Origin of the sequence: Pseudomonas asiatica, assembly GCF_040214835.1 — a bacterium.
GTDB classification, from domain to species: Bacteria; Pseudomonadota; Gammaproteobacteria; order Pseudomonadales; family Pseudomonadaceae; genus Aquipseudomonas; species Aquipseudomonas putida_Z.
The window spans coordinates 4427138-4482440 of sequence record NZ_CP157874.1; the positions used below are offsets into that span (position 1 = coordinate 4427138).

54 protein-coding genes, 4 tRNA genes and 1 pseudogene (2 of these 59 cut by a window edge) are annotated in these 55303 nt (G+C 62.2%); 20 read left to right on the forward strand and 39 right to left on the reverse strand.

Going from position 1 to position 55303, the window contains the following annotated elements; genetic code table 11:
• From ABNP31_RS19730 to ABNP31_RS19745, 4 genes and pseudogenes are all read left to right on the forward strand, one after another.
• Positions 1 to 264, forward strand: the end of a protein-coding gene (locus ABNP31_RS19730) for a LysE family transporter (protein WP_025340245.1). The gene continues 354 nt to the left of window position 1, outside the view; 264 of the gene's 618 nt are visible here — the last part of the coding sequence; the start codon falls outside the window, past its left edge; it ends in the stop codon at positions 262 to 264.
• 440 nt (positions 265 to 704) lie between these two features.
• The gene (locus ABNP31_RS19735; RefSeq protein WP_085665262.1) at positions 705 to 968 is read left to right on the forward strand and encodes a hypothetical protein; all 264 of its coding nucleotides are present in this window, start codon (positions 705 to 707) and stop codon (positions 966 to 968) included.
• A 73-nt stretch (positions 969 to 1041) separates the two neighbouring features.
• Positions 1042 to 1314, forward strand: a complete 273-nt coding sequence (locus tag ABNP31_RS19740; protein ID WP_085665261.1) for a DUF3077 domain-containing protein — start codon at positions 1042 to 1044, stop codon at positions 1312 to 1314.
• Positions 1311 to 1487, forward strand: a pseudogene (locus tag ABNP31_RS19745) (addiction module antidote protein); the annotation flags it as partial. The gene ABNP31_RS19740 and the pseudogene ABNP31_RS19745, both read left to right, overlap by 4 nt.
• 348 nt (positions 1488 to 1835) lie before the next feature.
• On the opposite strand, the gene darG reads toward ABNP31_RS19745, so the two are convergent.
• From darG to dapA, 7 genes are all read right to left on the reverse strand, one after another.
• Positions 1836 to 2924, reverse strand: a complete 1089-nt coding sequence (gene darG / locus ABNP31_RS19750; RefSeq protein WP_085665259.1) for a type II toxin-antitoxin system antitoxin DNA ADP-ribosyl glycohydrolase DarG — start codon at positions 2922 to 2924, stop codon at positions 1836 to 1838.
• Positions 2908 to 3528, reverse strand: coding sequence for a type II toxin-antitoxin system toxin DNA ADP-ribosyl transferase DarT (gene darT / locus ABNP31_RS19755; RefSeq protein WP_063913089.1), 621 nt, complete (start codon positions 3526 to 3528; stop codon positions 2908 to 2910). The genes darG and darT overlap by 17 nt, the downstream gene beginning before the upstream one ends.
• A 301-nt stretch (positions 3529 to 3829) precedes the next feature.
• A tRNA-Ser gene (locus ABNP31_RS19760) sits at positions 3830 to 3919 on the reverse strand.
• Between the two features lie 91 nt (positions 3920 to 4010).
• Positions 4011 to 4721, reverse strand: coding sequence for a phosphoribosylaminoimidazolesuccinocarboxamide synthase (purC, locus tag ABNP31_RS19765; protein WP_004375217.1), 711 nt, complete (start codon positions 4719 to 4721; stop codon positions 4011 to 4013).
• Positions 4722 to 4751: 30 nt separating this feature from the next.
• Positions 4752 to 5510, reverse strand: a complete 759-nt coding sequence (locus tag ABNP31_RS19770) for an MBL fold metallo-hydrolase (RefSeq protein WP_350012688.1) — start codon at positions 5508 to 5510, stop codon at positions 4752 to 4754.
• Positions 5511 to 6632 carry an outer membrane protein assembly factor BamC gene (bamC, locus tag ABNP31_RS19775; RefSeq protein WP_004375223.1) on the reverse strand — a complete coding sequence of 374 codons (1122 nt, stop codon included), beginning with the start codon at positions 6630 to 6632 and terminating at the stop codon, positions 5511 to 5513.
• 15 nt (positions 6633 to 6647) lie between these two features.
• Positions 6648 to 7535, reverse strand: coding sequence for a 4-hydroxy-tetrahydrodipicolinate synthase (dapA, locus tag ABNP31_RS19780; RefSeq protein WP_025340253.1), 888 nt, complete (start codon positions 7533 to 7535; stop codon positions 6648 to 6650).
• A gap of 259 nt (positions 7536 to 7794) precedes the next feature.
• On the opposite strand from dapA, the gene ABNP31_RS19785 reads away from it, so the two are divergent.
• Positions 7795 to 8355: a glycine cleavage system protein R gene (locus ABNP31_RS19785; protein WP_013973793.1), complete on the forward strand. Its 561-nt coding sequence runs from the start codon at positions 7795 to 7797 to the stop codon at positions 8353 to 8355.
• Between the two features lie 11 nt (positions 8356 to 8366).
• Positions 8367 to 8840 carry a peroxiredoxin gene (locus ABNP31_RS19790; RefSeq protein WP_013973794.1) on the forward strand — a complete coding sequence of 158 codons (474 nt, stop codon included), beginning with the start codon at positions 8367 to 8369 and terminating at the stop codon, positions 8838 to 8840.
• A 114-nt stretch (positions 8841 to 8954) separates the two neighbouring features.
• On the opposite strand, the gene ABNP31_RS19795 is transcribed toward ABNP31_RS19790, so the two are convergent.
• Positions 8955 to 10025, reverse strand: a complete 1071-nt coding sequence (locus tag ABNP31_RS19795) for an AI-2E family transporter (RefSeq protein WP_015271461.1) — start codon at positions 10023 to 10025, stop codon at positions 8955 to 8957.
• Between the two features lie 19 nt (positions 10026 to 10044).
• On the reverse strand, positions 10045 to 10284 hold the full coding sequence (locus tag ABNP31_RS19800; RefSeq protein ID WP_004375233.1) for a sulfurtransferase TusA family protein: 240 nt from the start codon (positions 10282 to 10284) through the stop codon (positions 10045 to 10047).
• Positions 10285 to 10406: 122 nt separating this feature from the next.
• Between ABNP31_RS19800 and ABNP31_RS19805 the strand changes: the two genes are divergently transcribed.
• Entirely contained in the window at positions 10407 to 11843 is a 1437-nt protein-coding gene (locus ABNP31_RS19805) for a M48 family metalloprotease (protein ID WP_025340255.1), read from the forward strand.
• Positions 11844 to 11952: 109 nt separating this feature from the next.
• Here ABNP31_RS19805 and nadA read toward each other — a convergent pair whose 3' ends face one another.
• Together nadA and ABNP31_RS19815 are read right to left on the reverse strand one after the other, a co-directional pair.
• Positions 11953 to 13011, reverse strand: a complete 1059-nt coding sequence (gene nadA / locus ABNP31_RS19810; protein ID WP_003254747.1) for a quinolinate synthase NadA — start codon at positions 13009 to 13011, stop codon at positions 11953 to 11955.
• A gap of 296 nt (positions 13012 to 13307) precedes the next feature.
• Entirely contained in the window at positions 13308 to 14816 is a 1509-nt protein-coding gene (locus tag ABNP31_RS19815; protein WP_085665257.1) for a YdgA family protein, read from the reverse strand.
• A gap of 444 nt (positions 14817 to 15260) precedes the next feature.
• Between ABNP31_RS19815 and ABNP31_RS19820 the strand changes: the two genes are divergently transcribed.
• From ABNP31_RS19820 to ABNP31_RS19830, 3 genes are all read left to right on the forward strand, one after another.
• Positions 15261 to 16613 (forward strand): APC family permease, encoded by a 1353-nt coding sequence (locus ABNP31_RS19820; RefSeq protein WP_075046057.1) that lies wholly within the window; start codon positions 15261 to 15263, stop codon positions 16611 to 16613.
• Positions 16614 to 16679: 66 nt separating this feature from the next.
• Positions 16680 to 18743 (forward strand): methyl-accepting chemotaxis protein, encoded by a 2064-nt coding sequence (locus tag ABNP31_RS19825; protein WP_085665256.1) that lies wholly within the window; start codon positions 16680 to 16682, stop codon positions 18741 to 18743.
• A 147-nt stretch (positions 18744 to 18890) separates the two neighbouring features.
• On the forward strand, positions 18891 to 19850 hold the full coding sequence (locus ABNP31_RS19830) for a cation diffusion facilitator family transporter (protein ID WP_085665255.1): 960 nt from the start codon (positions 18891 to 18893) through the stop codon (positions 19848 to 19850).
• Between the two features lie 233 nt (positions 19851 to 20083).
• Here ABNP31_RS19830 and ABNP31_RS19835 read toward each other — a convergent pair.
• The 18 genes from ABNP31_RS19835 to ABNP31_RS19920 form a co-directional block, all read right to left on the reverse strand.
• A tRNA-Lys gene (locus ABNP31_RS19835) sits at positions 20084 to 20159 on the reverse strand.
• A gap of 60 nt (positions 20160 to 20219) precedes the next feature.
• Complete coding sequence (gene queC / locus ABNP31_RS19840) at positions 20220 to 20894, reverse strand: 7-cyano-7-deazaguanine synthase QueC (RefSeq protein ID WP_013973801.1); 675 nt, start codon at positions 20892 to 20894, stop codon at positions 20220 to 20222.
• 17 nt (positions 20895 to 20911) lie between these two features.
• A complete protein-coding gene (gene queE, locus ABNP31_RS19845) occupies positions 20912 to 21559 on the reverse strand; it encodes a 7-carboxy-7-deazaguanine synthase QueE (RefSeq protein ID WP_015271468.1) in 648 nt (215 codons plus the stop codon).
• Between the two features lie 160 nt (positions 21560 to 21719).
• Positions 21720 to 22526, reverse strand: a complete 807-nt coding sequence (gene ybgF / locus ABNP31_RS19850; RefSeq protein WP_004375252.1) for a tol-pal system protein YbgF — start codon at positions 22524 to 22526, stop codon at positions 21720 to 21722.
• Between the two features lie 6 nt (positions 22527 to 22532).
• Complete coding sequence (gene pal, locus ABNP31_RS19855; protein WP_003254755.1) at positions 22533 to 23033, reverse strand: peptidoglycan-associated lipoprotein Pal; 501 nt, start codon at positions 23031 to 23033, stop codon at positions 22533 to 22535.
• Between the two features lie 53 nt (positions 23034 to 23086).
• A complete protein-coding gene (gene tolB, locus ABNP31_RS19860; RefSeq protein WP_038408273.1) occupies positions 23087 to 24358 on the reverse strand; it encodes a Tol-Pal system beta propeller repeat protein TolB in 1272 nt (423 codons plus the stop codon).
• A 26-nt stretch (positions 24359 to 24384) separates the two neighbouring features.
• Positions 24385 to 25482 (reverse strand): cell envelope integrity protein TolA, encoded by a 1098-nt coding sequence (gene tolA / locus ABNP31_RS19865; protein ID WP_038408274.1) that lies wholly within the window; start codon positions 25480 to 25482, stop codon positions 24385 to 24387.
• Positions 25482 to 25934, reverse strand: coding sequence for a protein TolR (gene tolR, locus ABNP31_RS19870; RefSeq protein ID WP_003254760.1), 453 nt, complete (start codon positions 25932 to 25934; stop codon positions 25482 to 25484). Before tolR ends, tolA begins: the two co-directional genes overlap by 1 nt.
• 14 nt (positions 25935 to 25948) lie before the next feature.
• Positions 25949 to 26644 (reverse strand): protein TolQ, encoded by a 696-nt coding sequence (gene tolQ / locus ABNP31_RS19875; protein ID WP_015271471.1) that lies wholly within the window; start codon positions 26642 to 26644, stop codon positions 25949 to 25951.
• A 2-nt stretch (positions 26645 to 26646) separates the two neighbouring features.
• The gene (gene ybgC, locus ABNP31_RS19880; RefSeq protein WP_015271472.1) at positions 26647 to 27099 is read right to left on the reverse strand and encodes a tol-pal system-associated acyl-CoA thioesterase; all 453 of its coding nucleotides are present in this window, start codon (positions 27097 to 27099) and stop codon (positions 26647 to 26649) included.
• Positions 27100 to 27224: 125 nt separating this feature from the next.
• A complete protein-coding gene (ruvB, locus tag ABNP31_RS19885) occupies positions 27225 to 28271 on the reverse strand; it encodes a Holliday junction branch migration DNA helicase RuvB (RefSeq protein WP_085618006.1) in 1047 nt (348 codons plus the stop codon).
• Positions 28268 to 28885, reverse strand: a complete 618-nt coding sequence (gene ruvA, locus ABNP31_RS19890) for a Holliday junction branch migration protein RuvA (protein WP_015271473.1) — start codon at positions 28883 to 28885, stop codon at positions 28268 to 28270. Before ruvA ends, ruvB begins: the two co-directional genes overlap by 4 nt.
• Positions 28886 to 28994: 109 nt before the next feature.
• The gene (ruvC, locus tag ABNP31_RS19895; protein ID WP_004375291.1) at positions 28995 to 29519 is read right to left on the reverse strand and encodes a crossover junction endodeoxyribonuclease RuvC; all 525 of its coding nucleotides are present in this window, start codon (positions 29517 to 29519) and stop codon (positions 28995 to 28997) included.
• Positions 29520 to 29704: 185 nt separating this feature from the next.
• The gene (locus ABNP31_RS19900) at positions 29705 to 30451 is read right to left on the reverse strand and encodes a YebC/PmpR family DNA-binding transcriptional regulator (protein ID WP_013973810.1); all 747 of its coding nucleotides are present in this window, start codon (positions 30449 to 30451) and stop codon (positions 29705 to 29707) included.
• Positions 30452 to 30565: 114 nt separating this feature from the next.
• On the reverse strand, positions 30566 to 32341 hold the full coding sequence (gene aspS, locus ABNP31_RS19905) for an aspartate--tRNA ligase (RefSeq protein WP_025340263.1): 1776 nt from the start codon (positions 32339 to 32341) through the stop codon (positions 30566 to 30568).
• A 95-nt stretch (positions 32342 to 32436) separates the two neighbouring features.
• The gene (locus ABNP31_RS19910) at positions 32437 to 32658 is read right to left on the reverse strand and encodes an FmdB family zinc ribbon protein (protein ID WP_003254776.1); all 222 of its coding nucleotides are present in this window, start codon (positions 32656 to 32658) and stop codon (positions 32437 to 32439) included.
• A gap of 92 nt (positions 32659 to 32750) precedes the next feature.
• A complete protein-coding gene (locus ABNP31_RS19915) occupies positions 32751 to 33080 on the reverse strand; it encodes a ribbon-helix-helix domain-containing protein (RefSeq protein ID WP_024087590.1) in 330 nt (109 codons plus the stop codon).
• 239 nt (positions 33081 to 33319) lie between these two features.
• Positions 33320 to 33793, reverse strand: coding sequence for a Dps family protein (locus tag ABNP31_RS19920; RefSeq protein ID WP_025340264.1), 474 nt, complete (start codon positions 33791 to 33793; stop codon positions 33320 to 33322).
• A 279-nt stretch (positions 33794 to 34072) separates the two neighbouring features.
• Here ABNP31_RS19920 and ABNP31_RS19925 point away from each other — a divergent pair, with 279 nt between their 5' ends.
• Complete coding sequence (locus tag ABNP31_RS19925) at positions 34073 to 34666, forward strand: cold-shock protein (RefSeq protein WP_025340265.1); 594 nt, start codon at positions 34073 to 34075, stop codon at positions 34664 to 34666.
• A gap of 63 nt (positions 34667 to 34729) precedes the next feature.
• Here the strand turns inward: ABNP31_RS19925 and ABNP31_RS19930 are convergent, their stop codons facing one another.
• Together ABNP31_RS19930 and ABNP31_RS19935 are read right to left on the reverse strand one after the other, a co-directional pair.
• Positions 34730 to 34936: a SlyX family protein gene (locus ABNP31_RS19930; protein WP_025340266.1), complete on the reverse strand. Its 207-nt coding sequence runs from the start codon at positions 34934 to 34936 to the stop codon at positions 34730 to 34732.
• 1 nt (position 34937) lies between these two features.
• Positions 34938 to 35357: an HIT family protein gene (locus ABNP31_RS19935; RefSeq protein WP_025340267.1), complete on the reverse strand. Its 420-nt coding sequence runs from the start codon at positions 35355 to 35357 to the stop codon at positions 34938 to 34940.
• A gap of 692 nt (positions 35358 to 36049) precedes the next feature.
• On the opposite strand from ABNP31_RS19935, the gene ABNP31_RS19940 reads away from it, so the two are divergent.
• The 3 genes from ABNP31_RS19940 to ABNP31_RS19950 all read left to right on the forward strand — a co-directional run bounded on the left by ABNP31_RS19940 (position 36050) and on the right by ABNP31_RS19950 (position 40165).
• Complete coding sequence (locus ABNP31_RS19940) at positions 36050 to 37315, forward strand: OprD family porin (RefSeq protein WP_025340268.1); 1266 nt, start codon at positions 36050 to 36052, stop codon at positions 37313 to 37315.
• Positions 37316 to 37475: 160 nt separating this feature from the next.
• Complete coding sequence (locus tag ABNP31_RS19945) at positions 37476 to 39191, forward strand: proline--tRNA ligase (RefSeq protein WP_003257369.1); 1716 nt, start codon at positions 37476 to 37478, stop codon at positions 39189 to 39191.
• 20 nt (positions 39192 to 39211) lie between these two features.
• Positions 39212 to 40165: a hypothetical protein gene (locus tag ABNP31_RS19950; RefSeq protein WP_023661807.1), complete on the forward strand. Its 954-nt coding sequence runs from the start codon at positions 39212 to 39214 to the stop codon at positions 40163 to 40165.
• Positions 40166 to 40325: 160 nt separating this feature from the next.
• On the opposite strand, the gene dinB is transcribed toward ABNP31_RS19950, so the two are convergent.
• Entirely contained in the window at positions 40326 to 41384 is a 1059-nt protein-coding gene (gene dinB, locus ABNP31_RS19955; RefSeq protein WP_170978906.1) for a DNA polymerase IV, read from the reverse strand.
• 220 nt (positions 41385 to 41604) lie between these two features.
• Between dinB and ABNP31_RS19960 the strand changes: the two genes are divergently transcribed.
• The 4 genes from ABNP31_RS19960 to ABNP31_RS19975 all read left to right on the forward strand — a co-directional run bounded on the left by ABNP31_RS19960 (position 41605) and on the right by ABNP31_RS19975 (position 46087).
• Positions 41605 to 41681 (forward strand) — tRNA-Met (locus ABNP31_RS19960).
• A 134-nt stretch (positions 41682 to 41815) separates the two neighbouring features.
• Positions 41816 to 41892, forward strand: a tRNA-Met gene (locus tag ABNP31_RS19965).
• Between the two features lie 260 nt (positions 41893 to 42152).
• The gene (gene mprF / locus ABNP31_RS19970; protein ID WP_085665253.1) at positions 42153 to 44795 is read left to right on the forward strand and encodes a bifunctional lysylphosphatidylglycerol flippase/synthetase MprF; all 2643 of its coding nucleotides are present in this window, start codon (positions 42153 to 42155) and stop codon (positions 44793 to 44795) included.
• Entirely contained in the window at positions 44795 to 46087 is a 1293-nt protein-coding gene (locus tag ABNP31_RS19975) for a virulence factor family protein (protein WP_085665252.1), read from the forward strand. The genes mprF and ABNP31_RS19975 overlap by 1 nt, the downstream gene beginning before the upstream one ends.
• Before the next feature lie 113 nt (positions 46088 to 46200).
• Here the strand turns inward: ABNP31_RS19975 and ABNP31_RS19980 are convergent, their stop codons facing one another.
• The 3 genes from ABNP31_RS19980 to ABNP31_RS19990 form a co-directional block, all read right to left on the reverse strand.
• Entirely contained in the window at positions 46201 to 48111 is a 1911-nt protein-coding gene (locus tag ABNP31_RS19980) for a potassium transporter Kup (protein ID WP_238066832.1), read from the reverse strand.
• 150 nt (positions 48112 to 48261) lie between these two features.
• The gene (locus ABNP31_RS19985) at positions 48262 to 48588 is read right to left on the reverse strand and encodes a helix-turn-helix transcriptional regulator (protein ID WP_085590701.1); all 327 of its coding nucleotides are present in this window, start codon (positions 48586 to 48588) and stop codon (positions 48262 to 48264) included.
• On the reverse strand, positions 48572 to 48826 hold the full coding sequence (locus ABNP31_RS19990) for a type II toxin-antitoxin system RelE family toxin (RefSeq protein ID WP_075046069.1): 255 nt from the start codon (positions 48824 to 48826) through the stop codon (positions 48572 to 48574). The genes ABNP31_RS19985 and ABNP31_RS19990 overlap by 17 nt, the downstream gene beginning before the upstream one ends.
• 310 nt (positions 48827 to 49136) lie before the next feature.
• On the opposite strand from ABNP31_RS19990, the gene rimO reads away from it, so the two are divergent.
• Positions 49137 to 50468 carry a 30S ribosomal protein S12 methylthiotransferase RimO gene (gene rimO, locus ABNP31_RS19995; protein ID WP_013973825.1) on the forward strand — a complete coding sequence of 444 codons (1332 nt, stop codon included), beginning with the start codon at positions 49137 to 49139 and terminating at the stop codon, positions 50466 to 50468.
• Positions 50469 to 50567: 99 nt separating this feature from the next.
• Here rimO and ABNP31_RS20000 read toward each other — a convergent pair whose 3' ends face one another.
• The 4 genes from ABNP31_RS20000 to ABNP31_RS20015 all read right to left on the reverse strand — a co-directional run bounded on the left by ABNP31_RS20000 (position 50568) and on the right by ABNP31_RS20015 (position 54791).
• Entirely contained in the window at positions 50568 to 51317 is a 750-nt protein-coding gene (locus ABNP31_RS20000) for a hypothetical protein (RefSeq protein ID WP_024087593.1), read from the reverse strand.
• Positions 51318 to 51372: 55 nt separating this feature from the next.
• Complete coding sequence (locus tag ABNP31_RS20005; protein WP_085665250.1) at positions 51373 to 53037, reverse strand: DUF5666 domain-containing protein; 1665 nt, start codon at positions 53035 to 53037, stop codon at positions 51373 to 51375.
• Positions 53034 to 53879, reverse strand: coding sequence for a DUF6502 family protein (locus ABNP31_RS20010; protein WP_025340275.1), 846 nt, complete (start codon positions 53877 to 53879; stop codon positions 53034 to 53036). The genes ABNP31_RS20005 and ABNP31_RS20010 overlap by 4 nt, the downstream gene beginning before the upstream one ends.
• Before the next feature lie 195 nt (positions 53880 to 54074).
• Positions 54075 to 54791 (reverse strand): hypothetical protein, encoded by a 717-nt coding sequence (locus ABNP31_RS20015; protein WP_350012689.1) that lies wholly within the window; start codon positions 54789 to 54791, stop codon positions 54075 to 54077.
• 200 nt (positions 54792 to 54991) lie between these two features.
• On the opposite strand from ABNP31_RS20015, the gene ABNP31_RS20020 reads away from it, so the two are divergent.
• On the forward strand, positions 54992 to 55303 hold the 5' portion of the coding sequence (locus ABNP31_RS20020; RefSeq protein WP_023663473.1) for a GNAT family N-acetyltransferase. Its footprint extends 141 nt past the window's final position; the window shows 312 of its 453 coding nt (coding positions 1–312); the start codon lies at positions 54992 to 54994; the stop codon falls past the right edge of the window.

Sequence of the window (55303 nt, forward strand, 5' to 3'; positions counted from 1 at the left end):
CTGCTCAACCCCAAGGCGATCATGTTCTACATGGCGTTCTTCCCGCTGTTCGTCGACCCGGTGAAGCACCAGGGGCTGGTGACCTTCGGCTTCCTCGCGGCGACAGTGGCAGTGGTGACCTTCCTGTACGGGTTGATTGCCGTGGTGCTGACGCACCAGTTGGCCGAGCGCATGCGCGCCAATCCGCGGATTGCCAATATGTTCGAGCGGTTGGCGGGGGCTTGCCTGGTGGGGTTCGGCATCAAACTGGCGGCAATGCGCTGAAGGCCCTGGGGGGCGCTTTGCGCCCCTTTCGCGACACAAGGCCGCTCCTACAAGCGATCGCACCAGGCTGGACCTGTGCGCGATCCCCTGTAGGAGCGGCCTTGTGTCGCGATGGGCCGCAAAGCGGCCCCCAGTCCTACAGCTGAAACTCAGAATTATCCCCTTCCTTGTAGGCCATTTCCCAAACATACTGCCAACCCGCTCAAACTGTTGCGACGGATTAGGTCGCGCTCTAGTCTCGGCTTGTCGTTGTCAACTCAACGACCGGCTTTGACAGGCCGACAACTTCTCCGTGCACGTACACCCGTTATGGCGGCAGTACGTGGGGCACCTCGTGTGCGCCGAGTCTCCGGAGTCCTCGGTCTGTCAACCCGCGTACCGCTGCCACCCTCTTGTTTGACAGCAAGTCCGTAGCAGCTCGACTGACTCTGGAGCTAACTATGCGCAAGATGGTCCCCGATCCACCCCACTCCCTCGATTCCACCCAGGCTCTGCAAGACACGCTGGTCCAGTCCTCAGAGTACGTACTCTGCGCCCTGTTCGTGGCCCGCCAATCCGTGCAACTCAAACCCACGGCCCCAAGTTCGATCGTGATGCAAGCCGTGATCCATGAAATGGAGGCGGTACAGGGCCTGGTCGAGTCCGCATTGATGCAATTGCAGATGCAGGCCCATTTACCGGCTGAGCTAAGAACTTTGCACTAGCAGGCCTGGCCTCTTCGCGGGCACGCCCGCGAAGAGGCCGGCACAGACACCCAAGATTCCAGGGAGAAAAACAATGCCCACCGACGACACAAAGCAACCCACCACAGTCGGCAAGACCTGCTTCTACCAAGGCGAAAACAACACCCACCCGCTGTTCCGCATCGAGCCCGGCATTCCCTGCCAGGACGCCCGCGAACAGGCATCCGAACTGATGGGCTACGTCCGCGACCTGATCATCACCGGTTTGATGGATGGCGACCAGAAGCTGATCTGGGCCTCGCATTACCTGAGTGCGATGGCCAAGGCGCTGCTGGATGATGCTGAATTGGGGATGATGAAAAGATGAACGTCGATATGCCAATTCTCGACTTGGATTTGAGCAACACCAAGCGTTTCGAGGCTTCCCGGTTTCTCGATAGCCCCGAAACGATAAATGTATTTCTGCAAGAAGCCATGAAGACTAATGATGTTTACGTTCTGAAGCAAGCGTTGAGAGAAGTCTCAAAGACAACACGCGTGCAGTAGCCGATTACTACCTGTCCCGCAACGAAACAGCCCCGCAGGCCTACAGCTGCGGGGTACCAAATCCCAAGCGCAGTACTTGGAAAGACCACCTCTGCGGGAGCCCAGCAGTGCAAAATCCATTCCCCAGAAATAAGAAGGCCCGAACGTAATGCCGGACCAAGCCAGCACCAGAGGATCGGGCGCGATTGGAGATCAATACTGCCGGATACATCAGTAAGCGCCAAGTACAGCGCTTACGAAAATGTATCAAAATTAAATGCAGAAACGGAAAACCCCACAGATTTGAAACTGAGAGGTTTTTCGATGTGTGGCTGAGAGTTAGAGCCTTACCGCAATAAAATTCTAGCAGGTGCTGCTTCGAGACTCCGCATCCCAATTCAACTCCTTCAGTCGATGCCAAGCTCTTTCTAGGTGAGAGGGCTTTAGATAAGCTCTCTTCCGCTCGCTCCAGCCATGTACCGCCTTGACTGCCTGTTCAGGATCATCTTTGGCTCCAGGGGCATTACACATAACCCAATGAACGGTGCTAAGTAGCTCCATTCCATACGGATCTTCAAACCCATCAATTAACTCGGCAACCCTTTCCATTCGATGCATAGTTTCGACATCTTCGCACAAAAACTGCTCCGCTTCTTCGATAGAGCCCGCCTTCAGCTCCAACGGTTTGGTGGGGTCGTCCTGACCGTCTCCGTAGCCATGGATAAAGTGACCGTCTAGTTTTATCAGTACTTGCCTGAGATTCTTAGCATATGGGCCAAACTGCTTGGCCTCAAACTGCAGCCGAAGAGGCTTGCCACTTTCCTGCAAGAAATACATCAGCTTATGAACTTCTAACAAACTGACAAATGGATCCAGAAGCCCTTTGAGATAGCGGTCCATTAAAAGAATCAGTGCGGCACGACCGTCAGTCATTTTGGGACGCTCTGTTCTATTTGGCATTTCTTTTGCTACAGGTGCACCAGACGGAGGGTACAGCAGCACCTCAACATCTGGCAAAACTGAAAATGCCTCTTCAATTGCGGGCTGAACCTCTTCCCATTTTAGGCCACCCAACCCGCAACCAAGTGGAGGAATTGCAATAGACTTAATATGCAATTCATTCACCTTACGAACTAAATCATCAAGGCCGCTTTGAATATTCTCAAGTTTACTTTTTGACTTCCAATGCCCTTTGGTTGGAAAGTTTATAATCCAACGCGGACCTCCAACCAACCCGCCAAGATCAAAGATATGAACTTTACCCAGCCGAACGGCATCATTTTTGCAAGCATCCTGATAGCTTTTGAACATGCTAGGAAACGCCTGCTTGAATTGCAACGCGATACCTTTACCCATGACACCTTCCGTGTTCACGGTATTCACTAACGCTTCAGTAGGTGCTGTTAGAAGGTTGCCTTTGCTAAGCTTGATCATTTTAGAAGTACCAGTCATTTTTGACTCTCACCTCAGGCTGATGCGTCGAATTGCGCACGATCTCTTGCACTCTCTCAACCGCCGCCTGATTGTAGCAGCCAATGAAATGGATACCCTGCCAAGGGAACTGCTCCGCCACCAAGAATTCTGACTGTTTTTGGTGCCGTTTTTCTCCCCAATACTTGGCATTGATTGTGGACCAATCCAAGTCAGCTAGCTTACTAATATCGTTATAAAAATCCGTATGGTAAGCGCCAGCGTTGCCGTCGCTGAAGGCCCATTCTCGTTGAAGCCCAACACCAGTACCGACGGAGCTCACCAAATGCACGATGTCACTCTGACATCCTTCGGGCTTGCCGGTGTTACCTCTGTTGACGGTGTAGAGCATTGGAGTACGCGGACAAAAATAGAAGGGCACAAACTCCCCGACATACCGAGGCCCACAGCAGCCTACACCTATTTCTTGGAGCCTACGAAGCTTGATGTGATCGTAGCCAATAACTGAGTGCTGCCCTGATTGAACCATCACGGCATCTGACTGAAGGCCGGAAGCGATTATCCCAGGTAGATTGGCAATATCTGTGATGTGATAGATCAGTACGTCTTCAGGTCTGGATGTCATAGATCGCGCCCGGGTTGGCATTGAGTAGCCAGTCCGCTCGACGACCGTGACACCGACACGAAGGCGCGAGCCCTGAACTGTCCTTGTTTAGGGCAAATAGTATGTGCTTTCTGCTGAGTTTTCACCAGCTCACAACTGTCGATCAGCGTGACGCCAAGGACGGTGAGATCACTCAATCGCTTCCCACCATACGCACCAGCCGACCTGTCAGCGACGACAGTTCCAAAGTAGTACAAATGGGCAGTACAACCCAGAAAACGAAAAGCCCCGCAGAAGTTAACCTGCGGGGCTTTTCGATATATGGCGGAGAGATAGGGATTTGAACCCTAGGTACTGTTGCCAGTACAACGGATTTCGAATCCGTCCCGTTCGACCACTCCGGCATCTCTCCAATGCCGCGCATCATACCAGCGTTCTTTTAAAACGCAAACCTTTTTTTAAAAAAAATCGCGTGGTATCAGGCGCTTGCGTGAACGTGCCGCTTACAGCGGCACGCCCAGGCGCTTGGCAACTTCTTCGTAGGCTTCGATCACGTCGCCCAGGCCCTGGCGGAAGCGGTCCTTGTCCATCTTCTTGCGGGTCTCTTTGTCCCACAGGCGGCAGCCGTCCGGGCTGAACTCGTCGCCCAGCACGATCTGGCCGTGGAATACGCCGAACTCCAGCTTGAAGTCGACCAGCAGCAGGCCGGCGTCATCGAACAGCTTGCTCAGCACTTCGTTGACCTTCAGCGACAGCTTTTTCATTTCGGCCAGCTGCTCGGCGGTGCCCCAGCCGAACGCGACAACGTGGGATTCGTTGATGAAGGGATCGCCCTTCTCGTCGTTCTTCAGGAACAGCTCGAAGGTGGACGGCTCCAGCTTGATGCCCTCCTCCACGCCCAGGCGCTTGACCAGGCTGCCGGCGGCGTAGTTGCGCACCACGCACTCGACCGGGATCATGTCCAGCTTCTTCACCAGGCACTCGTTGTCGCCCAGCAGCTTGTCGAACTGGGTCGGCACGCCGGCTTCTTCCAGTTTCTGCATGATGAAGGCGTTGAACTTGTTGTTCACCATGCCTTTGCGGTCGAGCTGTTCGATACGCTTGCCGTCGAACGCCGAAGTGTCGTTACGGAACAGCAGGATCAAGCGGTCGGCGTCGTCGGTCTTGTAAACCGATTTGGCCTTGCCGCGGTAGAGTTCGTCGCGTTTTTCCATGATTGGGCTCCGCTTGCTTGAGGTGTTGGGCTAGGCGATTTCGCGCCAGTCGAGCCCGTGTTCCTGATTCGCCACCTGGAGCCAGTCCGGGTCGCACCCAAGGGTGTCGACGAAGCACTGGCGAGCCAAGTGTGGCAGGTTGTTCTTGCTGCTGAGGTGGGCCAGCACCAGGTGTTGCAGGTTGCTCCAGCCCAACTCGTGCACCAGGCGCGCGGCCTGGTGATTGTTCAAATGCCCTTGCATGCCACCCACCCGCTGCTTCAGGAAGGCCGGGTAGTGACCGCGTGCCAGCAGGTCGCGGCAGTGGTTGGCCTCGATCAGCAGTGCATCCAGGCCCTGGTAACGCTCCAGCAGCAGCGCGTCGTACGAGCCCAGGTCGGTCAGCATGCCGAAGCGCCGCTGGCCGTCGCTGACCACGTACTGCAGCGGCTCGTAGGCGTCGTGCTCGACCCGCGCCGCGGTCACTTCCAGGCTGCCGATACGCAGGCTTTCGCCACAAGCGAGAAAACCGGCCACCTCCACCGACTTGCGCATGCCGCGCAAGGTCCCCTGGCTGAGGTAGACCGGTACATTGTAGCGCCGTGACAGCAAGCCGACCCCATGCACGTGGTCGGCATGTTCGTGGGTGACCAGTACCGCACTGAGCTGGGCGGCCGACACGCCGAGCAGCGCCAGGCGCCGCTCGGTCTCGCGCAGGGAAAACCCGCAATCGACCAGGATGAACGTGTCACCACTGGCGATCAGCGTGCCGTTTCCCTGGCTGCCGCTTCCGAGTACCGCGAAGCGCACTTAGCCCAGGTGGTCCTGAATGGCGCTCAGCACGCGGCGGGCGACATCGGCCGGGGCCACGGTGTTGATGTTCTTCTCGACCGTGACCTGCACGCTCTCACCCACCTTGCTCAGGCGAACCTGGTAGCGCTCGGCACGGGCTTCACGCTCTTCCTTGGTCGGCTCGCTGCCGAACATGCGGCCGAAGAAGCCAGGCTGGTTCTGCTTGTCTTCAGGCTTTTCAGACAGGTTGATGTAGTACAGGCCCAGGCTGCGGTTGATGTCCTCGACACGCCACTCGCCACCCTGCTCCAGGGCACGGCCCACGCTGGACCAGGCGCGGTCCAGGTCGGCGCCCAGGTACAGCACCGGGTTGCCGCTGCCGTCTTCGCTCAGGCTGACGCGGCTTGGCGCGTCGAAATCGCGCGCGGCCAGCAGCGATACCGAACCGCCCTTCTCGGCGCTGCGGTTCATGCTGGCAAGCATTTCGTCGACCAGCAGGGCATCGGCACCGGTGTTGCTGGAGGTGGACGGGAAATCGGGCTCGGCAGTGCTGCCGGCCGGGCGCTCGACGCTGACCACATACACCTCGGAGGTGTTGCGCTGCACGCCAGGCTCCATGCGCACACGCACGCGCACTTCGCTGTCAGCGCTGCTGGCAGTGCTGGCCAGGCGCTGGCCGAGCGAAGCCGACAGTTCGTCGAAACGCTGCCAGGTGGTGTTGAATTCACCAGTCTGCGGGCGCTCTTCGGCGATGCGGAAGCCGTTGTCCTCGAAGAACTGGCGAGCCACCGGCCATACTTCGGCCGGCGAATGCTGGGCCAGCACCCAACGGCTGCTGCCGCTGCGCTGCAGGCTGTAGTCGGTAACCTGGGCGGCGCCACCGGTCATCGGTTGCGGGCGCGGCACCTCGAACTCGCCGGTAGCGCTGTCGTCGGCGACGTTGCGCGGGATCGGCAGCAGCGGGTCAAGGCGCTTGACGTTGCTGGCGTCCGGCGGCAGCTGCATCGGCGCAGTCGGGCGCGCCTGCAGGTAATCGCTGCCGCGGTCGCGGAAATAGCCATCCTCGCCCCACAGCCAGCCACACCCACTGGTGCTGGAGATGATCAGGGCAAGGGCGGAAAGACCAGCCAGTCGCTTCATGCGGTGTACTTCCTCTTAAACCAGTACGCCGGACTGGCGCAAGGCAGTACGGACTTTTTCGTGGCAGCCTTCGCTCAGCCAGGTCAGCGGCAGGCGAATGCCTTTGTGCATCAGGCCCATTTCGACGAGTGCCCATTTCACCGGGATCGGGTTGGACTCGCAGAACAGGTCTTTGTGCAGCGGCATGAGTTTTTCGTTGATTGCGCGGGCCTTCTCGGCATTGCCCTCAAGGGCGGCCTCGCACAGGTCGGCCATTTCGCGCGGGGCGACGTTGGCAGTGACGGAAATGTTGCCCTTGCCGCCCATCAGGATCAGCTCGACGGCGGTCGGGTCGTCGCCGGACATGACGATGAAGTCTTTGTCGACGCCATCGAGGATGGCCTTGGCGCGTACCAGGTCGCCGGTGGCTTCCTTGATACCGATGATGTTCTTGACCTTCGACAGGCGGATCACGGTATCGGCCTGCATGTCGCAGGAGGTGCGGCCGGGTACGTTGTAGAGGATCTGCGGGATGTCGACGGCTTCGGCGATGTGCTTGAAGTGCTGGTACAGGCCTTCTTGCGTCGGCTTGTTGTAGTACGGCACTACCAGCAGGCAGGCGTCGGCGCCGGCGCTCTTGGCGTTCTGGGTCAGGTGCACGGCTTCGGCAGTGGAGTTGGCACCGGTACCGGCGATGACCGGGATGCGGCGGGTGCTGCGCTTGACGCGCTCGACCACGTGCTTGATGACCAGGATGTGTTCTTCGACATCCAGCGTGGCGGACTCACCGGTGGTGCCGACAGCGACGATCGCATGGGTGCCGTTTTCCAGGTGGAAGTCTACAAGTTTGTCGAGGCTTTCCCAGTCGAGACGCCCTTGTGCATCCATGGGAGTGACCAATGCCACCATACTGCCCGCAATCATGTAACTGCTCCTGCCGGAAAAAGAGAGCGGTAATGGTACTGGGGGCATCGGCCTTGCACAAGCGAAGCAGGCGGGCGGAGCATTCCCCTCGGCGCCTTATTTCGCTACCCTTGATGCTTTGATCGGTGCAGCGCGGCCCGCCGGGCCGTCGACCTTGCTCCCCGCCAGCGTCCACGACCTCGCATGCGAGCCCCGGGCCCTGCCGACAGGAGGCTTTCGCCCGTCCTGTGCCGACCGCTCATCGCTTTAGGAATGCTGCATGTCCACCCCCACCGTCCGCGAACAATTCCTTGTCATCAGTGCCCTGGGCCCCAACCCCATGGAGCTGGCCAACGTCCTCAGCCGCGCTGCCTTCGAAAACCGCTGCGCGGTGGTCACCTCGCGCCTGAGCCGCCACGGCGAGACCAGCGCCCTGGTACTGCAGGTAGGTGGCAGCTGGGACGCCCTGGCGCGCCTCGAAGCCATGCTGCCGGGCCTGGGCAAGAAGCACGGCCTGACCCTGGACGTGGTGCGCAGCGCCGACCAGGAAGTGCGCCCGCAGGCCCTGCCCTACGTGGCCTACGTCAGCGCCGCCTACCGGCCGGACATCATCAACGAGCTGTGCCAGTTCTTCCTCGACCACCGCGTCGAGCTGGAAGCCATGACCTGCGATACCTACCTGGCACCGCAGACCGGCAGCAGCATGCTCAATGCCCAGTTCACCGTGATTCTGCCGGCCGGCACCCAGATCAGCTGGCTGCGTGACCAGTTCCTGGACTTTGCCGATGCCCTGAACCTCGATGCGCTGATCGAGCCATGGCGTCCACAGAACCCAATGTAAGGAAACCGACCATGGCCGTAGCACTCGACCAACCCGTTGCCGACTTCCAGGCCCAGGCCACCAGCGGGCAAACCGTCAGCCTGGCCGAACTCAAGGGCCGGCAAGTGGTGGTGTACTTCTACCCGAAGGACAGCACCCCGGGCTGCACCACCGAAGGCCAGGGTTTCCGTGACCAGCACGATGCCTTTGCCGCAGCCAACACCGTGGTGTTCGGCGTATCGCGCGATGGCATCAAGTCGCACGAGAACTTCAAGGCCAAGCAAGGCTTCCCGTTCGAGCTGATCAGCGACAAGGACGAAGCCCTGTGCCAGCTGTTCGACGTGATCAAGCTGAAGAAGCTGTATGGCAAGGAATACATGGGCGTTGACCGCAGCACCTTCCTGATCGACAAGGACGGTGTGCTGCGCCAGGAATGGCGCGGGGTGAAGGTGCCCGGGCATGTGGATGCAGTACTGGCTGCTGCCCAGGCCCTGAACAAGGCTTGAGATCGTTGGGGGCGCTTTGCGCCCCTTTCGCGACACGAGGCCGCTCCTACAGGAAATCGCGTATCCCTGTAGGAGCGGCCTTGTGTCGCGATGGGCTGCAAAGCAGCCCCAAAATTACAGCATTGGTGACACGCTAGGCTCCTGCCGCGGCCAGGCATCCAGCACGGCCTTGATCAAGGTCGCCAGCGGGATGGCAAAGAAGATCCCCCAGAACCCCCACAACCCGCCAAACAGCAACACCGCGCAGATGATCGCCACCGGGTGCAGGCTCACCGCCTCGGAGAACAGCAGCGGCACCAGCACGTTGCCGTCCAGCGCCTGGATGATCGCGTACACCGTCATCAGGTAGATGAACTGGTCACCCCAGCCCCACTGGAACAGTGCGATCAACGTCACCGGCACGGTCACCACCACCGCGCCCACGTAAGGCACCACCACCGACAGCCCCACCAACAGCGCCAGCAACGCGGCGTAGTTGAGCCCCAGACTGATGAAGGCGATGTAGGTGGCAATGCCGCAGATCAGGATCTCGATGCCCTTGCCGCGGATGTAGTTGGCGATCTGCCGGTTCATCTCGCTGCCCACCCGGTTCAGCAGGCTGCGTTGGCGTGGCAGGTAGCCGCTTACCCAACGGCCGATCAGTTCGCGGTCCTTGAGAAAGAAAAACACCAGGATCGGCACCAGTACCAGGTAGATCATGGCGTTGACCAGCAGCGGCAGGCTCGATAGCGAGAAGGTCAGCGCCCACTGGCCGAACTTGCCGATTTCCCCGCGCACCGACTCGATGGCATGCAGCACCTGCTCGTCCGACACCAGGTGCGGGTAGCGCTCGGGCAACAGCAACAGCAGCGACTGCCACTTGCCGAGCATGCCCGGCAGTTCGTTGAACAGGGTGATCAACTGGTGCCACAGCAGCGGCACCAGCACCAGCATGAACACCGCCAGCGCGCCCATGAACAGGGCGAACACCAGCATCACCGCCAACCGGGTGGGTACCCGCAAGCGCTCCAGGGCATTGACCAGCCCCTGCATCAGAAACGCCAGCACCATGCCCGCCAGCACCGGCGCAAGCATGCCACCCAGGGTTAGTACCGCAGTAAAAGCCAGGAACAACAGGACCGCCAGCACCACCGCTTCCTCATCGGAGAAGTAGCGCTGCATCCAGTCGCGAAGCACTTTGAACATTGACGATCCTTGGAAAGACTCAGGCCTTGCGCAGCCAGTAAGTGTAGGTACCGGCCTCGGCCGTTTCCCGCAGCAGGGTATGACCGGCCAACTGGGCGAAAGTGCGGAAGTCGCGCTGGGAGCCGGCGTCGGTGGCGATTACCTTGAGCACCGCGCCGCTGGCCAGGCGGTTGAGCTCCATCTTGGCCTTCAGCAGCGGCAAAGGGCAATTCAGCCCGCTGGCGTCCAGTTCGGCGTCACAGGTCAGGGTTTCACTCATTGCGGGGCTCTCCAAAGGCATTGCCAGGCTGTATCTGGATTTGGCCGGCTAGGATAGCGCCACTGGTCGCCAACGTGTGAGCCCGCTACAGTAGGTATCTTTGACCGACGCGAGCTTCATGCATGAATCTACTGCGCCCTACCCTGCTGACGCTGGCCTGCCTGTTGGCCCTTCCCGGCCATGCTGACGACCTGCCATCACTGGGCGACGCCAGTTCCGCGATCGTCTCGCCACAACAGGAGCACCAGCTTGGCCGTGCCTGGCTGAGCCTGCTGCGCGGCCAGGTCAACCAGCTCAACGACCCGCAGCTGAAGGATTACGTCGAAACCAGCGTGTACCGCCTGGCCGAAACCAGCCAGCTGCAGGACCGCCGCCTGGAATTCATCCTCATCGATAGCCGCGAGCTCAACGCCTTTGCCGCCCCCGGCGGCATCGTCGGGGTCAACGGCGGGCTGTTCCTCAACGCCCAGACCGAAGGCGAGTACGCCTCGGTACTGGCCCACGAACTGGCGCACTTGTCGCAGCGCCACTTCGCCCGCGGCGTCGAGGCCCAGCAGCGCATGCAACTGCCGATGATGGCAGCGCTGCTGGCCGGCATCGTGCTGGCGGCCGGTGGCGGCGGTGATGCCGGTATCGGTGTGATCGCCGGCACCCAGGCAGCGGCGATCCAGGAACAGCGGCGCTTCTCGCGGCAGAACGAACAGGAAGCCGACCGCATCGGCATCCAGAACCTGGAAAAGGCCGGCTACGACCCGCGCAACATGCCGACCATGTTCGAGCGCCTGGCCCGGCAGTACCGCTACGACGCCAAGCCGCCGGAATTCCTGCTGACCCACCCGGTAACCGAGTCGCGTATCGCCGACACCCGCAACCGTGCCGAGCAGGCCCCCAAGGGCGGCGTCGAGGACAGCATGCGCTACCAGCTGATCCGTGCCCGGGTGGCGCTGACCTACGAAGGCACCCCGGGGCTGGCGGCCAAACGCTTCCGCGCCCAGCTGGACGAAGACCCCAAGCTGGACGCCGCGCGTTACGGCCTGGCCCTGGCGCAGATCAAGGGCGGCCAGCTGAACGAGGCGCGTGAACTGCTCAAGCCGCTGCTGGCCAAGGCACCCAACGACATTACCTACAACCTGGCGCAGATCGACCTGGACATCACCAACAACCGCCTGGCCGACGCACAGCAGCGCGCCGAACGCATGCAGGGGTTGTATCCGGGCAACTACCCGCTGAAACAGGTGCGTGCCGATCTGCTGGTGAAGCTGAACAAGCCCGCCGAGGCGGAAAAGGTGCTGAACGAACTGGTGAAGAGCCGGCCGGATGACCCGGACGTGTGGTACGACATGGCCGAAGTGCGGGGCCTTTCAGGCAATACCATTGGCTTGCACCGGGCGCGGGCCGAGTACTTCACCCTGGTGGGCGATTTCGACCAGGCCATCCAGCAGCTGGATTACGCCAAGCGCAGGTCGGGTGGGAACTTCCCGCTGGCGGCACAGATTGACCAGCGCCAGCGCGAGATCATGGAGCAGCAGCGCATGGTTCAGGAAATGATGGGGCGTTGAGGGCCCTTTCGCGGGTAAACCCGCTCCCACAGGGACCGCACCGCCCGTGAGCGCTGCGCTGTACCTGTGGGAGCGGGTTTACCCGCGATGAAAGCGACGCGGTCTGGCGTCAGGCGTTCCCGGACAACTTCAGGCGCGCTGCCTGGGTAAAGTCCAGCATCCGGTTCAGCGGCTTGATCGCCTTCGGCACCAGCGCCGGGTCGACAAAGATCTCGTTCGTGCCATTACGCAGGCAATCCAGCACACGCTCCAGGGTGTTCATCGCCATCCACGGGCAGTGCGCGCAGCTGCGGCATGCCGCGCCGTTACCGGCGGTGGGTGCTTCGACGAACTCCTTGTCCGGGCACAGCTGCTGCATCTTGTAGAAGATGCCGCGGTCGGTGGCGACGATGAAGGTCTTGTTCGGCAGGGTCTGGGCAGCCTTGATCAGCTGGCTGGTGGAGCCCACCGCATCGGCCAGCTCGATCACCGCTTCCGGCGACTCGGGGTGGACCAGAATCGCCGCATCCGGGTACAGCGCCTTCATGTCGGCCAACTGGCGCGACTTGAACTCTTCGTGAACGATGCAGGCACCGTCCCACAGCAGCATGTCGGCACCGGTTTGCTTCTGGATGTAACGCCCCAGGTGCTGGTCCGGGCCCCAGATGATGGTTTCGCCGTTGTCCATCAGGCTTTCGACGATTTCCAGTGCGCAGCTCGAGGTCACCACCCAGTCGGCGCGGGCCTTCACGGCAGCGGAAGTGTTGGCGTAGACCACCACGGTACGCTCGGGGTGCTGGTCGCAGAAGGCCGAGAACTCTTCTACCGGGCAGCCCAGGTCGAGCGAGCAGGTGGCCTCCAGGGTCGGCATCAGCACGCGCTTTTCCGGGGTTAGGATTTTCGCCGTCTCGCCCATGAAGCGCACACCGGCAACGATCACGGTTTCGGCCGGGTGGTTCTTGCCGAAGCGGGCCATTTCCAGCGAGTCGGACACGCAGCCGCCGGTTTCTTCGGCCAGCGCCTGGATGACCGGGTCGCAGTAATAGTGGGCGACCAGCACGGCGTTCTGGGCCTTGAGCTCGGCAGCGATGGCCGCACGGTATTCGGCCTCCTGCTCGGCTGTCAGCGGGTTTGGCTGCTTGGCGTCGAGGTGGGCCTGAACCAACAGGCGTTCGGAAATCTGGGTCATGATCGCTGGACCTGCAGGCGCGTGCGCGCGTCAAATCGAGTGTATCACCCGGCCCTGACAGATCGGCTAAGGGTGCCGGACGGCACGAAGGCCGCCACGGCCCTCTGCGGGCGCGGATTATTATCGGAGGCCGAAGGCTACAGACAATCCAGCGATTTCTAAAGTGGTTTTTGTGTTGCCTGTGCTGGCCTCTTCGCGGGCACGCCCGCTCCCACAGGTACAGCGCTGCCCTCGGGGGCAAAGAGTAACCTGTGGGAGCGGGCGCGCCCGCGAAGAGGCCGGAACAGGAGAAACGATCAGCCCTGCGGCGACAGGGCCGCCAGCTGCGCCGCCATGAGCATGGCGAACTCTTCCACGGTCATCTTCTTGCCGTTGAAGTCGACCATGCCGTCGGCATAGTGCAGGCTGCTCACCACATCATTGCCCTGCACGGTGGCCATGCCACTCTGCAGCGCCATCATGCCGACCATTTCCCCGGCCTGGCTCGATTGCATGGCAATTGCCTGGGCGTCGGTCTGGCCATCCAGCAGTGCCTGCAAGGTTGCCAGGTCACCGATCATCGGCTTGGACAACGACAGCTTGCTCTTCACCTCGGTGATCAGTTGCTTGCTCAACTGGTCTGGCGGCAGGTCGAAGCTGGCCGGGGCGGCGAAGCCCATCGACAGGTCAAAGCGGCTTTCGCCATTGGCGGTCCTGAACGACAGGTTTTCCACCGCCACCCGGGGCTTGGCAGCCAGCAGTCTCTGCAGCTCGCCCTGGAACCTGGCCTTCTCCTCATCGTCCATCTGGATTTCCGGCGCCGGCTGGCCAGCGGCAGCTGCGGCCTCGAATTCCGGCAGATGCGCCTGGTACCACGTCGACAACGCCTGTAGCGCCGGCGCGTTGACCGACGTGATGCTCACCGCCATCTGCGCCTTGCCCACCGCACGGCCATCCCAGGTGATATCCCCGACCTTGTACTCCACGCGGCCACCCACGGTATCCGGGCCGTCAAGGGTTTGCAGGGCGTTCTGCTCCAGCCCCTTGACCACCAGCACCTGCTGTTTGGGCCCCAGGGTGACCTTGGTTTCGGCCAGCGCCAAGTCGACGTTGCCTACGTAGATGGCCTGGTGCGCGGTGGCCGCCAGTTGGCCGCCGACCTTCAGGCCATTGAGCTCGAAGGTGGCAGGCGGCTGGTCATCGCGTACCAGTTTCATCACGAACCGATCGGCCTGGCCGTGGAAGCTCGAGGCCTTGCCTTCCTGGTCACCACTGACTTGCAGTTGCATGCCCGAGAAATCGAGGCTGTTGCCATCCGCTTCGTCGAGCTTGACCGGTGCCAGCTGCACCTGGCTGACCACATTGCCGTCGTAGCCCAGGCTGGTCTGTGCGCTCACCGGGGCCTGCTCGCCCGCTGCGGCGAACCACGGCGCGGTGGCGTCGTCCTTCTGCAGCGTGCTGTTGCTGACTGCCAGCACCGGCATCAGCTTCAGTGCCTTTACCCGCGACCAGGGGAACGGGCCGTGCTCGATCTGGTCGGTCACGCCAACGTCGAAATTCACCACTTCGCCTTCGCCCAGGTTGATATCGCGGGCCTTGAGCCGGTACTGGGCGGTACTGCTGAAGAAATGCTGCTCCAGCGACACGCGTTCGATGCTCATGCTGCCACCGGTGCTCACCAGGGCCTTCTTGAGTTCCGCGTTGCTGCGGACCAGGGCGTTGTCCAGCTCCGCAGGCAGCTGCTTGCCGGTGTACCAGGCGCCAGCGGTGGTTGCGACGGCGATGGCGATAGCCAGGCCAGAAAGGATGCCAACTGATTTCTTCATGAATAGAACCGATTGCTGTCCATATGGGCTTCGTAGGCGGCCAAGGGCCACACAGGACGCCAAGAGTACCACTGCAACCCAGCCCTGGCGCTGGCCAGGCTCGAGAAATCCGGTTTTTGGGAAACGCCTGACAGACCTTCCAAGGGAGACGGCATTCGTTAATTTTTGCGAACACCAGAATTGATCATAACCGCAAAAAAACGCGCAAAAACCGAACAAAACCCCACTTTAATCGATAAATATTTCAAAACAGCAACATCTTGTCATGTTTAACTTGACACTAAGCTACCCATCGTTTTTTATTTTCACCACTTTGCGCGCTCCCCCGCGCCCCCGCTGCTCCAACAATAAAGGTGAACAACATGGAGCCCACCCGCTCGCCCTTGCCGCATGCGCAGTACACCGTGCCCGCCGTTTACGCCCAGCCGCAGGAGCCATGCCAGCATGCAGCCTGACCACAGCGCTTCCGGCAACGGCCAACTCCGTAAAACCCTGCGCCTCTGGCACGTGATCATCATCGGCCTGGCCTACCTGACCCCGATGACCGTGTTCGACACCTTCGGTATCGTTTCCGGGATTACTGCCGGCCACGTACCCAGCGCCTACATCCTGGCACTGGCCGGGATCCTGTTCACCGCCGTGAGCTACGGCACCCTGGTAAGGCGCTTCCCGCAATCGGGCTCGGCCTACACCTACACCCAACGTGCGATCAACCCGCACGTCGGCTTCCTGGTCGGCTGGTCGTCGTTGCTGGACTACCTGCTGCTGCCAATGGTCAACGCCTTGCTGGCCAAGCTGTACCTTTCGGCCATGTTCCCGGAAGTACCGGAGTGGATGTGGGTGGCTGGCTTCGTCACCCTGATCAGCCTGATCAACATGCGCAGCGTGAACCTGGTGGCGCACTTCAACCTGCTGTTCGTGGCCGTGCAGGTGGCGATCATCGCCGTGTTCATCTACCTGTGCGTGCGCGGCCTGGACCAGGGTGAAGGGTTGGGTACCGCCTGGAGCCTGCTGCCGTTCGCCGACGACCAGACCCAGCTCAGCGCCCTGGCCGCCGGTGCGACCATCCTGTGCTTCTCGTTCCTCGGCTTCGACGCGGTCACCTGCCTGTCCGAAGAAACCCGCGACCCGGGCAAGACCATCCCTCGCGCGATCTTCCTCACCGCCCTGATTGGCGGCCTGGTGTTCATCACCGTGTCGTACTTCATCCAGGCCTACTTCCCGACCATGTCCCGCTTCCACGACCAGGAAGCGGCACTGCCGGAAATCGCCCTGTACGTCGGCGGCAAGTTGTTCCAATCGATCTTCATCGCCTGCACCGTGATCAACACCATCGCCTCGGGCCTGGCCTCGCAGACCAGCGTGTCGCGCCTGCTGTACGTGATGGGCCGCGACAACGTGATCCCGGCCAGCCTGTTCGCCCGCCTGCACTCACGCTACAAGACGCCGGTGCTGAACATCGCGGTGGTGGGGCTGATTTCGCTATCGGCGATCTTCTTCGACCTGGTCACCGCCACCTCGATCATCAACTTCGGTGCGCTGGTCGCGTTCAGCTTCGTCAACCTGTCGGTGATCAACCACTGCTACCTGCGCGAAGGCAAGCGCCAGGGCCTGGCCAACCAGCTGACATACCTGGTGGCACCCACCATCGGCTTCTGCATCATCGTCTCGCTGTGGCTGGACCTGAACGCACACTCGCTGCTGTTCGGTGGCGTCTGGGCACTGCTCGGCCTGCTGTACCTGGCCTGGCTGACCAAAGCCTTCAGGGACTCCCCGCCCAACTACATCGCTGAATGACCCATGCTGCCGACAACGCCCGCGCCTGATCGCGGGCGTTGCATTTGATCGAAAAGGAAAGCCCTCATGCCGCTGCGTCGCCTCTCCATCCAGTGGAAGATCACCCTGCTCGCCGGCCTGTGCCTGCTGGCCATTGTCGCCCTGCTGGTAACCACATCGCTGGCCCAGGCGCGGCGCAGCGCGGCATTGGTCAACCAGGCCAACACCGAAATGCTCGACAGCAGCGCACGCCTGCGCCTGCAGGCCCATGCCGAAACCCAGGCCCTGCGCATCCAGCGCTATTTCATGGACGCCTACCAGTACGGCAATGGCTTTGCCCGCCTGGTGCAGGTGCTCAAGGCCCGTGGCGGCAACGACCTGCGCGCCGAACTGACGCGCCAGGCCCGCGCCAGCCTGGCCGGCAACCCGGATGTGATCGGCCTGTACCTGGTGTTCCAGCCCAACGCCCTGGACCCGGACAGCCAGTACCTCGGCCAGGATGCAATGGGCAGCAATGAGAGCGGGCGCTTCTCGCTTTACTGGTCACAACCCCGCCCCGGCACCCTGGAGCTTGAAGCCATGCCGGAATCGATGCTTGGTGACGCCAGCATCGGCAGCAACGGTGTGGCGAAGAACCGCTGGCTGACCTGCCCGCAGGACACTGCCAGAACCTGCATGCTCGAGCCATACCTCGACGAAGTGAATGGCCGCCAGGTGCTGATGACCAGCATCGCCCTGCCGCTGCTGGAGCACGGCAAGGTGGTCGGCGTGGTCGGCCTGGACATCGGCCTGGCCAACCTGCAACAGCTGAGCCTGGAAGGCCGCCAGGAGCTGTTCGACGGCCAGGGCCAGGTCAGTATCGCCAGCGCGGCCGGCCTGCTGGCCGGCAACAGCCGCGACGACAGCAAGCTCGGCGAGCCCATGGACAAGGCGGTAGCCGACGGCCTGCTGCGTGTTGCCCACCCGTTCACGCCAATCCCTGATGCCGCCCCTTGGCAGGTATTGCTGGAACTGCCGGAAAGCGTGCTGCAGGCGCCTTCCGTCACCCTCAACCAGCGCCTGGATGCGCACAACCACAGCGCCAACCTCACCAGCCTGCTGGTTGGCCTGGGCGCTGCGGTAGTCGGTTTGCTGCTGGTGTGGCTGACCGCGCGCGGGGTGACCCGGCCAATCCTGGCCGTGGCCGCGCGCCTGGAAGACATCGCCAGCGGCGAAGGCGACCTTACCCGCCGCCTGGACTACGCCCGCCAGGACGAACTGGGCCAGCTTACCGGTTGGTTCAACCGTTTTCTCGACAAACTGCAGCCGGTCATAGCCCAGGTCAAAGGCTCACTGCAGGAAGCCCGCGGCACCGCCGACCAGTCCGCAGCCATCGCCAGCCAGACCAGCAACGGCATGCAGCAACAGCACCGCGAAATCGAACAGGTGGCCACCGCCGCCAATGAAATGAGCGCCACCGCTCTGGATGTCGCCCATAACGCTTCGCAGGCGGCCCAGGCCGCACGCGCTGCCGACCAAGCCAGCCGCGAGGGCCTGCAACTGATCGACAGCACCCGCCAGGGCATCGACCGCCTGGCCGCCGGCATGAACACCGCCATGGGCGAGGCACGCGCACTGGAAGGCCGCAGCGGGCAAATCGGTTCGGTGCTGGAAGTGATCCGCACCATTGCCGAGCAGACCAACCTGCTGGCACTCAACGCCGCCATCGAAGCCGCCCGCGCAGGCGAAGCCGGGCGTGGTTTTGCCGTGGTGGCCGATGAAGTGCGTGGCCTGGCCCAGCGCACCCAGGTGTCAGTGGAGGAAATTCGCCAGGTCATCGAAGGCTTGCAGCAAGGCACCCAGGATGTGGTGGGCGCCATGCACGAAGGCCAGCGCCAGGCCCAGGACAGCGCCGCGCGGATGGAACAGGCGCTGCCGGCGCTACAACGTATTGGCGAGGCAGTGGCGGTGATCAGCGACATGAACCTGCAGATTGCCTCGGCGGCTGAAGAGCAGAGCGCCGTAGCCGAAGAGGTGAACCGCAATGTGGCCGGCATTCGCGATGTGACCGAATCGCTGGCAGGCCAGGCCGATGAGTCGGCTCGGATCAGCCAGGCCCTGAACCGGCTGGCCAACCAGCAGCAGGCGCTGATGGAGCAGTTCCGCGTCTAACCTGTCAGGGCCTCTTCGCGGGTGAACCCGCTCCCACAAGGTCCGGCGCTGCCTTCAAGGTCAGAGCATAACCCTGTGGGAGCGGGTTTACCCGCGAAGGGGCCAGCACATACAACATAGCAGCAGGGCTATTTACCGAGCACAATCATGCAAACCCCAACCAGATTTTCCTTCTTCGACATCACCAGCGAACAGGGCCTGTTACGCACCTCGATCGCCGTCACCCTCTTCATCGCCATCATCGGCATCGCCTTCGGTCTGGCCTCCGGCTCGTTCTCCATCGTGTTCGACGGCGTCTATTCGCTGGTCGATGCCAGCATGAGCGGGCTGTCGCTGGTGGTGGTCAGGCTGATTACCGCGCACACCACCAGCGTGCAGATGTCACGCAAGTTGCGCGAGCGCTTCACCATGGGCTTCTGGCACCTGGAGCCGATGGTGCTGGCGCTCAACGGCATCCTGCTCAGCGGCGTGGCCATCTATGCGCTGATCAACGCCGTCAGCAGCCTGCTGCAAGGCGGGCGCCACCTGGAGTTCGGCATCGCCATGGTCTACGCGGTGCTGACCGTGATCGCCTGCGTGACCATCGCCATTGTCGAGGCCCGCGCCAACCGCAAGCTGGGCTCGGATTTCGTGCGCATGGACGTCAAGGGCTGGGTGATGTCGGCCAGCATCACCGCCGCGCTGCTGATCGCCTTCTGCTTTGGCTATGCGGTGCAGGGCACATCGCTGGAGTGGGTGTCGCCGTATATCGACCCGGCGGTGCTGGCGCTGGTCTGCCTGGTGATCGTGCCGTTGCCGATGTCGGTGGTGCGCCAGGCCCTTTCGGAAATTTTCCTGGTGACCCCTGGCGACCTCAAGCTGCACGTGGATGAAGTCGCCAAGGCCTTCGTCGCACGCCATGGGTTGCAGTCGTACCGCGCCTATGTGGCCAAGGTCGGGCGCTCGCGGGAGATCGAACTGTATTTCATCGTGCCGAAGGCCATGGCCGCGAAAACCATCGATGAATGGGATGCGTGGCGTAACGAGATCGGTGATGCCGTGGGTGGTGAAGGGCCGGACCGTTGGCTGACGGTGGTGTTTACCGGGGATCCGGAGTGGGCTGAGTAAGCCATCTGGAGTCTGCGCAGCCCCTGTAGGAGCGGCCTTGCGTCGCGATCGGGCTGCGCAGCAGCCCCAGCAATTTGTGCATTTTTGCTGAAACCCTGGGGCTGCTGCGCAGCCCGATCGCGACGCAAGGCCGCTCCTACAGTCGATCGCGCAAACCGAGCAATAAAACTCGGCCAACGGAAAACGAAAAAGCCCGCCACCGTTGCCGGTAGCGGGCTTTGACGTACTGCGTATGGTGGGTCGTGTAGGATTCGAACCTACGACCAATTGGTTAAAAGCCAACTGCTCTACCAACTGAGCTAACGACCCGTTGGATGGCGCGTATAATACTGATTTCTAACGGGAAATCAACACCCCATCAAACTTTTTTCAAAAATACCGCGTCGGATCTTCGACTCCGGCGGCCTTGAAGCCGTCGGCACGCAGGCGGCAACTGTCGCATTTGCCGCAAGCACGGCCGTCATCGTCGGCCTGGTAGCAGGAAACGGTCAGGCTGTAGTCCACGCCGCGAGCCATACCGGCCTGCACGATCTGCGCCTTGCTCATGTTCTGCAGCGGCGCCTGGATGCGGAAGCCCTGCCCTTCGACGCCAGCCTTGGTCGCCAGGTTGGCCATGCGCTCGAAGGCTTCGACGAACTCGGGGCGGCAATCGGGGTAGCCGGAGTAATCCACGGCATTCACACCAATGAAGATGTCACGGGCTTCCAGCACCTCTGCCCAGCCCAGGGCCAGGGACAGGAACACGGTGTTGCGCGCTGGCACATAGGTGACCGGGATGCCTTCACCCGGGGTTTCCGGCACGTCGATGCTGCTGTCGGTCAATGCCGAGCCGCCGATGCCATCCAGGTTCAGGCCAATAACCTTGTGCTCGACCACGCCCAGGTCGCGGGCAACGCGGGCGGCGGCGTTCAGTTCGGCGCGGTGGCGCTGGCCGTAGTCGAAACTCATGGTGTAGCAGCTGTAGCCTTCGGCCTTGGCCATGGCAACCACGGTAGCCGAGTCCAGGCCGCCGGACAGCAGGATTACTGCGCGTTTGTCGGTCATGTGTGCTTGCTCCTCAATCAACGTCCGGGTTCGTCGTTCCACAGCAGCTTGTGCAGCTGCAGCTGGAAGCGTACGGGCAGGTTGTCGGCAACGATCCAGTCCGCCAGCTCGCTGGCGTTCACCTGGTGGTGGCTGGGCGAGAACAGCACTTCGCCGGCACGCTCGGCCAGGTTGTACTGGATCAGCTTGGAGACCGCCCAGTCGTAGTCCTCGCGGGAACAGATGACGAACTTGACCTGGTCGTTGCGGGTCAGCTGCTCGATGTTCTCGTAGCGGTTACGGTGCGACTCTTCGGAGCCAGGGGTCTTCAGGTCGACCACGCGGCTGACGCGGGTGTCGGTGCCGGCAATATCCAGCGCGCCGCTGGTTTCCAGCGACACCTCGTAACCGGCGTCACACAGGCGCTGCAACAGCGGCAAGGCGTTGGGCTGGGCCAATGGCTCGCCACCGGTGACGCAGACGTAGCGCGGCTTGAAGCCGGCGACCTGCTCAAGGATCGAATCGAGGGTGCGTACGGTACCGCCACTGAAGGCATAGGCACTGTCACAGTACTGGCAGCGCAGGGGGCAACCGGTGAGGCGCACGAATACCGTGGGCAACCCAGCCGTTCGCGTTTCACCCTGCAAGGAGTAAAAGACTTCGGTGATGCGTAATGTGTCTTGCATGCTCGCCACGGGCGTGACAGCTAAACAGGCTGCCCGCCTCCGTCAGGCACTGTCGCGGACTCGACATAGCGTTATCCGCAGCAGCGTGTTTACGAAAAAAGGGCAGTGATTCTAACGAAAAAACCCGCGACAGGCGCGGGTTTCTTTCAAGCGGTACTACTTAGAGCTTCTGCAGGTCACGCTGGGCCAGTTGCGCGGCCGAGGTGCCGGGGTACTGGGTGATGACCTGCTGCAGGATACCCTTGACCTTGTCGGTGTGGCCCATGCGGCGCTCGACGTCGGCCAGCTTGTACAGCGAATCCGGCACCTTGCTGTGCTTCGGATACTTCTGGCTGACCTGGGCGAAGGCCTGGCTGGCAGCCGGCAGGTCGCCCTTGGCCAGGTTCACTTCACCCAGCCAGTACTGGGCATTGCCGGCGTACTGGCTGTTGGGGTACTTGCGCAGGAAGGCGTTGAACGCCTGGCTGGCCTTGTCGAAGTCTTTCTGCTTGATCAGGTCGAAAGCGGCATCGTAGTAGAGCTTTTCTTTCGCCGGATCACCGGGCTCGCTACTGGCGGCCGGTTGTTGCGCAGCAGCACCTGCTGCTGCATCGGGGGCGGCATTGGATGCACCACCACCGGAGGAATTGTCAGGGGTCGCGGCAGGCGCGGCGCCACTGTTGATGCGACGGTCCAGGTCCTGGTAACGCTCCAGGTTTTCCTGCTTCATGCGCGACACATCGTTCTGCAGCTCTTCGATGATGCCTTGCTGGCGGGAAAGCTGATCCTGCATCTGTTGCAGCTGCATGAACAGCTGGCCCTGTGCAGAGGCAGGGGCCGAAGCCCCTGACCCGGCATAGGCGCCGCTCGTGCCATAACCCGCAGGCGGATAGCTGCCTGCGTTGTCATCAACTACAGGGACCTCAGCCCAGGCCGCGAGCGGCAGGCTGAGTGCGAGGACGGTTACTACACGGCGGCACATACGCATAAGAACTTACTTACGCAGTTCTACGCGACGGTTCTGAGCCCAGGACTGCTCGTCGTTGCCAGTGGCAACCGGACGCTCTTCACCGTAGGAGACCAGTTCCAGCTGAGCAGGGGAAACGCCCTGCAGAACCAGGTAGCGCTGAACGGCCTTGGCACGACGCTCACCCAGAGCCATGTTGTACTCGCGGGTGCCGCGCTCGTCGGTGTTGCCTTCCAGGACAACGCGGTTGCCGTTGGCTTTCAGGTCCTTGGCGTGAACGTCCAGAGCGCGCATGGCTTCTGGCTTCAGGTCCGAGCTGTCGTATTCGAAGTAGAAGGTGGTGATTGCGCGCAGGGCAGCTTCTTCGCTCAGGGAGCCGTCAACAGCGCCAGTGTTGGCACCGTAGCCAGCGTTCGGATCTACAGCAGCGCCTTCGCCTGCGTTGTCACCGCCCTTCGAGGAGCAACCTACAGCTACGGCCATGGCCAGAGCCAGCGCAGCAAATTTACCAAACTTCAGCATTTCCATCGTGAAACTCCTAATGAAACCCCAGTGTGTTAAGCAAAAGTATTACGCCGCAATCAGTTCAGGTAAGGGGACCAGGACGGTTCTCTGACTTCGCCTTGAGCGGTAGGAAGTGGGAGCCTCACGCGGCCATTAAGCGACACGAGCATCAAGACTCCCCGGCCCTGCTGGCGGGTGGCGTAGATTAGCATGGTGCCGTTTGGCGCAACAGTGGGAGACTCATCAAGACTCGTTTCCGAGAGAATCTTTACACTTCCGCGTTGCAAATCCTGGGCCGCAACTTTGAAGTTGGTGAAGCCCTGCTGGCGATGGATCATCACCAAGGTCTTTTCGTCCGCCGACAGTTTCGGGTTGGCGTTGTAGTTACCCACGAAAGTTACACGCTCGGCACCACCGCCACCGACCGACTGCTTGTAGATCTGCGGCTTGCCGCCACGGTCGGAGGTGAAATACAGGGTGTTGCCATCCTTGCCCCAGAACGGCTCGGTGTTGATGCCCGGGCCGGCGGTGACACGGCTGATCTGGCGCGAAGCCACGTTCATCACGTAGATGTCCGGGTTGCCGTCCTTCGACAGCACGAACGCCAGGCGCGTGCCGTCCGGCGACCAGGCTGGCGCACCGTTCAGGCCTTCGAAGTTGGTGACCTGCTCGCGGCGACCGGTATCGATGTGCTGGACGAAGATGCGCGGGCGCTTCTGCTCGAACGAAACATAGGCGATGCGCTTGCCATCCGGAGCAAAGCGTGGCGACAGGATCGGTTCACGCGATTGCAGCAGGGTAACCGCACGTGCGCCGTCGTAGTCCGAACGCTGCAGGGTATAGCGGGTGTTGTTGGTGGAGAAGCGCTCGGCCGTCACGTACAGCATGCGGGTGGAGAACGCACCCTTGATGCCGGTGAGCTTCTCGAACGACTGGTCGGCAATGTAGTGCGCCATGTCACGCAGCTGGTCGACGCTGCCCGCCACGCTACCGGTCAGCACTTGCTGCTCGGTGGCGACGTTGAACAGCGCGTACTGCACCTGCAGGCGACCGCCCGACGGCACGATGCTGCCGACCATCACGTACTGCGCGCCCAGCGCTTTCCAGTCACGGAAGATCACTTCGCTGGCCTGCGACGGCTGGCTGATCATGTTCTGCCGCGGAATCGGCGAGTAGTAGCCGGAGTTGCGCAGGTCGTTGCCGATGATGTCGGCCATGTCTTCCGGCAGCACGCTGCCGCCCTGCAGACCGAACGGCACTACCGCGATGGGCGTGGCCCGGTCGCTGCCGCTGGTGACCAGGATGTTCTTTTCCTCTGCCACGGCCATGCCTGCCACGCAGCACAGCATGACCAGCAGTCCTCTCAGACGTTTAATCACAACGCTAGATCCTCAGGTGTAAATGTCATCTTGAACGAACGATATTGGTTGAAATCGCTCGGCTTCATACCCTGCATCTCGGTCAAACGACCGATGTTCTTCACTGCTGCCACCGCCGAGCTGTCGTACGGGCCGTCACCACTGGACCGGGCCACGCTGACGCTGGTGATGGTACCGTCCGGCAACATGTTGATCTGCAGGACCACCGTCATGCCCTTGCGCGCGGAAGGCGGACGTGCCCAGCCCTCGGCCGCGCGCATGCGGATCAGGTCGTCGAAGTCGCCGGCCACCTGGTCACCCTGCTCGTCGGCCAGCGCCTGCTGCCGTTCGGTGGTGTCGGACAACAGCTCGGCCAGGGCCTGGGCTTTCTTGTCTTCCGCCGCCTTGCGGGCCGCTTCCTGTGCCTTTTTCTTCTGGGCATCTGCAGCGGCCTTTTTCTTGGCCTCTTCAGCTGCCTTCTTCTTCGCTTCCTCGGCTACCGCTTTCTTCTTGGCGTCCTCGGCTGCTTTCTTCTTGGCCTCTTCGGCCGCCTTTTTCTTGGCGTCCTCGGCGGCTTGTTTCTTCGCCTCTTCAGCGGCCTCTTTCTTGGCCTCTTCTTCGGCTTTTTTCTTTTCTTCCTCGGCCTTCTTCTTGGCGATGTCGGCCTGCTGCTTCTCGGCAGCCTTCTTCGCCTCTTCGGCCTTCTTGGCTTCGGCGGCTTTCTTGGCCTCGGCGGCTTCGGCAGCTGCCTCGGCTTTCTTGGCTTCGGCGGCCTCGCGAGCCTCTTCGGCCTTTTGAGCGGCGTCGGCTTTCTTTTGTTCCGCGGCCTTCACGGCCTCCTGCTCGACCTTCTTCTGTTCCAGCTGCTCGACCTCGGTCTGGCGCGAAGCGGTTTTCTTCGCTTCCCCGGCAATCTTCTGATTGGTCTGGGTGGTCGCCTGGCTCTTGGACTTGAGCTGGTACAGGGTAGCCTGGACGATCGGCTTGGATGGCGGCAGCTCAGGCGTCATGGCAAAACTGACGAACAGCAGGGCGAACACCAGCACATGCAGGCCGATGGCCCAGATACTGGGCCAGAAGTAGCTTTCCGAGGCGGATGGCTCTCGCTGTTGCATCAGGGCGCCTCGGTAATCAGGCCAACGTTACCGACACCGGCCTTCTGCAACCCGCCCATGGCACCCATGACCGCGCCATAGTCGACAGCCTTGTCGCCACGAATGAACACCTGGGTCTGCTTGCCCTGGTCACGGCCGGCGGCAATGATCTTGGTCACCGCGTCGGTCATGGCAGGCAAGGTCATGGCCTTGTCCATCTGCTTGTCGGTATCGACTTCGCTGCCGAGGTTCCAGTAGTAGGTCTTGTCGGCCTTGATGGAGATGGTGAGGATCTGGACGTTGTTGTCCTGCGGCAAGGCTTCACTGGAAACCTTGGGCAGGTCTACCTTCACGCCCTGGTTGAGCATGGGCGCCGTCACCATGAAGATGACCAGCAGTACCAGCATCACGTCGATGTAGGGCACCACGTTCATCTCGGCGACGGGCTTGCGTTTGTGGCGAACTCGGGCCATGGGCTTCTACCTGATTACTCTTCGCTGGTGTGCACTTTGCGGTGCAGGATCGCCTGGAACTCGTCGGCGAAGGTGTAGTAACGGCCGATCAGCACTTCGCTGCGGGCCGAGAAGCGGTTGTAGGCGATGACCGCCGGGATTGCCGCGAACAGGCCGATGGCGGTGGCGATCAGCGCTTCGGCGATACCCGGGGCAACCGTGGCCAGGGTGGCCTGCTGGGCGCTGGCCAGGCCGCGGAAGGAGTTCATGATGCCCCATACGGTACCGAACAGGCCGATGTACGGGCTGGTCGAACCGACGGTGGCCAGGAACGGCAGGCTCTGCTCGAGTTTTTCTTCCTCGCGCGAGATGGCTACGCGCATGGCACGGGCAACACCCTCCATGACCGCGTCCGGGTCAACGCCCGGCTGCTGGCGCAGGCGCGAGAATTCCTTGAAGCCGGCACGGAAGACCTGCTCGACACCGGAATCCGGGTCTGGGTTGCTGCCTGCCTGACGGTACAGCTTGGACAGGTCGATGCCCGACCAGAAGCGCTCCTCGAAGGCATCCAGCGCACGACGACCGGCGCGCAGCATGGTGCTGCGCTGGAAGATCATGACCCATGAGGTGACCGAGGCGGCCACCAGGGTCAGCATTACCAGCTGTACCAGCACACTGGCATTGCTGACCAGACTCCACATGGAGGTATGGTCGACGACGTTAGCTTCCACGCTTATTCTCCTGCATTCGATTGAGTACCCGAGCCGTCCGCCGCAAAGGCGTCACGCAGCTCCGGGGGTATGGCTCGGGGTTTGAAAGTGTCGGCGCGCACGGCGGCCACCAGGAACTGCCCTTCGCAAAGCAGCGTTTCATCCTTTTCCCGCCAGACCTGCTGCACGAAGCGCAGGCTGGCGCGATTGAGTTCAAGTACTTGCGCGGTGACCCGCAGCTCGTCGTCCAGCCGCGCCGGCGCGTGATAGCGCGCTTCGCTGGAGTGGACCACGAACAGCAGGTTGTCTTCGGCCAGCTGCGCCTGGGAAAAGCCCAGGTGCCGCAGCCGCTCGGTACGCGCGCGCTCCATGAATTTCAGGTAATTGACGTAATACACCACGCCACCGGCATCGGTATCTTCGTAATAGACGCGACAACGGTGTGCGAACGGTTCCAGGCCATTTTGCGCGCGCATACTCTAGTGCTTACTCCTCAGCTTGCCAATCCGCTGTGGCAACTGTTTTTTCTTCATTAATGTCTTATTGCCAGCGCACCCTCGGCATGCCAGCGGTAGGACCACGAAAAGCCGTTTTCGATCTGTCACTCATCACCCGTTTCGGAAAAATCCCCACCCTCCCCCAGGCGCCCGGGCACGTTCAGGCCAAAGTGCAGGTAGGCATGCCGGGTGACCACGCGGCCGCGCGGCGTGCGCATGATGTAGCCTTGCTGAATCAGGTACGGCTCGAGCACGTCCTCGATGGTGTGGCGCTCTTCACTGATGGCCGCGGCCAGGTTGTCCACGCCGACCGGGCCACCGTCGAACTTCTCGATCATGGTCAGCAGCAGGCGGCGGTCGGAGTGGTCGAAACCGCGCTCGTCGACGTCCAGCAGGTTGAGCGCCATGTCGGCCACGGCCTTGGTGATCTGGCCCTTGCCGCGCACTTCGGCGTAGTCGCGCACGCGGCGCAGCAGGCGGTTGGCGATACGTGGCGTGCCGCGGGCGCGGCGGGCGATCTCGTAGGCACCCAGGTCTTCGATGGCCAGGCCGAGGATGCCGGCCGAACGGCTGACGATGGTGGCCAGGTCCTTGTCGCTGTAGAACTCCAGGCGCTGGACGATACCGAAACGGTCGCGCAGCGGGTTGGTGAGCATGCCGGCACGGGTGGTGGCACCGACCAGGGTGAACGGCGGCAGGTCGAGCTTGATCGAGCGGGCCGCAGGCCCTTCGCCGATCATGATGTCGAGCTGGAAGTCCTCCATCGCCGGGTACAGCACCTCTTCGACGACCGGTGACAACCGGTGGATCTCGTCGATGAACAGCACATCGTGCGGTTCGAGGTTGGTCAGCATGGCCGCGAGGTCGCCCGGGCGCTCGAGGATGGGCCCCGAGGTACTCTTGACCGACACGCCCATTTCCTGGGCAATGATGTTGGCCAGGGTGGTCTTGCCCAAGCCGGGCGGGCCAAAGATCAGCGTATGGTCGAGCGACTCGCTGCGGCCACGGGCGGCCTGTATGAATAGCGCCATCTGCTCGCGCACCACCGGCTGGCCGATGTACTCGTCCAGCCGCAGCGGGCGGATCGCACGGTCCTGGACTTCTTCACGGTCGCGGCCACTGGCGGCGATCAGGCGGTCGGCTTCGATCACTTGGTAATCATCCCTTTCAGGCTGCGGCGGATCAGCTCCTCACTGCTCAGGCCGGCCTTGTCCTTGATCGCGGCGATCGCCTTGCTGGCTTCCTGCGGCTTGTAGCCCAGCGAAACCAGGGCGCTGACGGCATCGGCTTCGGCCGTGGATGCGCTGGCGACCGGCAGCGGCCCGTCGGAGACCAGGGTGAACATGGCCGGGGACGTTTCCCAAGCCTTGAAGCGGTCCTTGAGCTCGACCAGCAGGCGTTCGGCGGTTTTCTTGCCAACACCGGGCACGCGCACCAGGGCCGAGGTGTCCTGAGCCTGCACGCAGCGCACCAGCTCGTCCACTTCCAGCCCGGACATCAGCGCCAGGGCCAGCTTCGGCCCTACGCCATTCAGGCGGATGAGTTCGCGGAACAGTTCGCGCTCGCGCTTTTCGGCAAAACCGTAGAGCAGGTGAGCATCCTCGCGCACCACCAGATGGGTGTGCACGGTTACGGGTTCGCCCACCTTGGGCAGACGGTACAGCGTGGTCATGGGAACTTCCAGTTCGTAACCTACGCCATTGACGTCGATAATCAGGTGCGGCGGCTGTTTTTCCGCCAGGGTTCCGCGCAAACGTCCAATCACGTTCCGATCCTTCCTCTCGGGGAGCCGGTCAAAGACCGCTCAACCCTATCAGCAAATGCAGCGGGTGAACGCATCACCCGAACAAAATATGTATCAGCGCATGAAGCGCCTACAGACGCAAGCGCCCGCCGCGTCGCCGTGCCGTGGCCAGGCCATGCGGCACCAGGCTGGAACGGGTATGGGCGTGGCACAGGGCGATGGCCAGGGCGTCGGAGGCGTCGATCTGCGGCTTTTGCGTCAGTTTCAGCAGGTGCATGACCATCATCATCACCTGCTCCTTGTTGGCCCCACCGGTACCGGCTACCGCCTGCTTGACCTGGGTGGCGCTGTATTCGGCGATCTCCAGGCCGGCTTCGGCGGCGGCGACGATGGCCGCGCCACGGGCCTGGCCGAGCTTGAGCGCCGAGTCGGCGTTACGAGCCATGAACACCCGTTCGATGCCCATGGTTACCGGGCCGTGCTGGGCGATGATTTCACCCACGCCACGAAAAACGATCTGCAACCGCTCGTGCAGCTCGCCGCTGCCGGTGCGGATGCAGCCCGACGCCACGTACTCGCAACCACGGGCGGTCTGGCGTACCACGCCATAGCCGGTGATGCGCGAGCCGGGGTCGATACCAAGAATCAGAGTCATAGTGCCTGTCGAAAAATTGATGCATCTCTGCAAACTGTACCGGCCCTTTCGCGGGTAAACCCGCTCCCACAGGTACTGCACCGACTCTGAATGTGGTGCAGTACCTGTGGGAGCGGGTTTACCCGCGAAAGGGCCGGTACAGGCGCTGACAAACTTGAAGAACTGGCATGGATCGCCAGGACACCTTAGCCGAGGTTTTCCATGATCTCATCGGAAATCTGGGCATTGGAGTAGACGTTCTGCACGTCATCCAGGTCTTCGAGCATGTCGATCAGCTTGAGTACTTTCTCGGCACCGTCCTGGTCGAGTTCGGCGCTGGTGGTCGGCTGCATGACGATTTCCGCGTCAGCGGCCTTGAAGCCCGCCTCTTCCAGGGCATTGCGCACGGCGTAGAAGCTGTTGAACGAGGTGAACACGTCGAACGAGCCGTCGTCGTTGGCCACCACGTCATCGGCATCGGCTTCCATCGCCGCTTCCATCAGCGCGTCTTCTTCCACGCCCGGGGCAAAGCTGATCTGCCCCTTGCGCTCGAACAGGTAGGCCACCGAACCGTCGGTGCCCAGGTTGCCACCACACTTGGTGAAGGCATGACGCACGGCAGCGGCGGTACGGTTGCGGTTGTCGGTCATGGCCTCGACCATGATCGCCACGCCACCCGGGCCGTAACCTTCGTAGCTGAGCTCTTCGACGTTGTCGCTTTCGTTGGTGCCGGCGCCACGGGCCACGGCACGATCGATGATGTCGCGGCTCATGTTGGCGCCCAGGGCCTTGTCCAGCGCCAAACGCAGGCGCGGGTTGGATGCCGGGTCAGCACCACCCTGCTTGGCAGCGACCGTCAGTTCGCGGATCCACTTGGTGAAGATCTTGCCTCTCTTGGCATCCTGGCGCTCTTTGCGGTGCTTGATGTTCGCCCACTTGGAATGACCAGCCATAACGACTCCGAATCCTTTGAATCACAAACAGCCCCGCCCCTGTACGGGGCGGGACGGGAAATTGCCTGCGCCGAAACGCAAAGGCGCATCCATGTGGATGCGCCCGGGGACTGCTTACTCGACCTTGGTCTGTTCGCGCAGTCGGATGTGCAGCTCGCGCAGGGCCTTGGCGTCGACCATGCCAGGGGCCTGGGTCATGACGCACGCGGCGCTCTGGGTTTTCGGGAAGGCGATCACTTCACGGATCGACTGGGCGCCGGTCATCAGCATGACCAGGCGGTCCAGACCGAAGGCCAGACCACCGTGAGGCGGTGCACCGAACTTCAGGGCGTCGAGCAGGAAGCCGAACTTCTCTTCCTGTTCTGCCGCCTCGATGCCCAGCAGGCGGAACACGGCCTGCTGCATCTCTTTACGGTGGATACGGATCGAACCACCACCCAGCTCGGTACCGTTCAGGACCATGTCGTAGGCACGGGACAGGGCCACGGCCGGGTTGGCCTCGAGCTCTTCCGGGGTGCACTTCGGCGCGGTGAACGGGTGGTGCAGCGCGGTGAAGCTGCCGTCTTCGTTCTCTTCGAACATCGGGAAGTCGACCACCCACATCGGTGCCCACTCGCAGGTCAGCAGCTCGAAGTCGTGGCCCAGGCGGATACGCAGCGCGCCCAGGGCTTCGCTGACCACCTTGAACTTGTCGGCACCGAAGAACACGATGTCGCCGTCAACGGCGCCAACGCGGTCGAGGATGGTGTTGAGGTTGGCCTCGGGGATGTTCTTGACGATCGGCGACTGCAGGCCTTCGACGCCCTTGGCGCGCTCGTTGACCTTGATGTAGGCCAGGCCCTTGGCACCGTAGATGCCGACGAACTTGGTGTACTCGTCGATCTTGCTGCGCGGCATGCTGGCGCCGCCTGGCAGGCGCAGGGCGGTAACGCGGCACTTCGGATCGTTGGCCGGGCCGGCGAACACCTTGAAGTCGACGTCCTTGAGCTGGTCGGCGACGTCGACCAGTTCCAGCGGAATACGCAGGTCCGGCTTGTCGGAGCCGTAGCGGCGCATGGCCTCTTCGAAGGTCATGTGGGGGAATTCGCCGAATTCCAGGTCCAGCACTTCCTTGAACAGCTTGCGGATCATGCTTTCGGTCAGGCCCATGATCTCGCTTTCATCGAGGAAGCTGGTTTCGATGTCGATCTGGGTGAATTCCGGCTGGCGGTCGGCACGCAGGTCTTCGTCACGGAAGCACTTGGCGATCTGGTAGTAGCGGTCGAAGCCGGCGACCATCAACAGCTGCTTGAACAACTGCGGCGACTGCGGCAGGGCGAAGAAGCTACCGGCGTGGGTACGGCTAGGCACCAGGTAGTCACGGGCGCCTTCCGGGGTGGCACGGGTCAGGATCGGCGTCTCGACGTCGAGGAAGCCGTTCTCGTCGAGGAAGCGACGGATGCTGCTGGTGATGCGCGAACGCAGGCGCAGCTTGTCGGCCATTTCCGGGCGACGCAGATCGATGAAACGGTAGCGCAGGCGGGTTTCCTCGCCGACGTCGGAGTACTCGTTCAGCGGGAACGGCGGGGTTTCCGCTTCGTTGAGCACGTTCAGCTGGTAGCCGAGGATCTCGATGGCGCCGGAAGCCATGTTGGCATTCACCGCACCTTCAGGGCGCTTGCGGACCTTGCCGGTGATCTGCACGACGTATTCGCTGCGCACGCGGTCGGCAGCGGCGAAGGTTTCGGCGCGATCCGGGTCGAACACGACCTGGGCCATGCCTTCGCGGTCACGGATGTCGAGGAAGATCACCCCGCCGTGGTCGCGGCGACGATGGACCCAGCCGCAAAGGGTGACTTCCTGGCCGTCCAGGCTCTCGTTCAGTTGGCCGCAATAATGGCTGCGCATCATGATGGTGGTTTCGCTTCTCGTGATTCGTGTATTCGGTGGAGGCCTTGGCCGCCCGCAGAGGGCTAATACTGCAAGACCCGGTCACAGCATTCAACTCAGTCGGCCTTGTCGCCGCCTGCCAGATTCTTTTTCGCCCCGGTCTTGAAGTCGGTTTCGTACCAACCGTTACCGCTCAGGCGGAAGCCTGGCACCGACAGCAGCTTCTTCAGCGCCGGCGCCTGGCAGGCCGGGCAATCGGTCAGCGGCGCGGCGCTGATCTTCTGCAGCACTTCCATGCGGTGCTCGCAGGATGCACATTGATAGTCATAAAGGGGCATGGGTGTCTCTCGTCAACCACAACGCTGGCTGCCGGGGCAGCAAAAAGCGGGATTATATATGGTTAGCAAGCACTGCGCAGCCCGCCAGGCGATCAGCGCACACTTGGCGGGTCCAGCAGCCAGGCGACGCAGATCACCCTGATCAGCCCGCTGAAGTTGCGCACCCCACCCTGGCGCAGGTGTACCTCGCGGTCGACGTAGGACAGCACCGCGCTGACCGAGCAGCGGTTGGCCGCGGCGATGCGCTCCAGGATGCCCCAGTAGACGGCCTCCAGCCGCAGGCAGGTGGAAAAGCCGTTGAGCCGCACCGAGCGTGACACCGGCTGGGTCTGCAACATGTCGAAATCCGCCTTGAACGGGTCGATGCACTGTTTACCCGGCCAACGCCCCTGGCCAGCCACACGTTTGCTTGCTTGCATCATGCGCCACACTTCCTCGTCACAGGTACCAGGTGGCCTATGAAGCGCTGATGGGCGAGCTTAAAGCAGCGGCAAAATCTTCCCGCACAAAATTGCGCAGGACCTGTAGGAGCGGCCTTGTGTCGCGATGGGCTGCGAAGCAGCCCCAGGGTTTGAGTGCAATTGCACAAATTGCCGGGGCTGCTGCGCAGCCCATCGCGACACAAGGCCGCTCCTACAAGGGCCGGTACAGCGCTGGGTATCTACTTGCCGTCGAGCAGCACCCGCAGCATCCAGGCGGTTTTCTCGTGCACCTGCATGCGCTGGGTCAGCAGGTCGGCGGTCGGCTCGTCACTGACCTTGTCCACCACCGGGAAGATGCTGCGCGCGGTACGCACCACGGCTTCCTGGCCCTGGACCAGCTGGCGGATCATCTCGTCGGCAGGCGGCACCCCTTCTTCCTCCTTGATCGAGGAGTGCCGCGCATAGAATGCATAAGCCCCCGGCGCCGGAAAGCCCAGAGCGCGAATGCGCTCGGCGATCGAGTCGACCGCCAGCGCCAGTTCGTTGTACTGCTCTTCGAACATCAGGTGCAGGGTGCGGAACGACGGACCGGTGACGTTCCAGTGGAAGTTATGGGTTTTCAGATACAGCACGTAGGTATCCGACAACAGGCGGGACAATCCATCGACGATGGACTTGCGATCTTCTTCACTGATACCGATATCGATTGCCATGAAGTTCCCCTTTCCATAAGGCTTGAGACCCAAGCAGGTGCCGACCACTGTAGCAACACTTGGTACACGCCGCATGTGACATGGCGCAACACATCGCCCGTCGCGGCCTGCGGTTTGAGTAGCCTGCGGCTTTACTGTTAAATAGGCATGGTGCCACCCGTGCGGATTGTCATTGCCGGGTGCATAGGCTGGCCTGCCACGTGTTCGCGCTCTACACCTCATGCGCACCGTGCTGCCAGCTCTTCCTGTGATCGGCCTTATCAACTGTGAGCCAACCCCATGTTCAAGATCGTCCATCTGGTGACGGGCGTGGCAGCCTTGCTGCTATCGCTCATACCCAGCCTGAAAACCGATGCGACACCCTTCCTGCAACAACCCGACGCGGTCTACCTTGCCCTGCTCGGCCTGCTCAACCTGGTGCTGGCCCCGGTCGTGCCACTGTACTACCGCGGCGCGCGGCAGCAGTTGCAGCACCTGGCCTGTGCCCTGCTGGTGGTGGCCGTGGTGCTGCAGACCCTGACACTGCTGGCCCGCCCGGAAATGGGCAACCTGGCCGCACTGGTCTGCGCGGCGCTGGCCGTGGCCGTGCACCTGGCCGTGGGCTTTGCCCGCATCCCGCGCAAGGCACGCGCCAGCCAGCACGCGGCGCAGGATGCCGGCAATCGTGATACCGGTACCGTGAAGTGGTTCAACACGTCCAAAGGCTTCGGCTTCATCTCCCGCGACTCGGGCGATGATATCTTCGTGCACTTTCGCGCCATTCGCGGCGAAGGCCACCGCATCCTGGTGGAAGGCCAGCGCGTGGAGTTTTCCGTGATGCACCGCGACAAGGGCCTGCAGGCCGAGGATGTGGTTGCGGTAACCCGCCGCTGATCCAACTTGTCGAAACCACTCCCTGCAGGAGCGGGCATGCCCGCTCCTGCAGGGGTCCAGGTATCAATAATGAGGCGGTGGCGCCTCGTCCCCTTCGCTGCCGTACTGGCCAACCATCTCTTCGTAACGCTTGATCAGCTCGGCCATCTGCAACTGCAGCCGCTCGATCACCCGCCCCTGCTCGACCACCACGTCATTCAGCGCCTGGATGGTGTCATCCTGGAACGCCTGGCGTGTTTCCAGTTCGACCACTCGCGATTCAAGCGACATGTCAGGCCTCCTGGTAGCCGGCGAGCTGCAGCCCGCGCAGGCGCTGACGAATGGCTTGCACCTGGTCGTCGGTGTAGGCCACCGCCGGGCACTTGCCCCACACCGGTGCCGGCCAGGCGGCGTCGTCGCGCTGGCGCACGATCACGTGCATGTGCAACTGGCTGACCACATTGCCCAGGGTGGCCACGTTCATCTTGTCGGCGCTGTAGCTGGCTTTCAGCGCTTCGGCCAGGCTGGTGGTTTCCTGCCACAACTGCTGCTGCTCCGCAGCATCGAGCTCGAACAGTTCGCTGATACCGGCGCGCTTGGGCACCAGGATGAACCATGGATAGTTGGCATCCTTGCTCAGCAGCAACTGGCACAGCGCAAACTCCCCCAGCACCAGCGAATCCTGCTGCAAACGCGAATCGAGGACGAACACGGCAAATCTCCTTCAGGCAGAACCAACCCGCGTCACGCGGAAAACAGGCCTGCAAGGATACCCTGCACGTTCCCGGTAACACAGCGCTACTTTTCGCACCAAAATGAGGCCGCCCGTACACCTCGCACCACACTTGCCACCCCAAAGGTGACGCTGCATGAACAAGTTGCGGTAACACATTGACTTTCATGACAGCTTTTCAAATTTTAATGATTCTTGACCGTGACACCCCGTCAGGCGGCTCCCGCCCCGTGTTTACGGTACTTTCCGACCCCCGGTAGCAGGTTTTGTGAAAATTTCATGAAGCGTTGCGAATTTTGAGCACGCTTGTTGCATTCCTTTCACGCCAAGTCGGCACGACATCTGCATCGACAGGTGTACGCGACAAATAACAACAGCGGCATTGGTTACCAGGGAGTTTCCCCAACCGGAATCGGTAGTTACAGGTTCGTTACGGTGAAAGAAACAGCGCTGGTGTTGTACGGCCCTTAAACCGGGGCGTGATTTGCGACATGGAAATACTTAAAAGCGACATGGTGAAAAAGTTCCGAAAAGGATGTTTATACCCATATCGCCAACAACAGTCAGCGTGCTATACATTTTCGCCGACATAACAAGAAAGAGCTGCCCCATATAACTAAAACACTTGGACGCAGCGGTACTCTTCCTAAAAACCAAAGGAGCAAATCACGATGCGCGTGATGAAGTGGAGCATGATCGCCCTGGCCGTTGCGGCAGGGACCTCGCAGTTGGCATTGGCCTCTTCCCAGGACGAGTCCAAAGGTTTCATCGAAGACAGCAAGCTGAACGTCAAGACCCGCATGCTGTACTTCAGCCGTGACTTCCGTAACAACGAAGGCGGCCAGAGCCGTCGCGAAGAAACCGGCCTGGGCTTCCTCGGCACCTTCGAGTCCGGCTTCACCCAGGGCACCGTTGGTGTGGGTGTGGATGCCATCGGCATGCTCGGCCTGAAACTGGACAGCGGCAAGGGCCGCGCCGGTACCGGCCTGTTCCCGACCGGCTCCGACGGCCGTTCGCAGGATGACTACTCCAAGGCCGGCGGCGCGGTTAAATTCCGCATCTCCGACACCGTACTGAAAGTGGGTGACCAGTTCACCGCTCTGCCGGTCTTCGCCACTGACGACAGCCGCCTGCTGCCGGAAATCGCCCAGGGCACCCTGATCACCAGCAACGAGATCGAGGGCCTGACCCTGCACGCTGGTCATTTCACCAGCCTGACCGCCCAGGAGCAGACCAACCGCGACAGCTTCCGCCTGAAGGAAGCCAACGTGGTAGGTGGTACCTACGCGTTCACCGACAACCTCAGCACCAGCCTGTACTACTCGAAGGTTGAAGACTACTGGCGCAAATACTACGCCAACGTCAACTGGGCTCTGCCGATCTCGGACAAACAAGGCCTGGTGTTCGACTTCAACATCTATGACACCAAGAGCGAAGGCTCGGCCGAGTACCGCGCATTCGATGGCGACAAGCTGGACAACCGCGCATTCAGCCTGTCGGGCGCCTACAACATCGGCGCTCACACCTTCACCCTGGCCTACCAGAAAGTCACCGGCGACGGCGACTATGGCTATGGCATCGACGGTGGCGGCACCATCTTCCTGGCCAACTCCGTGGCCCGTTCCGACTTCAACGCCGAAGACGAGAAATCCTGGCAGGCTCGCTACGACCTGAACTTTGCTGAATACGGCATCCCGGGCCTGACCTTCATGACCCGTTATGTACGCGGTACCGATGCCAACGTCACCGGCACCAGCAACGGCAAGGAATGGGAACGCGACGTAGATATCAAGTACGTGCTGCAGAGCGGCCCGGCGAAAGACCTGAGCTTCCGCGTGCGTCAAGCCACCTACCGTTCTTCCGATGGCACCTACTACGATTCCCCATCGATCGACGAACTGCGCCTGATCGTGGAGTACCCGCTGAGCATCCTGTAAGCCTGGCTTGCAGTGCCCCGCACCTGAAAAAGCCCGGCGATCACGCCGGGCTTTTTCTTGGCTGACAAGCGTCACGCCCTGGGGCATCCTGTACGCCTTCGTTTCGCCCCCGTACAATGCGGGGTCATTTCAATGTCTTAGGCAATCGACACGGCTCACCATGCGCACCAGTCAATATTTGCTCGCCACCCAGAAAGAAACCCCTGCCGACGCAGTGGTCATCAGCCATCAGCTCATGCTGCGTGCCGGCATGATCCGCAAACTGGCCTCCGGCCTGTACACCTGGCTGCCGATGGGCTTGCGGGTGATGCGCAAGGTCGAGGCCGTGGTGCGTGAGGAAATGAACGCCGCCGGCGCCCTGGAAGTGCTGATGCCCAGCATCCAGCCCGCCGAACTGTGGCAGGAATCCGGCCGCTGGGAACAGTACGGCCCCGAGCTGCTGCGCCTGAAGGACCGCCACCAGCGCGACTTCTGCGTCGGCCCGACCCACGAAGAAGTGATCACCGACCTGGCCCGCAACGAGCTGTCCAGCTATAAACAGCTGCCGCTCAACATGTACCAGATCCAGACCAAGTTCCGTGACGAGATCCGCCCGCGCTTCGGCCTGATGCGCGGCCGCGAGTTCATCATGAAGGACGCCTACTCGTTCCATGCCGACCAGGCTTCCCTGCAGGAAACCTACGACCGCATGCACCAGGCGTACAGCAACGTGTTCACCCGCCTGGGCCTGGACTTCCGCCCAGTGCAGGCCGACACCGGCTCCATCGGTGGCAGCTACTCGCACGAATTCCACGTACTGGCCGAGTCCGGCGAAGACGACGTGATCTTCAGCGACAGCTCCGACTACGCCGCCAACATCGAGAAGGCCGAGGCCATCCCGCGTGAAACCGTGCGCCCGGCCCCTACCGAGGAGCTGCGCCTGGTCGATACGCCGAACGCCAAGACCATCGCCCAGCTGGTGGAAAACTTCGGCCTGCCGATCGAGAAGACCGTCAAGACCCTGATCGTGCGCGGCGCCGAAGAAGGCAAGCTGGTAGCACTGATCGTGCGTGGCGACCATGAGCTCAACGAAATCAAGGCGGCCAAGCTGGAACAGGTTGCCGACCCGCTGGTCATGGCCACCGACGCTGAACTGCGCGAGGCCATCGGTGCCGGCGCCGGCTCGCTCGGCCCGCTGAACCTGCCGCTGGAAATCGTCATTGACCGTTCGGTTGCCCTGATGAGCGACTTCGGCATTGGCGCCAACATCGACGACAAGCACTACTTCGGCGTGAACTGGGAGCGCGACCTGCCGGTTCCACAGGTCGCCGACCTGCGTAACGTGGTCGAAGGCGACCCGAGCCCGGACGGCCAGGGTACCCTGGTGATCAAGCGCGGCATCGAAGTGGGCCACATCTTCCAGCTCGGCACCAAGTACAGCGAGGCGCTGAAGTGCCAGGTACTGGGCGAGAACGGCAAGCCGGTAACCCTGTCCATGGGCTGCTACGGCATCGGTGTGTCCCGCGTGGTGGCAGCTGCCATCGAGCAGAGCTACGACGACAAGGGCATCATCTGGAACGACGCCCTGGCCCCGTTCCAAATCGCCCTGGTACCGCTGCGCTACGAAACCGAGGTAGTTCGCGAGGCGACCGACAAGCTGTACGCCGAGCTGACTGCTGCCGGCTACGAAGTGCTGCTGGACGACCGTGACAAGAAGACCAGCCCAGGCATCAAGTTTGCCGACATGGAGCTGATCGGCATCCCGCACCGCATCGTCGTCAGCGATCGCGGCCTGGCCGAAGGCAACCTGGAGTACAAGCACCGCACCGAGCAGGACGCCCAGTCGTTGCCGCTCGATGAAGTGCTGACCTTCCTGCAGGCCCGCGTTCGCCGCTGATAACCAATGCACGAGTGATCATGTTCAAGCGAAGTACCTTTCCCCTGGGGGGCGCCGCACTGTGCGGCGCCCTGCTCGTCAGCGGCTGCGCCAACCAGATGTCCCAGCGCAGCGACCATGAGGAGCGCGTCGAGCGCAAACTGCTCGAGCACACCCTGCAGATCGATGTCGGCGAGCCGAAGGTGATGGAGCTTCCGCAACGACGTGTGCGCGTGCATGAGCAGAAGCGCTTCGAAGTCACCGAATTCGAAGTCACGCGCAGTTATGACCGCTACACGCCTTACCAACCCTGGCGGGAAATCTACGAGATCCCGCTGGGTGCGGTGGCCGTGGTGGCAGGCGTGGGTGCCAACGTGGTCAATGTCTTCGCCCTGGGCAACCTGCCGGAAAGCATCACCCACGACTGGCTCAGCTATGGCGTGGACGGGCTCAACCCGTTCATGAACGTGCCGTCCAACGGCCGTGCCCAGCAGAACCTGGCCGGGATCAGCGAAGTGCAGAAAGGCAAGCGCGAGGAATCTACCAGCGTTCCCTGGAGCGAGCGCCTGGTCGAGGTCAAGGCCGGCAAGATGACCCACGAGCTGACCACCGACAGGAACGGCGTGCTGCGCCTGAACCTGCTCGACAGCCCGTTCTCCGAGCAGAACCTCAACCACATCGGCACCCTGCACCTGCAGGTGCTGGACGAGGACAACGCGGTACGAGGCGATGCCAGCCTGCTGGTCAGCGCCACCCTGCGCAACAAGCTGCTCGAAGCCCATGAACTGATCTTCGATGACCTCGAAGATGACGATGTCGGCCAATGGGTACACCGGGTCAAGCGCTTGTCCGAACTGGGCCTGGAAGAGGAAGCCAGTGAAATGGAACAGAGCCTGATCGAACTGACCCGCAACGATCCGGAGTTACAGCAGGAGTTTCTGCAGTCGCTGACCAAGGCCACTGGCCGGTTGGTGGCCGACCCGGGCGCGCAGTAACCCGCATCACGCAATACCTTGTAGGAGCGGCCTTGTGTCGCGATGGGCTGCGAAGCAGCCCCATGATTTCAGCCTTGATGCGTGAATTGCCGGGGCTGCTTCGCAGCCCATCGCGACACAAGGCCGCTCCTACAGGGACCGCGTTAAATTGGCGGGCCATTTATTGAGGCGGGAACAGCTCCAGCTGCTCATGCGCCCCGCGCAAGTCGCGCAACCTCACGCCTACCCCCAGCAAGCGCACCGGTTTGCCACCACGGGCAAACGCCTGCCCCAGCAATTGTCGATAACTCTCCAGGTCCCTGCCCGCCCCCGCCTGTTCCATGGTGGTCTGGCTGAAGTCATGGAACTTGACCTTGACGAAGGGCTTTTCCGGTCGGTAACTGCTGTCCATTCGGGCGATACGCTCGTTCAGGCTTTCCAGCAGCTCGGGCAGCCGTGCCAGGCAACTGGCCAGGTCCGGCAGATCGGTGTCGTAGGTGTTTTCCACGCTGACCGACTGCCGGCGGCTGTCATTGTGCACCGCACGTTCATCGATACCCCGCGCCAGCCCCCACAAACGCTCGCCAAAGCTGCCGAACTCGCGCACCAGCGCCAGGCGCGACCAGTCGCGCAATTCCAGGCAGGTTTCGATACCCAACCGCGCCAGCTTGTCTGCCGTTACCTTGCCTACCCCGTGCAGCCTGGCCACCGGCAGGGCGGCGACGAACGCCTCCACTTCGCCCGGAGTAATCACGAACAGGCCATTGGGCTTGCGCCAGTCACTGGCGATCTTGGCCAGGAACTTGTTCGGCGCCACACCGGCCGAGACAGTGATATGCAGGGTGCGGGCGACGCGCCGGCGGATATCCTCGGCAATGCGCGTGGCGCTGCCCGAATACCACTGGCTGTCGCTCACATCCAGGTAGGCCTCGTCCAGCGACAGTGGCTCGATCAACTCGGTGTAGTCGCGGAAGATCGTGTGGATTTCCCGCGAGGCCTCACGGTAGGCCTCGAAGCGCGGCTTGACGATCAGCAGGTCCGGGCACAGCTTCAGGGCGTGCCGCGACGACATGGCCGAACGCACGCCGTAGGCACGCGCTTCATAGTTGCAGGTGGCGATCACCCCACGGTGGTCGGCCGAGCCCCCCACCGCCATGGGCCGACCGGCCAGGCGCGGGTCGTCACGCATTTCGATCGCGGCATAAAAGCAATCGCAGTCGACGTGGATGATCTTGCGCAAGGACATGGATGACCGTCAGCACTGTAAATTCATACAGATAGTATCGCATGTGCCTTCGAGGCATGCAGCCTGTGCCCGGCATTGGTCGATAATCGGCCTGAAAGCCCCGTCGCGCCTGAGCTGCGCGCTATATTCAAACGCTAAGAGTTTGAACAGGAAAGGTTTTTTCAGAAAAAAGCTTGACACCCACGGGTAAATCCGTAGAATTCGATCTCACAGGCGCGGGATGGAGCAGCCTGGTAGCTCGTCGGGCTCATAACCCGAAGGTCGTCGGTTCAAATCCGGCTCCCGCAACCAGATTCGAGAAAAGGCCACTGTTCACACAGTGGCCTTTTTCTTTTGCGTCAAATAATGCGTTGAAAGAAATTTCAAAAAAATCAATGACTAGCGCTTGACACCCATTCTGAAAGCTGTAGAATGCGCCCCACTGACGCGGGATGGAGCAGCCTGGTAGCTCGTCGGGCTCATAACCCGAAGGTCGTCGGTTCAAATCCGGCTCCCGCAACCATATTCGTCAGAACAAACCCCGCCTGTGTAACAGCAGCGCGGGGTTTGTTGCTTTTCCCCTCCTGCTTTTCGTCGCCCCCAATTCCCCCGCCCTCCAGCCAACCCGCAGGCTTGAGAGGTCGTGCCCAGGATGAACTATCTTTAACCCTGCCAGGCCGCTGAAAGCGCTTGAGGCCGGAGTAACATTGGATACGTTTTCCTAAGGGACTCTCACTTGGCCACACCTTTCCCTCACCTCGCGCTGCAAGCCCGGGGCAATCCATGACTTCGCACAACCCCGAACCCCCGGTGCCGCTTGCCTCGGCGCTACCCGGCGCGGTGCAACGCCTGCCCTTGCTCGAACGCTTGAGCCGCTACCGCCAGCCCATCGGCCTGGTAGTGACCCTGGTGTTGTTCACCATGGCCTTGATCGCCTGCCGCCACCTGTTGAGCGAATTGGACATCTATGCCTTGCACGATGCCATGCTCAGCGTCCCGCCCCAGTCGTTACTTGGCGCCTTGCTGGCTACCGTGCTCGGTTTCGTTGTCCTGCTGGGCTACGAGTGGTCTGCCAGCCGCTATGCCGGCGTGAAGCTGCCGGCGAGCAGCCTGGCGCTGGGCGGTTTCAGCGCCTTTGCCATCGGCAACGCCATCGGCCTGTCGATGCTTTCGGGCGGTTCGGTGCGCTACCGCCTGTATGCACGCCAGGGGGTTGGCGCAGGTGAAGTTGCACGGATGACCGTTTTTGCCAGCCTGTCACTGGGCTGCGCGCTGCCGCCCCTGGCCGCCTTGGCGACCTTGAGCGACCTGCCGGCGGCGTCTGCCGCACTGGGTTTGGCGCCTGGCTTGCTGGCGGGTGTCGCAATAGCCGTGCTGCTGGTATGCAGCGTGCTGGTGTTCGGCTTGTACCGCCGTCGCCTGGCTGAGCAACCACTGGCCAACAGCCTGCTGGTACAACTGGGCCGCCGCACACTGCGCCTGCCTGGCGCACGCCTGGCAGCCCTGCAATTGCTGATCACCGCACTGGATGTCGCCGCTGCCGCCACCGTGCTGTATCTGCTGCTGCCCGAAGCACCGCCGTTCGGTGCCTTTGTGCTGGTGTACCTGCTGGCCTTGGCCGCAGGTGTGCTCAGCCACGTACCGGGCGGCGTCGGGGTATTCGAAGCGATCCTGCTGGCAGCTTTTGCCGACCAACTCGGCGCCGCGCCGCTGGCAGCGGCCCTGCTGCTGTATCGGCTGATCTACGTGGTGCTGCCGCTGCTGCTGGCCTGCGTGCTGCTGCTGGCCAACGAGGCCCGGCGCCTGCTGTTCGCGCAACAGGCTATCAAGGCCGCTTCCGGGCTGGCCGCGCCGATCCTGTCGATCCTGGTGTTCCTGTCCGGGGTGGTGCTGCTGTTCTCCGGGGCCACGCCCGAGATCGACACCCGCCTGGAGCACATGGGTTTCCTGGTTCCGCACCGCCTGATCGACGCCTCGCACTTCGGCGCCAGCCTGATCGGCGTGCTGTGCCTGCTGCTGGCCCAGGGCCTGCGCCGGCGCCTGTCCGCCGCCTGGCTGCTGACCACCGTGCTGTTGCTGGTCGGCGCCCTGCTGTCGCTGCTCAAGGGCTTCGATTGGGAAGAGGCCTGCCTGCTGACCCTCACTGCCGCCCTGCTCGCCTTGTTCCGCCGTTCCTTCTACCGTCCAAGCCGTTTGCTCGAGTTGCCGTTCTCGCCGGTGTTTCTGGTGGCCAGCGCCTGTGTGGTCGGCGCATCGGTGTGGTTGTTGCTGTTCGCCTACCAGGATGTGCCCTACAGCCATCAGCTGTGGTGGCAGTTCACCCTCGATGCCGATGCCCCGCGTGGCCTGCGCGCCGCCATGGGCAGCGCAGTGCTGCTGGCGGCCGTGGCCCTGACCTGGCTGCTGCGCACCGCACCACCGGTGATCCACCTGCCTGACGAAGAAGAGCTGCTGCGTGCCAACCGCATTCTGCTGGCCTCCGACCAGCCCGATGGCGGCCTGGCCCTGACCGGCGACAAGGCGCTGCTGTTCCACCCTCGCGACAACGCCTTCCTCATGTACGCCCGTCGCGGCCGCAGCCTGGTGGCCCTGTACGACCCGATCGGCCCGGCCCAGGAGCGCGCCGAAATGATCTGGCAATTCCGCGACCTGTGCGACCTGCACCATGCCCGCCCGGTGTTCTATCAGGTGCGCGCCGAGAACCTGCCGTTCTACATGGACATCGGCCTGACCGCGCTGAAGCTGGGCGAAGAAGCCCGGGTCGACTTGCGCCGCTTCGACCTCGAAGCCAAGGGCAAGGAGATGAAGGACCTGCGCTACACCTGGAACCGTGGCGGCCGTGACGGCCTGAGCCTGGAAATCCACGAACCCGGGCATGCCCCGCTGGCAGAGCTGAAGGAAATTTCCGACGCCTGGCTTGGCAGCAAGAACGTGCGCGAGAAAGGCTTCTCGCTGGGGCGCTTCAGCCCTGAATACCTGCAGCATTTTCGCATTGCCCTGATCCGCTTCCAGGGCCGCCCGGTGGCTTTCGCCAACCTGCTGGAAACCCATGGCAACGAACTGGCCAGCCTCGACCTTATGCGTGCGCACCCCGAGGCCCCGAAGCTGACCATGGAATTCATGATGATCGGCCTGATCCTGCACTACAAAAGCCATGACTACGCCCGCTTCAGCCTGGGCATGGTGCCGCTTTCCGGCCTGCAGCCGCGGCGTGGCGCGCCCTTGACCCAGCGCCTGGGCTCGATGGTGTTCCGCCGTGGCGAGCAGCTGTACAACTTCCAGGGGCTTCGACGCTTCAAGGACAAGTTCCAACCGGACTGGGAACCCCGCTACATGGCCGTGCCGGCCGGGCTCGACCCGCTGGTGGCACTGGCCGACACCGCCGCCCTGATCGCAGGCGGCCTGACTGGATTGGTGAAACGTTGATGACCCGACGCTTTTGGCTGTACCTGCTGGTTCCCCTGCTGTTGGCCGCCCTGGGAGGCGCGCTGGCGTTCTGGCTATGGACCCGCCCGGCCCCCGAGGCACGCCTGGAACAACTGAGCATCAATGACACCCGCATCACCCGTGTGACCCCAGGCGTGCACCCCAAGGCCCGAGTGGCCATCGGTGTACCCCAGGACCAGGCGCTGACCGACAGGCAGCTGCTGGACCTGGCCCAGGCTGGCGAAGCGCAACTGGTGCAGGTGATCCTGCCGCCCAACGACTGCAACAAGCAGCAACAGGCCTTGGACCAGGCCATGGGCCAGCTGCCGGAGAAACCGACCCTGGTCGCCGGTATCGGCCCTGGCGCCTCTCAGGCGTGGCGCTGGCTGGCCAGCCAGAACAACGACAAGGCGCGGGCGATTTCCGTGGACTTCAGCCTGGAACAGCCCGGCTGCCAGGCAGCGCTGCCGAAGTCGGCCGCCCACGGCCACTGGAATGTCGCCTGGAACGACAACCCGGATGACGCCAGCGCCGCCTTCGTGCGCGACCAGGCCAATGCCGAAACCAGCATCAGCGACTACGACATTCACCTGCCACAAGTGCTCAAGGCCCAGCTGACCCAGGCCCTGGTCGGCCACGACGGCAACGCCCTGGCCATCCCGGTGGTCGAGGTGCCAGCCGGGCAGACCACCGACACGGTCACCCTGTTCCTTTCCGGTGATGGCGGCTGGCGGGACCTGGACCGCGACGTGGCCGGGGAAATGGCCAAGCTTGGCTACCCGGTGGTCGGCATCGACACGCTGCGCTACTACTGGCAGCACAAGACCCCGGAACAAAGCGCCGCCGACCTGTCCGAGCTGATGCAGCACTACCGGCAGAAATGGGGCACCAAGCGCTTCGTGCTGACCGGTTATTCGTTCGGTGCCGACGTGCTGCCGGCGATCTACAACCGCCTGCCGGCCGAGGATCAGCAGCGAATCGACGCGGTGATGCTGCTGGCCTTTGCCCGCAGCGGCAGCTTCGAGATCGAAGTCGAGGGCTGGCTGGGCAAGGAAGGCCAGGAAGCGCCAACCGGGCCGGAAATGGCCAGGCTGCCGGCCTCCAAGGTGGTGTGCGTGTATGGTGTGGAAGAAACCGACGAGAGCGGTTGCACCGACAAGACTGCGGTGGGTGAACGCCTGAAGCTGCCGGGGGGGCACCACTTCGACGAAAACTACCCGGCACTGGCCAAGCGCTTGATCGGCGAGATCGAGACGCGCCAGGGCAAGTCCAGCGTGGCTGAGCAGAACTGATAAGACCTTGCGGCCCATTCGCGGGTAAACCCGCTCCCACAGGTACAGCGCAAGCTTTGAAAGCTATGCGGTCCATGTGGGAGCGGGTACTGCCTTGAAATCTGTGTTGCACCTCAGATCTCGACCTGGGTCCCCAGCTCGATTACCCGGTTCAGCGGCAGGTTGAAGAAGCGCAAGTTGCCGTTGGCATTCTTCAGCAGGAACGCGAACAGGTTGCCCCGCCAGCGCGACATTCCCTCCAGCCGTGAGGCGATCACGGTCTCGCGGCTGAGGAAGAAGGTGGTGCGCATCGGGCTGAAATCCAGGTCTTCCAGGTGGCACAGCTTCAACGCCGCCGGCACGTCCGGTTCGTCCATGAAGCCGAAGTGCAGCAACACGCGGAAGAACCCGTCGCCATAGGCCTCCACCTCAAAGCGCTCCTGCTCCGGCACCCGTGGCCGATCCTCGCTGACCACCGTCAGCAGCACCACCTGGCTGTGCAGCACCTGGTTATGCAGCATGTTGTGCAACAGCGCATGGGGTACCGCATCGGAGCGTGCCGTGAGAAACACCGCCGTGCCTTCGACCCGGTGCGGCGGCTGAATGCGGATACTGCTGATGAACAGCTGCAGCGGCAGCGCGCCTTCGTCGATACGCTCCATCAGGATCTGCTTGCCGCGCTTCCAGGTGCTCATCAACAGGAACAGCACAGCGCCGGCCAGGACCGGGAATGCCCCGCCCTGGATGATCTTCGGCACGTTGGCGGCAAAGAACAGCCCATCCACAAACAGGAAACCCAGCAGGATCGGCACCGCCACCACCGGTGGCCACTTCCACAGCAGCAACATCACCGCCGAGACCAGGAGGGTGGTCATCAGCATGGTACCGGTCACCGCCACGCCGTAGGCCGCCGCCAGGGCGCCGGACGACCCGAAGCCGATCACCAGCAGCACCACGCCAACCATCAGCGCCCAGTTCACCGCACCGATGTAGATCTGCCCCTGCTCGTCGCTGGAGGTGTGCTGGATCTGCATGCGTGGAATGTAGCCCAGCTGGATGGCCTGGCGGGTCAGGGAGAAGGCCCCCGAGATCACCGCCTGCGAGGCGATCACCGTGGCCATGGTGGCCAACCCGACCAGCGGCAGCAGTGCCCAGCCCGGCGCCAGCAGGTAGAAGGGGTTACGTGCCGCCTCAGGGTTCTGCAGCAGTATCGCGCCCTGGCCAAAGTAGTTGAGCACCAGCGCCGGCAGCACCAGGACGAACCAGGCGCGGGCGATCGGCTTGCGCCCAAAGTGGCCCATGTCGGCGTACAGCGCCTCGGCACCGGTCAGCGCCAGCACCACCGCGCCGAGGATGGCCACGCCCATGCCGGGGTGAACCACGAAGAAGTTCACCGCCCAGGCCGGGTTGAATGCCTTGAGCACTTCGGGGCTCTGCGAGATGCCATGCACTCCCAGCGCGCCCAGCGCCACGAACCAGGTGACCATGATCGGGCCGAACAGCTTGCCGATCTTCTCGGTGCCGTGCTTCTGCACCAGGAACAGCGCCACCAGCACCACCAGCGAAATCGGCACCACCCAGTGATCGATGCCTTCGAAGGCCAGCCCCATGCCCTCCACCGCCGACAGTACCGATACCGCCGGGGTGATCATGCTGTCGCCATAGAACAGCGAAGCGCCGATCAACCCGCACACCACCATCAGCGTACGCAACCTCGGGTAGGCCGCCGTGGCCCGCCGCGCCAGTGCAGTCAGTGCCATGGTGCCACCCTCGCCCTGGTTGTCGGCGCGCAGGATGAACATCACGTACTTGAACGACACCACCCACAGCAGCGACCACAGGATCAGCGACAGGATCCCCAGCACGCCGTCATGGTTGACCGGCACTCCGTACCCTCCGCTGAAGACTTCCTTGAGGGTATACAACGGGCTGGTACCAATATCTCCATAAACCACCCCGACCGCCGCCACGAGCAGGCTCAACGACCGCGTCGCGCCCTGCTTCCCCTCGTGCCCGCCCTCGGCGTGACTGCTTGCCTGAACCATCGACCACTCCCGCAGACGGCCTTGCAAGGCCAGTAGAATTCCCACCTGCGCCCGGAAGCTTGGTACCCCTGACGCAATGGCCCGAAGCATAGCGCAGCGTTCGTGGATTTTCTGCTGGTGCGCCTCTGGCGGGTCACCTGGCGGTTACAACTAAAGGTCCAGAGACTGCATGGGTATGCCCAACGCTGCAGCAATCTTTTCGCGAGTGGCCTTGCGTGGGCGCTCGGCAGCTTCCTGCTGGGCATACGCCGACTGCGAGACGCCCAGGCGCTGGGCAACTTCAGCCTGAGTCAGGTCCAGATGCCTGCGCCAGGCAGCAATGGCGGTCATACCGTCCTTCACCATATAGCCAACGACTTCATTGGGTACCAGGTCCGGTTGCGGATGGCTGGCGATATAATCGGCATACGGCAGCACGACGAAGGCAGGACGCCCGTCAGCATCATTGATGATCTGTACGTTAGTAGGTGTGTTCATCGCGCTTCTTGACCTCCTCGATGCTGACAATTTTGACGCTACCGTCCCAGTCGAAAAGTATCCGGTAGTTACCCACCCTGAGACGGTAACCATAATGGTGATTGACCAGCGCCCTGATGTTTTGAACGTGCGGCATGTGCATCAATGCCTGAACAGCATCGTAGACCTTTGACTGATCAATCCTGTCGATTTTCCTGAGTTGCTTCACAGCTTTGCGTGACCAGTTGATCGTATTCATTTCCACGCCAGTCTTATAAGAAAACTATAAGAATCGAATAAGTTCAAGAAAAGGTTTCATCGGCGCAGACGAGGGTGACGGGCGGGGTCTATTGATTCAAGGGGAACAATTGCCAGGCTGTGTTTCGAGGTTTTGCCGAGCAAGCAACTTATGGTTGGCTGGCATAGCGCAGCGTTCGTCGCATTTCTGCTGGTCAAGCGACCCTGCGCTCGCTAGAATTGCGCACTTTTTGATCAGAGGCGCCAAAAGCGCCCGTCAAGATCGCCCCCGATTCCGGTCGGGCGACCTGCATTCAATACCGAGGTTAGTCATGTCCACCACGCCCGCCACCCCCAAGGTAGGTTTCGTAAGCCTGGGTTGCCCAAAAGCCCTGGTCGATTCCGAGCGCATCCTGACCCAGCTGCGCATGGAGGGCTATGAAGTCGTGCCCACCTACGAGGACGCCGACGTGGTGGTGGTCAACACCTGCGGCTTCATCGACAGCGCCAAGGCCGAGTCGCTGGAAGTGATCGGCGAAGCGATCAAGGAAAACGGCAAGGTCATCGTCACTGGCTGCATGGGTGTCGAGGAAGGCAGCATCCGTGACGTGCACCCGAGCGTGCTGTCGGTCACCGGCCCGCAGCAGTACGAGCAGGTGGTCAACGCCGTGCACGAAGTAGTGCCGCCACGCCAGGACCACAACCCGCTGATCGACCTGGTACCGCCGCAGGGCGTCAAGCTGACCCCGCGCCACTATGCGTACCTGAAGATTTCCGAAGGCTGCAACCACAGCTGCAGCTTCTGCATCATCCCGTCGATGCGCGGCAAGCTGGTCAGCCGCCCGGTCGGCGAAGTGCTGAGCGAGGCCGAGCGCCTGGTCAAGGCCGGGGTCAAGGAGATCCTGGTGATTTCCCAGGACACCAGCGCCTACGGCGTCGACGTCAAGTACAAGACCGACTTCTGGAACGGCCGCCCGGTCAAGACCCGCATGCTCGAGCTGTGCGAAGCCCTGAGCAGCCTGGGTGCCTGGGTACGCCTGCACTACGTGTACCCTTACCCGAACGTCGACGACGTGATCCCGCTGATGGCCGCCGGCAAGATCCTGCCGTACCTGGACATCCCGTTCCAGCACGCCAGCCCGAAAGTGCTCAAGGCCATGAAGCGCCCGGCCTTCGAAGACCGCACCCTGGCACGTATCAAGAACTGGCGCGAGCAGTGCCCGGAGCTGGTGATTCGCTCCACCTTCATCGTCGGCTTCCCGGGCGAGACCGAGGAAGACTTCCAGTACCTGCTGGACTGGCTGACCGAAGCCCAGCTGGACCGCGTGGGCTGCTTCCAGTACTCGCCGGTGGAAGGCGCCCCGGCCAACGACCTGGGCCTGGAAGAAGTGCCGGACGACGTCAAGCAGGACCGCTGGGACCGCTTCATGGCCCATCAGCAGGCCATCAGCGCCGCCCGCCTGCAACTGCGCATCGGCAAGGAAATCGACGTGCTGATCGATGAAGTGGAAGAGCAAGGTTCGGTTGGCCGCAGCTTCTTCGATGCCCCGGAAATCGACGGCAGCGTGTTCATCGATGGCGACCACGGCTTCAAGCCGGGTGACAAGGTGCGTTGCCGCGTGGTGGATGCCGACGAATACGACATGTGGGCTGAACCCATTTAATCGCGCTGGAACATAATGCCTGGCAGTTATGTAATTTGGGGCCGCTTCGCGGCCCATTGACGCTATCTGACAGGCATTACCGGGTCTGGGGCTTTTTCGTCAGAACGCGTGAAAAAGCATCAGGCCGCCCTCTGCATCCGGGCTGGCATCCGAGAAGCCTTTGACTGCATAGAGTTGCACTTTCCACTGCTGGTTGAGCTTGTGTGTCAGGAACAGGGTAAGTTCCTTGATCTGCGCGCCCGTCGAGACGACCTTCTGCCGCCAGTCGTAGGAAGCGCCCGCGGAAGTGCCTGCAGCCACGGGCATGGCGAAGCCGAGACTGGCAAATATCGGGTCGTCGAAATCGCTGTCGGGCGGGTCGCCGAACTTCTTCCAGCCCAGGGTCGCGAAGCCGGTCACCGGGCCAAAGGCCTTGGCGATGTCGACCTGGCCGGTGTAGTCGTATTCACCGGTGCCCAGGCACTGGTCTTCATCGGCAGTGGGGAATTTGACCTTGCCGATCAGGTCCAGCATCAGGCCGCCGTCACTGCCATCGAGCAGGGCGTAACCGGCGCTGGCAACCGTGTCCCCCAGCCCGCTTTCCACATCCCGGCAGCCACCGGGCAAGGGGTCACCATTCGGGCCCACTTCAGGGTTGGTGATGCGCAGCCAGGGCACGGTGACCTTGTAGGTCATTGGGCCGGTTTCATACTTGCCGACCACGGGGACGTACCAGATTTCCGAGGTTGTACCCGTGCCATAGTCGCCACTTGAATAGTCCATGCCTATGGCGGCGCTGAAGGTATCGCCCAGCACCGACGCGCTGGCGCATGACAGCAAGCAGGCGAAAAGAGGGAGCGTGGGTCTCATCTGCACCTCGGTATCCCGGACGGGAGGGGTGATAGCACTTACCCAGCCTAGTTGCCTAATGCCCGGATCGCTCTGGATGCTCCACTTTTTCGACTTTCTCTACTGTCTCGGGCCTTTCGACCTTTTCAACCTTCTCTACTTTCTCGACCTTCTCTACTTTTTCTACCTTCTCGACTTTCTCAGGCTTTTCGATCTTCTCGACCTTTTCGGGCTTCTCGGCTTTCTCGATCTTCTCGACTTTTTCTACTTTCTCTACCTTTTCAACCTTCTCTGCTTTTTCAATCTTTTCCACCTTTTCAAGCTCGACCTTCTCTACCCGGTCAGAGCTGCCACTATTGCTGCTCTCGGGTTGCTCCACGGTGTCGACATGTTCCGACTTTCCGGACTTGTCCACGCTTTCAGTACTGTCCCGCCCACTGGAATCGTCAACACCGCCGCGCCCGCTGTGGTCATCGCTGCTTTCAATGCGATCACTGGTCGCATCGCGTCCGCCATGCCCGCTATTGCTGGAACCTTCAGCGTCACGGGTGCCGTGCTCGCTGCCACGCCCCGAATGCCCTCTGTCCGGGTTGTCAGCACGGTCGTCATCGAACTCCACGCGGGTTGCCCGCAGCTCGTGCCTGCCATTGAACACCCCGCTCACCCGCACACGTTGATCGAGCGCCAACGCCGCGGGCTGCTTGCCGACGATCACGGTGCCCTGCCCCAGCGTCACCTTGATGCCTGCCACCACCAGTTGTTGAGCGTGGCTGCGCTGTACCAGCCCCTCGATCACCGCCGTCTGCACACGGCCAGCGAAAGGCAGGCTCGGGTCTGGGCGGGTTTGCGCCACTTCCAGCTGCCGTCCGGTCCACTGCCCACGTACCAGCACTTCCCGCGCAGGTGCCACACGGGTTCCCAGCTTCAGCCCCTGGAGGCTGCCGGCACGGTCAACCGCACCGATGGCACTGGCTTCCCTGAGCCCCGGCGCACGCTCGATACGGCTGGCTACCACTTCGCCCCTGGCATCGCGCAGGCCACTGACCCTGACCGGCTCGCCCGGGCGCAGCCCTTCAGCCACCCGCGCCCCTGCAGCAAGCCGCACAGGTTGGCCCATGACCCGCAGGGGGGCCGAAGCATTGGGCAGTGCCGTCAGCGGCCCTTCGTAAACGTTGAGGATCGAGATGCGCCCTGCTTGCAGGCCGCGTTTGCCGGCAAATGCCTCCACCGCGACAACCTGGCCGATTGCCAGGTGAGCGCTACTGGCAGGCGCACCGTTTTCACTCACCGGCACGTCCTTGCCAAAGTGCACTTCCAGGCCATTGACGCAGATCGAGGCAAACCCGGTGATGGTGCCGACGATGCCCGTGCCACCGGTACCGCCCGGGCGCAGGATCGGTGCGCCGGTACCGCCTACCCCGCCGTGATCGATGAAGGTGCCGTCCACACCGTCGGCCACCGCACCGGTCCCGCCCGTACCGCCGGGACGCTGCGGCAGCGGTGCACCGGTGCCACCCACTCCGCCGTTTTCGCTGCGTACACCGGTACCACCGACCCCGCCCGTCCTGGCCCCGGTACCACCAATACCGCCCGGAAACTGCAAGCCCGCCGCCCCCGCCATACCCACTTCGTCACGGCTGACACATACCGGTGCTGCGGCCACCTCGGCAGGCGCCACCAGGTTCAGCCCGAAACCCAGGACCAGTGTGACGACACTGAGGCAGCGCGCGAGGGAAGTCATGGGTCTGGTGTCTTCGACAAATCGGGGTCGGTAGTTTCAGTGTAGAAATAAAGCCCTACCGTGATGCGCTGACGTTGCTCGGCGCTGGGCACATCGGCATCTTCCAGGTCTGATGCGAGCCGACTGAAGGCAAGCAGCATCTGCATGCCGTCCTTGTCCACCGCCGCACGCAGATGGTCGACGCTGGCCGGGCTCAAGGCGTCGTAGTGCACGCTGCGTTCAAAGAACGGCTGGCCGTCCCCACTCAGGTTGTGCACTGCTGCGCAGGCATGGTCATGCAGGTTGTGGCCAAAGTACGCGGCCTTTTCGTCGAAGCCCTTCTGCGGCACGAATGCCTGGGCCTCCAGGTGAACACAGTCCTGGTCGTCGAGCCGGACGATACCCAGGCGCAACCACTCATCCAGCACCACCCGCCCGCGGATGTCGGTGCTGATCTTCGCCACCAGCGCATCGAAGGAACAATCGCCGCCAACGCTCGCCAGGCGCGGCAACGGCAGCGCCTGGCCAGGCGCCGAGCAGAACGGCTTGCCAGTGGTCCACATATTGACCAACTGTGCACCTAACGTGATGTTTCCCGGCAGCGCGGCGAGCGATACGCCCCCCTCGCTGCGCAAACGCCGGACATCCTTGCGATGCACGCCCGTGAGCAAGCTGATGCGGCTGTCGGTCGGCGCTGTACCGTCCAGGCGAAACTCGCGATGGGCCACGTCGACGAACACTTCCTTGAGCAGGTCGGCGAACATCGTGTAGGTGACCCCTTTGCGCAGCATCAGGCGCACCAGAGGACGCATGACACGCCGCAGTGCGCTTAACATCGAAGGGGGGATGGTAGGCGATTGCATTGAGCGCATTCCTTGACAGATGAACCCAGTATACGACGCGGGAAAAGATCCCACACCAACTGTGACCATATCCCGGACGAGATGAGGGATAGTCGTCGGCGCTCATTGCATTCGCGTTGAGTGGGGCTGCCGTGTCCGAACCTGGCCTCATGCAGGCCCGCCCCGTGGGCGCTGCATGAGACCGTTCAGAGCCAGTCAGCTCCTGCTGTTGTCATCACCCGGTTCGCCTGCGGCATGCTCACCGCGGTCATCACCCGGTTCGCCACCCAGATGGTCGCCACGATCATCACCAGGTTCACCACCAACGTGATTGCCGTGGTCATCGCCAGGCTCACCGCCAACATGATTGCCATGATCGTCCCCGGGCTCACCGCCAACGTGATTGCCATGATCGTCACCGGGCTCACCGCCAACGTGATTGCCGTGATCGTCCCCAGGCTCACCGCCAACGTGATTGCCATGATCATCACCCGCTTCAGCGTGGTTGCCGCTGCGCCCAGAGTTCGAGGAGCCGTCATGGCCGCGCCCACTGTTGCCGGCATGGCCATCTCCATCCCCGCCAGCGCCGTGGCCGCCGCCTTCACCGCCATGGCCGCCACCGCCGCCACCGTGACCACCGCCGCCACCGCCACCACCGCCACCACCGTGACCACCGCCGCCACCACCGTGACCACCGCCGCCACCACCATGGCCACCGCCGCCACCACCGTGGCCGCCACCGCCGCCACCGTGACCACCTCCACCACCACCGTGGCCGCCACCACCTCCGTGACCACCACCGCCACCACCATCCTTGGCGTAGGCGCTGGAGCCATTGGATATCGAGTCCGGGATCAGAACGATGGAAGTCGACAGCACGCCAGCAACGGCAACCGCCAATAGCGCCTTTTTGAACAGCACATGTATTTGCATATTTCGTCTCCAGGTCGTCGCCATGAGAAACGCCAAATCAAGCCGGGAATCCTGTGTTCGGTTCTTGCTTTTCATTGTGTGGGAATTTTTCCCACGGGAAAGTAATAGACCGCCAAACCCCGAGGTTCAAGCAGCGCACGGAGAAGCCGACCGGTGGTTGGCCTGCTATGTTTGCCTTATCGTCATGGAGGAACACCGGCATGCATTCGGTACTGACGCTGCAAACCCCGCGCTTGAGTGACTACGGCGAACTGGTACAGGTGTGGGAGGACTCGGTACGGGCCACCCACGACTTCCTGCCGGATTGCTACATCGTCTTGCTGCGCGACCAGGTGCTGCGTCGCTACCTCGATGCAGTGATGCTGATCTGCTGCAAGGACCGCCAGCGCATCTGCGGCTTCGCCGGGGTCGCCAACGGGCGCGTGGACATGCTGTTCGTCGCACCGGAGTACCGTGGCAAAGGGGTTGGCAAGCGCCTGCTGCACTATGCGATCGACGAACTGAATGCCGAG

Coding starts and splice junctions, on each gene's coding strand:
- ABNP31_RS19735 (WP_085665262.1), top strand. CDS start 705: ATGCGCAAGATGGTCCCCGATCCACCCCACTCCCTCGATTCCACCCAG.
- ABNP31_RS19740 (WP_085665261.1), top strand. CDS start 1,042: ATGCCCACCGACGACACAAAGCAACCCACCACAGTCGGCAAGACCTGC.
- darG (WP_085665259.1), bottom strand. CDS start 2,924: ATGACTGGTACTTCTAAAATGATCAAGCTTAGCAAAGGCAACCTTCTA.
- darT (WP_063913089.1), bottom strand. CDS start 3,528: ATGACATCCAGACCTGAAGACGTACTGATCTATCACATCACAGATATT.
- purC (WP_004375217.1), bottom strand. CDS start 4,721: ATGGAAAAACGCGACGAACTCTACCGCGGCAAGGCCAAATCGGTTTAC.
- bamC (WP_004375223.1), bottom strand. CDS start 6,632: ATGAAGCGACTGGCTGGTCTTTCCGCCCTTGCCCTGATCATCTCCAGC.
- dapA (WP_025340253.1), bottom strand. CDS start 7,535: ATGATTGCGGGCAGTATGGTGGCATTGGTCACTCCCATGGATGCACAA.
- ABNP31_RS19785 (WP_013973793.1), top strand. CDS start 7,795: ATGTCCACCCCCACCGTCCGCGAACAATTCCTTGTCATCAGTGCCCTG.
- ABNP31_RS19790 (WP_013973794.1), top strand. CDS start 8,367: ATGGCCGTAGCACTCGACCAACCCGTTGCCGACTTCCAGGCCCAGGCC.
- ABNP31_RS19795 (WP_015271461.1), bottom strand. CDS start 10,025: ATGTTCAAAGTGCTTCGCGACTGGATGCAGCGCTACTTCTCCGATGAG.
- ABNP31_RS19800 (WP_004375233.1), bottom strand. CDS start 10,284: ATGAGTGAAACCCTGACCTGTGACGCCGAACTGGACGCCAGCGGGCTG.
- ABNP31_RS19805 (WP_025340255.1), top strand. CDS start 10,407: ATGAATCTACTGCGCCCTACCCTGCTGACGCTGGCCTGCCTGTTGGCC.
- nadA (WP_003254747.1), bottom strand. CDS start 13,011: ATGACCCAGATTTCCGAACGCCTGTTGGTTCAGGCCCACCTCGACGCC.
- ABNP31_RS19815 (WP_085665257.1), bottom strand. CDS start 14,816: ATGAAGAAATCAGTTGGCATCCTTTCTGGCCTGGCTATCGCCATCGCC.
- ABNP31_RS19820 (WP_075046057.1), top strand. CDS start 15,261: ATGCAGCCTGACCACAGCGCTTCCGGCAACGGCCAACTCCGTAAAACC.
- ABNP31_RS19825 (WP_085665256.1), top strand. CDS start 16,680: ATGCCGCTGCGTCGCCTCTCCATCCAGTGGAAGATCACCCTGCTCGCC.
- ABNP31_RS19830 (WP_085665255.1), top strand. CDS start 18,891: ATGCAAACCCCAACCAGATTTTCCTTCTTCGACATCACCAGCGAACAG.
- queC (WP_013973801.1), bottom strand. CDS start 20,894: ATGACCGACAAACGCGCAGTAATCCTGCTGTCCGGCGGCCTGGACTCG.
- queE (WP_015271468.1), bottom strand. CDS start 21,559: ATGCAAGACACATTACGCATCACCGAAGTCTTTTACTCCTTGCAGGGT.
- ybgF (WP_004375252.1), bottom strand. CDS start 22,526: ATGCGTATGTGCCGCCGTGTAGTAACCGTCCTCGCACTCAGCCTGCCG.
- pal (WP_003254755.1), bottom strand. CDS start 23,033: ATGGAAATGCTGAAGTTTGGTAAATTTGCTGCGCTGGCTCTGGCCATG.
- tolB (WP_038408273.1), bottom strand. CDS start 24,358: ATGCTGTGCTGCGTGGCAGGCATGGCCGTGGCAGAGGAAAAGAACATC.
- tolA (WP_038408274.1), bottom strand. CDS start 25,482: ATGCAACAGCGAGAGCCATCCGCCTCGGAAAGCTACTTCTGGCCCAGT.
- tolR (WP_003254760.1), bottom strand. CDS start 25,934: ATGGCCCGAGTTCGCCACAAACGCAAGCCCGTCGCCGAGATGAACGTG.
- ybgC (WP_015271472.1), bottom strand. CDS start 27,099: ATGCGCGCGCAAAATGGCCTGGAACCGTTCGCACACCGTTGTCGCGTC.
- ruvC (WP_004375291.1), bottom strand. CDS start 29,519: ATGACTCTGATTCTTGGTATCGACCCCGGCTCGCGCATCACCGGCTAT.
- ABNP31_RS19900 (WP_013973810.1), bottom strand. CDS start 30,451: ATGGCTGGTCATTCCAAGTGGGCGAACATCAAGCACCGCAAAGAGCGC.
- aspS (WP_025340263.1), bottom strand. CDS start 32,341: ATGATGCGCAGCCATTATTGCGGCCAACTGAACGAGAGCCTGGACGGC.
- ABNP31_RS19910 (WP_003254776.1), bottom strand. CDS start 32,658: ATGCCCCTTTATGACTATCAATGTGCATCCTGCGAGCACCGCATGGAA.
- ABNP31_RS19915 (WP_024087590.1), bottom strand. CDS start 33,080: ATGATGCAAGCAAGCAAACGTGTGGCTGGCCAGGGGCGTTGGCCGGGT.
- ABNP31_RS19920 (WP_025340264.1), bottom strand. CDS start 33,793: ATGGCAATCGATATCGGTATCAGTGAAGAAGATCGCAAGTCCATCGTC.
- ABNP31_RS19925 (WP_025340265.1), top strand. CDS start 34,073: ATGTTCAAGATCGTCCATCTGGTGACGGGCGTGGCAGCCTTGCTGCTA.
- ABNP31_RS19930 (WP_025340266.1), bottom strand. CDS start 34,936: ATGTCGCTTGAATCGCGAGTGGTCGAACTGGAAACACGCCAGGCGTTC.
- ABNP31_RS19940 (WP_025340268.1), top strand. CDS start 36,050: ATGCGCGTGATGAAGTGGAGCATGATCGCCCTGGCCGTTGCGGCAGGG.
- ABNP31_RS19945 (WP_003257369.1), top strand. CDS start 37,476: ATGCGCACCAGTCAATATTTGCTCGCCACCCAGAAAGAAACCCCTGCC.
- ABNP31_RS19950 (WP_023661807.1), top strand. CDS start 39,212: ATGTTCAAGCGAAGTACCTTTCCCCTGGGGGGCGCCGCACTGTGCGGC.
- mprF (WP_085665253.1), top strand. CDS start 42,153: ATGACTTCGCACAACCCCGAACCCCCGGTGCCGCTTGCCTCGGCGCTA.
- ABNP31_RS19975 (WP_085665252.1), top strand. CDS start 44,795: ATGACCCGACGCTTTTGGCTGTACCTGCTGGTTCCCCTGCTGTTGGCC.
- ABNP31_RS19980 (WP_238066832.1), bottom strand. CDS start 48,111: ATGGTTCAGGCAAGCAGTCACGCCGAGGGCGGGCACGAGGGGAAGCAG.
- ABNP31_RS19985 (WP_085590701.1), bottom strand. CDS start 48,588: ATGAACACACCTACTAACGTACAGATCATCAATGATGCTGACGGGCGT.
- ABNP31_RS19990 (WP_075046069.1), bottom strand. CDS start 48,826: ATGAATACGATCAACTGGTCACGCAAAGCTGTGAAGCAACTCAGGAAA.
- rimO (WP_013973825.1), top strand. CDS start 49,137: ATGTCCACCACGCCCGCCACCCCCAAGGTAGGTTTCGTAAGCCTGGGT.
- ABNP31_RS20000 (WP_024087593.1), bottom strand. CDS start 51,317: ATGAGACCCACGCTCCCTCTTTTCGCCTGCTTGCTGTCATGCGCCAGC.
- ABNP31_RS20005 (WP_085665250.1), bottom strand. CDS start 53,037: ATGACTTCCCTCGCGCGCTGCCTCAGTGTCGTCACACTGGTCCTGGGT.
- ABNP31_RS20010 (WP_025340275.1), bottom strand. CDS start 53,879: ATGCAATCGCCTACCATCCCCCCTTCGATGTTAAGCGCACTGCGGCGT.
- ABNP31_RS20015 (WP_350012689.1), bottom strand. CDS start 54,791: ATGCAAATACATGTGCTGTTCAAAAAGGCGCTATTGGCGGTTGCCGTT.